Source organism: Levilactobacillus fujinensis (genome assembly GCF_003946335.1).
Taxonomy (GTDB): domain Bacteria; phylum Bacillota; class Bacilli; order Lactobacillales; family Lactobacillaceae; genus Levilactobacillus; species Levilactobacillus fujinensis.
In genome coordinates, this window is record NZ_RHNX01000012.1 from 1 (window position 1) to 57,671 (window position 57,671).

Here is a 57,671-nt window from a genome sequence, read left to right on the forward strand (position 1 = left end):
AAGCCCGTCCTTTGGCTGGAAGCGTTCCCCACAGCAAGCGGAATCCCTGGCATCCGGAGTGCGGCCGTTTTCACTAATTTAGCCGAGTTGGAAACGCCCCACAGCAGACGGTACTATTTAACCTTGAAGCGGAGCATGTTCCAGGACAGCGGTTGTAAAGTCACATTAGCCGTATGATCCTTAGCGTTGACTGGCAGTGCCTGTAGCTGCATCTTACCATCGCGATTGTCGGCTTTGACGTCGTAGCCGTAGAATTGGGTAGCTTCGATCAAGTGGTCGACCGTGAAATCGGTCAGGTCGATGTCGAAATCGAGAGTGTCGGTCTGGTGTTTGTTTTCAGCAAAGACTGTCAATGTTTGGCTGGTAGCGTCGTAAGTGGCAACCGTGTCAAGATAAGGAATATCTTTGAACTCACGAGAATTGTAGGTTGCAGACTGGCTGTGGTCGACTAGGACCTCACCTTGACCGTGATTGGCGACCTGCATGAAGGGGTAGAAGATAGACTGTTTCCAAACGCCACCGTCTGTGTCCGTCATAATTGGCGCGATAACATTCACGAGTTGCGCCAGGCAGGCGATTTTTACCCGGTCGGCGTTTCGTAACAGCGTCATCAGTAGACTTCCAACCAACAGAGCGTCTTCGAAATTGTAGACGTCTTCCAACAAATGGGGGCCAACTTGCCAAGGGGTGACCTTGGTGTCGGCATCGTTAGAGTGGTACCAGACGTTCCATTCGTCAAAGGACAGATTGATGGTCTTGGTTGCGCGTTTGCGAGCCTTAACGGCATCACACATGGCAACGACGCCCTTGATGAAGGCGTCCAAGTCGAGGTTTTTACCTAAGAAATTGTCAAGTTCGGTCGGGTCATCGTCGTTGTAGTAGCCATAGTAACGGTGCAGTGACAGGTAATCTACATTGTCGTAGCATTCGTCCAGCACGGTTTCTTCCCATTCACCGAACGTTGGATTGTCCATGGAAGAACTCCCACAAGCCACGAGTTCGAGAGAATCATCGACCCGCCGCATGGCCTTAGCCGTTTCGTTAGCGAGATGGGCATATTCCGTAGCGGTCTTCGCCCCAATTTCCCAAGGGCCATCCATTTCGTTACCCAGACACCAGGTCTTGATGGCAAATGGCTCTTCGGCACCGTTCTTACGGCGGAGGTCGCTGAGGTAGGTGCCCTTAGGAAAGTTGCAGTATTCCACGAGGTCAGCGGCTTCCTGAATGCCTCTAGTCCCAAGGTTAACGGCCATGTTCGGCACGGCATTGACCTTATCTGCCCAGTGCATAAATTCGTGGAGGCCAAATTGATTGGTTTCGAGTTCCCGCCAAGCCAAGTCTAGACGAACTGGTCGTTGATCCTTGGGACCGATACCATCTTCCCATCTGTACTGGGACAGAAAGTTTCCGCCGGGATAGCGAATCAGTGGGACGTTGAGTTCCTTGACTGCTTCGATCACGTCAGTCCGAAAGCCTTCTTCGTCAGCGGCGGGATGACCGGGTTGGTAGACACCAGTGTAAACGGCGCGGCCAAGTTGTTCGATAAATGATCCGTAAAGTCGTCGGTCGATGGGTGCAATGACATCTTGGGGCTGAAGCTTCGTTGAACCTTTCATATTATGACCTCCAAATGTATTTTTTAGTAGTTATCGTATTAGTGGCAAGCAAATACTATTATTCTTACAGTAACCGTTGCCCTAATGATGATAGATTAGGGCCAGCATCAAAGCAATGTTAGCGCTTACAAAACTATAACCACGTAACACACTTATAATATAACCGAGGGAGAAGGCCGTGAGAATTGAAGATTTCAACGGCTATTTATAATTTTTACCACGATTGTGCAAAACTTTACAAAGAATAAAGTATCATAGCATAAGTAGTTTGTTTTTAAAATAATTTCGTTGTTGATATTGATTATTAGCACTAGTAGTACGAAAATAGAAAAGGGGGAATTTTTGTCAGAAAGGTAGGGATTGATTCAATATGGAAACAAAACGGACACATTTTAAGATGTACAAGGATGGTCGTAAGTGGGTGTTCGCCTGCGCTATTGTGTTGGCATTAGGTGGTGCCACCGTCACGGCACGTGCCGATACCAACAACAGTAGCAGCAGTAGTAGTAGCACACCAGCAACGAGCTTGAGTGCCTCGTCATCTGGCAACAGTAGCGAATCAAACAGCAGCTCAGAACAGTCGGCTAGTGTGAATGTCAGCCAGACGAGTAGTCGCGTAACGTCGGCCAGTGACTCCAGCAACGATGGAAACGGTGAGGTTACAAAAGGGTCAAATGCCAATACCACAACGAGTTCCGCCGATACGACAACCGGGTCAGATGCGGCTAAGACCGATACGGATGCTACTAATCAGACGAGCACGACTGATAAGACTGCTAATAGCAGCGATACTAAGGCGTCAGCAAAGACGGTTGGGGACCACGCACGGCGGGTCTACTCACCAGCAAATTTGCTCCGCGTACAATCACCAGTGGCCACAATGCCAAATAACACGGCCACAATCACCACGCCAACGACTGATGACAGTACGGCTGTGACGACTGATACTAACGCTGCTGACGACCAAGACTTCAACGATATCTTTAAGAACCTCGAAGATACCACGACCGTCACAACGGCGCTAGAGCCATACGCTGAGAGCGGTGTTCAGTCTGGTGGGGACGTTTACGATGATTTTCCTGACTTAAATAACGTCCTTGGCGTCTCCTCCGTCTTTCATATCTTTGCGCGAGATGCCGAACTGAATGCCCATACCAACGGGAATTTAGCCGTTCAGAACCTGACCGGGAACGTTAATTTCGGCACTGGCATTGTTGAAGAACTGCTTGATAAAGATATTTCTTACATACAGAACATCGTCAATATTGCCAATAGCTCATTCGTTTCCGCAGGGGATACCCGGGAAAATAAGGTTATCTTTGGTGAAGGTATCGAAATCGACTTAAGCAATCCGAACCGGCCCAAGGTTAACGGCGCCAACATTGACCATTTGGTAGCTTCCGAAGTTTACCAAGACCAAAACGGGCAAACGTATATTGACTTCGATGCAGAATTTGCAAAACTTAAGGCCCTTAACGAACAGCTGACGACGGCTAACAGTAATGCCACTTATAGTAGCGCCGATTTCGATGACCGCAATAATCGGGTCATCGATGTGAGTGACATGACACCGGATGCCAACGGCCACATTGTGATCAACTTGAGCCCAGACGTTCTGACCGGGGACACGCCGTTGACAATTTCTGGTTTATCACCAGATGCCGATGGGAATACCGTTATTATTAACGTGGATACGGGTGGTCAAGCGGACTACTACATTAACTCTCAAATCAAGCTGGTCTACAGTGATGGGAGTGACCGAAATAATCAGGAAACCGAACACTTCGGGGACAACCATTTGCTGTGGAACTTCTACGATAGCACGGCTAGCGACAAACAGTACGGTGGCACGATCTATGTTGACCGGCCATTCCAAGGGAGTCTATTAGCGCCATCCGCTGAAATTGTTGCAAATCAGAACATTGATGGCAACATCGTTGCGGACAAGGTCGTTGTCAACGCCGAAACTCACCGTTGGGATTTGCAAGATAACAACGACGAAGAAGACGACTTCGATTTGCCAAACATTGAACTGCCAAACGTTGAGTTACCAAACATTGAGGAACCGGAAGCGCCTGACAAGCCAAACATTGACAAACCAGACGTCGAGTTGCCGAATATCGAAGAACCTGACAAGCCCAATATCGACAAGCCAGATGTTGAGTTACCAAATACTGAGAAGCCTGGTACTGAAGAGCCCAATACCGAACTGCCAAACACCGAGGAACCAGATGTTGACGAGAACGGCAATTACGAGCACGAAGGTCCGGATGAAGAGGAGCTCTTAAGCGAACTGGAAGACGAAGTAGTCGACTTTGAAGCTGAAGAAAAGGCCGAAAATCCCGATGCAACTACGGATGGTGAAGCTCTCTTGAATAGAATTGACGCAGCGATTGCGAAGGCACAGGCTGAACATGATGCGGTGTTGGTTGCGAAGCTGCAGGCTATTCGAGCACAGCTTCTGAAGGACATGGGCTTATCGACTGGCTTACCACAGACCGGTGAAGCGCACCAAGGATGGCTACAGGCACTGGGTCTGTTGTTGGCCGGCGGGTTAGGGAGCACGTTCGTCTACCGCAAGAAGCGTCAAGATTAATTTATATTTTAAATTCAAGCGACTGTAGGCATGAATCAAACAAGCGTTACGCTAACCCACTAGGGAGTTAGCGCAACGCTTGTTTTTTACTAGAATCTAAAGGCTGAAAGCTTTAAAGCACCACTTATGACTACTGTCACAACGATACTGAGATTAAAATTGGGCAACTTAGGCCAGGCATCGCCTTACCAGCCGGCAGATAGGGACTGGAACGGAGCGAACGTAACTTGAAGCCTCGAAAATGCCAAATCTCCAAGCTTGGTTTTCTACTAAGTCAGTGGGAAATCACCTACCGACTTAGTAGAACGACGCGCCTGAGCCCATATCTGTGGACCTCTCGGCTTAGAAGTTGATCTAAGGCAACATGGAACATGCCGCTAGAAACGCTGTTGGGTTATGTTTAGACCTTAGCAGCCACTTGGGATTCGGTGATTGAAACTGGCGTGCACAGTCAGAGCCGGAAGCGGCCAGGGATGCAGCTAGCCGAGCCGAAAGTCCGTCCCTTGGTTGAAGGCGTCTCCCACAGCAAGCGGAATTCCTGGTTGCACGTTCGCAAGAGTAACGTGAACATTTTAACTTTCAGACTTTTTCTAGAGAATCATTTTCAAACCCATAACCACCAGCAGAACGCCCATAAATGGTTTCACATAAGTGTTCAGCTTTTCCGGATCAATGTGGGCAAGCAGCCGGGGTGCACAGAAAGCACCTACCATGGCGCCAATCATCAGGCTGAGACCAATCGACCAGTCGATACTATGCGCGGAAAGGTGGAAGAGTAGGCCGACGAAGGTGTTGCCGACTAAGACGTAGGCGGAGGTCGCCGCGGCTGGAATCATGTCTAAGCCTAAAACGAGGAGCCCAGCAATGATGGGACCACCACCGCTGAGACCGGCAATACCAACCATGAGACCACTTAGGATTCCGTAGAGAACGGCCTGAATAGACTGGTGCTGTGCGGGCTTATTCTGAGTGACGAAGAAGCGCTTATAGAGGATCTGAATACCCAGTGCGGTCAGGATGATGGCGACAATCCAGGTGTAGATGGTAGTGGGAATATATGGTGCGAGCAGGGCACCCACAATGGTTGCCGGGACCGCCGCAATCAACATCTGGTTGCCAACTTTAAAATGAATCTGACCGGTACGGTAATGACCGTATGCCCCGACGACAAGCGACGGAAAGGCCGTCGCCAGTGAGGTTGCGGCCGCAACAGCGGGAGTAAGGTTGAATACGGATGTCAACAGGCCCAGATAGATTGCGGCACCGCCACCACCCGTTGAAATAACCAGGATACCAACTAAGAAACCAGTAATTATTAAGACTAACCATTCCATTAATGTCATCGTCTCCTTAACGCGTAATCATGTTGACTAGTGTACTGTTTATGGCAAGAAGCGTCAATTTCAAGTGGGTGATGGGATGCTTCGTCTTGACGAGATCCTGTTGTATGATGGGGCTTAAAGAGTCTTAGGAGGGATAACTTATGGAATTAGAAGATAAGCGAATCTTGATTGTTGGCGGTACATCCGGATTTGGTCAAACTGTGGCTGGCCAGGCAGTAGCGATGGGGGCCCATGTCCATGTCATTGGTCACAGTCAAGCCCATGTTGATCAGGCTGTGGCTGGCCTAAAAGCAGATGGTGCAGTGGTAGCGGGGACGGCGTTGGATGCCCAGAACGTACAGCAGTTAAAATCATTTTTTGCTGCGAATTCGGATTTTGACCACATCCTGTCATTTCTCGGTGGCGCGATGGGTGGCGGTTTTTTGGACAATTCAGTGGCGACCATTCGGCAGGCCATTGAAGACAAGTTCTTTGCGAATCTCCAATTGGCCCAACTTTCGGCGAAGCATTTAAATGAGCACGGATCGTTGATTTTTACGTCTGGTGCCGGCGGGCATCCCCACGATGCGTCCGGCGCCATTATCGGCAACCAGGCCATCAATACGATGGTGGCCGGACTGGCCGTAGAAATGGCACCCGACTGGCGGGTTAATGCTGTCGCACCAACTTGGACACCAACCGGATTGTGGCGTGAGTTGACTGCTGACCAAGTTGCCCAGCAAGCGGCCGACTTTGCCCAAGGCGTGCCGCTGAAACGTATCGCCACTAAGGAAGAGGTGGCTGCAGCTTACTTGTACCTGATGCAAAATGAGTTTGTGACCGGGCAAGTTCTCCATGTGGATGGTGGGGTTGATTTAGGCGTGAAATAGGGTTTAGTCGAAGCGTAAACTTGAAAAGAAAATGTCACCAAAAAAGGCGTTTGGGGCACTCCCCCAGACGTCTTTAGTATCTCCAAACCTGTATTGTTGAAGCAAACGCCAAAAGACGGTCGATTCTGCTTAATGCTCGCCAGTCAACCGCTTTTGGGTCCTTGCTGGAATTAATCTATCAGTGATTGCTTGATCTGAAAGTTACTGGGAACGATCAACGACTGTATTGGCAGGCTGGCATTTGCAAATATCTTTAGCAGTATCTCCGCAGCGGTTTGGCCGAGATCTTGGGGGTTCTGCTGGATGGTTGTAATTTGTGGTTGAACCAGTGTGGACCAATCCCAATCGTCAAACGCGGCCAAGCCGACTTGATCTGGATAAGCAATGTGATATTGAGATAGGGTGCGAACGACCTGCATTAAGAGGGTTCCTTTAAGAACATAGAAGGCCGTTTTAACGTCTAAGTCTTCACTAACGCGCATGATTTCAGCGTAAATTTCGGCGTTGGTGGTCTGCTTGTTAATTTCAATCAGTTGTAGATCTAGGTCTTTTTTTCGACAAACATCTTTAGTTGCTTGAAAACGGTCAAACCGAGCGGAATTATCTTGAATATTTTCGCTAATGACGGCAAGCCGCTGGTAGCCTAAACGCGAAATATATTCACTGATCATTTTAGAATAGGCGTAGTTATCAGTCGTGACTTCTGTCCAAATCTGAGGTTCAAGCTTCCGGTCAACAATAACGGTGGGCGTATTGCTCTCCTTGAGGAATTGGTAGTCGGTCGATGCTTGACTCATCGGTTGGAGAATAATACCGTCGACCTGCAAACTAAGCAGGCGCTCAATCTCGGTTCGCTCCCGTTCGAGTGAGTTATCGGAATTCATGAGCAGGATCTGATAGTTCTCGTTCTCAAGGATTGTGTCGGCCCCCTTGAAGAGGATAGATGAAAAAATGTTTTCAATGTCGGCAACGACCATACCAATAAGATAAGTGCGCTTTTGAATTAGAGATTTTGCCTGCGTATTGACGTGGTAGTTATTCTCGCGAATGACCCGTTCAATAGTTTGGCGGGTGGTTGCGGACATTTTACCGTAGTGCCCATTAAGAAAACGGGAGACGGTTGCGATGGAGACGCCGGCAATTTTTGCGACGTCTTTAATAGTGGTTGGTTTATTTTTCATTCAGTCACATTCTCCCATGATTAAGTCTTCAATACTGATTATACCTTACATTAGCTGAATGGGACGAATTGAAAAACGCCGAGTCCAGTATGGCGGTATCGGCCATAGGAGTTCAGCGTTGTTACGGTGTTAATCTGGAATAAGTTTGACGCAAACCGGTTCGGGTACCTGCACTGAATTAAGCGATGGCGTCAACTTGCCAGTTACCGCATCAACTGAAAAAATTGATAATAGATTTGTTTTTTGATTCCCGACGATGAGAAAATCATCGTTAGGACTTAGACAGAAGTCGCGGGGAAAGTCGCCCTGACTTGAAACGTTTTGGATGGCTGTTAAGTGACGGTGCGTGGAATCGCCGGCGATGCGATAGACCATAATTGAATTGTGCCCGCGATTTGAAACGTAGAGATAATGACCGTTATGTGCGAGATAAATAGCACCACCACCGGTTTGACCATTCCAATCAATTGGGATAGTAGAGATGAGTTGCGTTTGGTGAAAAGTGCCAGTAACCGCGTCATAGTTCAGAACGGCAACGGTGCTCGCTAGTTCACCTAACACGTAGACACAGTGTTGCGCGGGATCAAAGCGGAGGTGCCGGGGGCCGAATCCTGCTCGAAAGTGGAATGTCGCAACGAGGTCTTGAAGTTGGCCACGGTCATTGATAGTGAAAGTAAAGAGGCTATCTGTTCCTAAGTCCAAGACCAGCAAGCGGCCATCGGGGGTTAAGCAAGTAAAGTGCACGTGAGACGTATTTTGCTGCGGTCGGGGTCCTTGACCAACATTTAGAAAGGAATCCAGCCGTTGCAGCTGCCCCGTCGTTGTAAAGTTATAGATATCAGTATAGCCGCCATTATAATTACTGGCGAAAAGCAAATGATGGGTATCATCCACGTTAAGGTGGACCGGTGCCGGTGCAAAAGAAAGGTAGTCATCGCAGGGGATGAGCTGATCCTCGGTGAGCTTAAAAACTGAGATACCACCGACCTTGCCAGCTTGATTTGCCGAAAATAAGAAACCACTGCGAGAATAATTCAGGTAAGTGGGTTGTGGGGTATCGGCTAATAAGGTGGGCGGGGTCAGTCCGGTAGCTGTCAAATGGGTCTGATAGATTCCTTGGGTGTACGTGCCAACAATAATTTTCATGGTGAGCGCTTCTTTCAAAGTGAGTATTAGTTAAACATTACGGCAGCTAAGAGGAGGTTAATGATACTAGCCAGCCAACCGTAGGGCACGCCGGTCATTAGAAATTTCTTAACATCGAGTTTGACGTGTTCGACGACCCAAAGGTTCCAGGACTGGGTGATGCAGGTTGAAATGGCGATGGAGACACCAGGAACCAGAATAGCTGCGAAGGCGAAGTACTGATTGAAGAAGCCAGTCGCTGCAAGTACGGCAGCCGTTGCGGAACCAGCGCCCCAGACCATGAGTGGGCCTCGGAAAAGAGCTAGTGGTGCTAATATCCCAAAAGCAATGGCAAGGACCATGGGACTGTGGGGGACGATGGCCTGCAAAATGTTGCTGAACCGAGCCGTGTTTTTAACGGCTGCGGCACTGAACATAGTCAAGAATAGTAACATGACAATCAGCCCAGAGATATCAGAAACAGCTTTTTGAATGGTATCATTGATAATTTTCAAGGCGCCACTGTAGCTCTTGAGGTGTCCCGTGATGAGTAAGACTAAGAAGATAGAGATCATCAGGGCTGGAATCGGTTGCCATTTGAAGGCCAGATTCATAAAGACTGGAAAGATAGGCAGAACGTAGGCAATCTTGGGAATTCGGGGCCGGTCTACTTCGGCTGCGGCTTCTTGTGTAGGGGCTTCTTCGTTCTTATGAATAGACTTCGCGTGAAGCAGAACTAAGAGAACAACGACTAGCATTTGAACGGCCATGGCTGTGAAACCGTAAACGAGATACTTTGGCCCGTAGACGACCTTGGGGAAGAACAATTGAAGTTGCTTAATAATCACAATATTGACGTACATAGGAGCCCCAATAGACATAACGAACGCCACAACAGCAACGTTTTTTGAGAGGCCTAGAGATTGAAGAATTGGCAACAAAATGACGGCGATAGCGATCACAGCACCAACACCATAGGAACTGGTGAAAATGAATGACGTCACAAAGCAGATCAAAATAGTTGCGAGAATGGGGCGTTTGTAACTGATCTTAACGGTCTGTTCGCTGATTTCTCCAGCAATACCAGTATCGACTAGTACGCGGCCAAACCAGGAACCAAAAACAATAACCATAATGGTGGATCCATAATCCAGTGCCGGTTGAGAGAAAATATCGTTAATCGCAACCTTATAGGGAATGCCACCAATGACGGTCCAAAGAATCGCCATTACTAGGAAGCCGAGCATGATGTTCCCGCCCCGCATCACAAAAACAATGAAGCCAATAAAGGTGAAGATGAGTAGAATTCCAATAATTGTGTTGGCCATGAGCTAACGCCTCGTTTCGAGTTTTCTAAGTGTAAGTTTTGGGAAAACGTTTACCTTTTGAAAACGCTTATATTAAACCATGAATCTTGCTCAATGTCAAACATAAATAAAAATCGCCTTTTCTATTGACATTATCCAGATTTGTAATAGTATATGCCTTGGGAAAACGTTTACCCATTCTTGACGTAAAAAAGTCGTTTTGAAGGAGTGGTCCGCATGTTTGATCGTAATCGGTTAGTTTTAAATACATTGGTTTCACAGGCACAACAGCAACAAGGAAAATCACAGTTAAAAATTGTAACGGATCTATTGGCAACTGGCGTTCGCAACATTGAGTTACGCCGGGAGTACACCGCACAGGGCTTGGGAGAATTACAGCGGTTGAACCAGTTACGGTTAGCCAATCGTTTAGTTTACTTTTACTCTGTACCAGATAATCTCTTTGTTGATCATCAGCTAAATATCAACTTACTGCAATATGTCAGCGAGGCACAACAGTTAGGTGCTAGCTATATTAAGATGACGCTGGGAGATTTTGATAGCAAGCAGTCCACCGATCAAATTCCGGAACTCTTACGTTTATTACCGGATAACGTGGAGTTGAATATTGAAAATGATCAGACCAAGGAGAACAGTAATGTTCAAAAGTTGACCGCGTTCTTTGATCTGTTCGATCAGTACGAACGACGGGTGGGTTTTGTGAATGATTTAGGCAATTGGATCTTTACGGGTCAGGATGCCTTGGTTACCACAACGGCCTTAGTCAAGGATACCCGGTTCGTTCATTTGAAGAGCTACGTTTTACAGTCTAAAAAACCAGTCACGGTCTCATTTACCAAGGGGGACTTAGACTGGCAGACATTACTTGAAAAATTCAGTTCAACGATCCCTGTGGCCTTAGAGTATCCGGCTAACGCGAGTGAGCTGCAGGGGGACATGACAACATTATTCACGAATAAGTAACGAAGGAGTAGTTATTATGGAAAAACTAGATTTTGATACCACTAAATTTCGATTAGACGGAAAGGTTGCCATTATTACGGGTGGGGCTTCCGGCTTAGGTTCCTACTATACCAAGGCCATGTTGCGGTCTGGTGCATCAGTGTTTATTGTCAGTTACGATGACCGTGGCTGGGACGAAACAAAAGCGTTTGCCGCCGAAAATAACGGCCAAGTCGCCTTCTTGAAAATGGATGTTACCGCAGCGGATGCGCCCCAAAAGATTGTGACTGCGGCACTAGCGGCTTTCAACCGCATTGACATTCTGGTCAATAATGCCGGTATTCAATTACGAGAAAAGTGGCAGGACTTTAAGGACGAAAACTGGCGTAAGGTTATCGAAATTAATTTAAACGCGGTCTACTTTATTTCCCATGCGGTGGCATTACAGATGGCTAAGCAGGGTGGTGGAAAAATTATCAACATTGGTTCAATGCAATCATTTCGGGCCGGAAAGTTTATTTTCCCCTATACTGCCAGCAAGCATGGTGTCGTAGGGTTGACCAAGGCTTACGCGGATGCACTGGCAACGGATAATATTCAAGTCAACGCCATTGCACCGGGATATATCGATACACCAATGACCAAGGCGTTACAAAATGACGCGGGCCGGAACACGGAAATATTGGCGCACATTCCAGCTGGCCACTGGGCTAATCCAGCGGAACTCATGGGGACAGTGGTCTTCTTGGCTAGCGCAGCGTCCAACTACATCACCGGGATCACGATTCCGGTCGATGGGGGTTACTTACTACGTTAAAGAAATAGAAATGAATGGAGGAATTCATTATGAGTCAAACAGTTGTTATTCCTAAGGGTCTCTCGCAGGCGGGCAAGGATTATTTGAAAGATCATGGGCTGGAAACTATCGAGTTAGCTGACCTACACGAAGAAAATATTTTAGCTCAAGCGCCGAATGCCGACGGAATCGTTTTAATGATGGATCCGTTTCGCGTAGAGACAGCCCAAAAAATGCCGAACTTAAAGGTAATTGCGCGTCATGGGGTTGGTTACGATAACGTTGATCCGGCTGCCATGGAAAAAGCCGGTGTGTGGGTGACGATTACGCCAAACGCCAACGCATCAACCGTTGCGGAAACGACCCTGGCAGAAATGCTGGATCTTTCGAAGAATTTGACGGCTATTTCTAGTCATATGCGTCGTGGCGAATTCGGCTACAAGAGTCAACACATGGGATTTGATCTGGGTGGTAAGAAGCTTGGTATTATGGGCTTTGGCCGCATTGGTCGCATGTTAGCCCAAAAGGTCAGCGGACTGGGAATGGACATTTTGATCTACGACCCCTTTGTGAAACAGACTGATGTTGGGACGTTGGTTGATCGGGAAACGTTATTTAAGGAAGCCGACGTGATTACATTGCACATGGCAGTGACCCCTGAGAACACGAATGGTATTGGGAAGCAAGAATTCGCTGCTATGAAATCGACCGCCGTTTTGATCAACTTGGGCCGTGGGGCGTTAGTCGACCAACCAGCCTTATTGGCAGCACTGAAGACTGGTGAAATTGGTGGCGCCGCCTTAGACGTTTTTGATGAGGAACCCCTCCCACTGACCAGTGAATTTTACAGTCTCAACAATGTTTTACTCACCCCCCACATTGCTTCAAACACCACGGAATGTATGTCACGGATGGCGGTCGATGCTGCCAGTGAAGTAGTCCGGGTCCTGGATGGGAAGCAACCGCAGTGGCCCGTTAATCATGTCGCAAAGGACTGATCGTCATGGCCGAAGAACAGAAAACGCAAATTGATCCGGATACTTTTGCCTATCAGGCATTAAGCACCATTCACTTTCGCGAGTCGGTTGACTATGAAGCCCAGCTCAAGGAACGCTTGACGGTGTTCTTGATGGCAAAGTACTTAGTGGATGATTTTAACCATTTGGAAGATCAGTCGTTTGCAGCCAGTGACGCGGCGGGTGTGACGTTATCTAAACTGGGATTTAACGACCTCCTAGCTAAAATCAGCGAACTTAATCACTATTAAAGTAAAGGGTGTAGACTGAGAAATTAGCTTTATCGGGTGACGACGTTCCAGTCAGCATCCTAAATGGTTAGGGGTAATGAGTCTCAGTTGCACAGCATTTATAGATGAAGCGCGCATTGTTAACAAGCTAGTCAGGGTATCTTAGCTAACAATTTCGTTCAATCTTGAGAAATAAATTTTTCTGACAAAATAAAGGCGTAGACATTATCGGCGTGTGATAGTGTTCTACGCCTTTATTCTGTCAAACTGAAGGTTGAAAGCCAAAATGTTTGCGTTACGCTTGCAGGCGTGAGAATTGGCATTACGGAATGGGTTGAACCGGGCACACTCCGGCTGCCAGGATTTCGCTTGTTGGAGGGGAACGTCGCCAATTAAAGAGCGGGTTTCCGGCTCACCTGGAAGCCGTCAAGTTCAGGCGTCACCCGGGTCGTCCTACGATATAAATTGGAAAAGAACCCCGTCTAAAATTGGCGACGCGGCTAGCTACATCCCTGACCGGTTCCGGCTCTGATTGCACAGTGCAGCTGCCCTATTTACGATTCTAGATTTCGTTTTCGTGTTAGTTGTTGCCTGTTAGGGCCTGCGGTAGGCTAAAGGTAACAATAATGGAGGCGGTTACATGAACGGAGTAGTTGGAATCCCACAGAGTTTAGCACAGGCGGGAAAGGATTATTTGGTGGATCACGGATTAGAAACAGTCGAACTGACCAGCCTAAAGGCGGCTGATATTATCGAACAGGCACCGCAAGTGGATGCTTTGATTCTGCTGGCAAATCCATTTAATACTGTAGCAGCGTTACAATTGCCGAACTTAAAAATTATTGCGCGTCATGGTGTTGGATACGATAATATTGATCCACTGTGGCTTGAGCAACACGGTATCTGGGCAACAATTACGCCCAATGCAAATGCATCAACCGTTGCTGAGACAACGTTGGCTGTAATCCTCGATGTGTCCAAGAATGTGACCCGGTCCTCTATTCAGATGCGAAACGGTAACTTTGCTTATCGAAGTAATCACATGGGATTTGATCTGAGCGGGAAAAAGTTAGGCATCATGGGAAACGGTCGAATTGGTCAAATGGTTGCTAAAAAGGCGGCCGCATTGGACATGGATGTGTTGATCTACGACCCGTTTGCTAAAGCAACGACGGTTGGGACGTTGGTCGATAGGGAGACCTTACTGAGGGAAGCCGACATTGTAACACTACATATGGCGGTCACGCCGGAGAATAAACGGGGGATTGGAGCCCGCGAATTTGCCTTAATGAAAAAAAGTGGCGTCCTGATCAATCTTGGCCGTGGCGCTCTAGTCGATCATTCGGCGCTGATCAAGGCGTTGCGGTCTGGTGAAATTAGTCAGGCGGCTCTAGACGTTTACGATGAGGAGCCGTTACCGATGACGAGTGAGCTCTATCAGCTGGACAACCTGTTGCTCACACCGCATATCGCCTCGAACACATTTGAATCGCGGTCACGAATGGCACGGGACGCGGCCAGCGAGGTCGTTCGCGTCCTTGGCGGCAGCCAACCGCAATGGCCCATCAATCATCTTGGGTAAGAGAAACTAAAAAGGTCGTGGTAACTGGGTGTGCACTCCCTTGTATGGAGAGCACAGATAGTTACCACGACCTTTTAGAATTAAAAGGCTGAAGCTGATTTTTGGTTGAAATGCCAACGATCTAGTAACTGGTCCAACCGCCGTCAACGGGAACAATGGTGCCATTCACGTAGCTGGAGGCGTCGGAACATAGGAAGAGGGCAGTTTGCGCAATTTCATCACCGGTCCCGGGTTTTGGTGATAGCGGCATACCGACGCTCTGCCGTTCCATACCTTGCTTGTCAACACCAGTCATAGACTCGGTGATGTTGGTCTTGATACCGCCGGGAGCAATGGCATTGGTTCGAATGCCAGCGTTCTCATACATGTAAGCCGTGTTCTTTGTGAGACCGACCACCGCATGTTTCGAAGCGGTGTAGGCAGCACCGGCACGGCCACCACCCAAGCCACCAACGGAAGCAATGTTTAAAATGACACCTGATTTTTGCTTAGTGAATAGCTTCAGCGCTTCTCGCGTGGCCAACATCACGCTGGTCGTGTTGACCGTCATGACCTTGTCCCAAAGTTCATTGGTCAAGGTTCCCACGGGTGCCATGTTGTCCATGATACCGGCGTTATTAACTAAGATGTCGAGGTGACCAAAATTAGTGACCGCCGCTTGAACCATAGCCACGACATCGGCTTCCTTAGTGACGTTGGTGATGCTGGCAACCGCTTCACCACCAGCATCCTTAATGGCAGCAACGACTTCATTTAATCTGTCTTCATTAATGTCTGCCGCGACGATCTTGGCACCCTCCTTGGCAAATAATTCAGCCATAGATCGGCCCATACCGGACCCGGCACCTGTGATAATCGCTACTTTACCTGGTAATTGTTGAGCCACGTTACTCACTCCTTATCAAAATAAATTTTAGGGTAATGTGTTAGGACCAATGAATCGGTCTACAGTAAATTGGAAAACATTTACCATACCACATCATGTTTCTAACCCTTATTATAATCTTTCTTATAACGGAAAGCGCTAAATATGCTGGCAGTGAACCACAATCTTTGACATTTGAGAGACTAGATGTAATATATAAAGTAACATCTGATGGAGGGGTTCTAATATGAAAATTGTTGTTACGGGTGCCACGGGCCATTTAGGCCAACAAATCGTTAAGCAGTTAGCCAAGCGCGTCAGCACAACCTCGCTTACACTGGGGGTTCACACGCCTGCAAAGGCAACAGCATTCCGTCGGCAAGGCATGCGTGTACTGCCCTTAGACTACCGCGACCAAACCAGCATTGCGACCGTTTTGAAGGCTGCTGACGTTGCTATTTATGTGCCCAGTAAGAGCCATGACAGCTTTAGCCGGGTAACGGAGTTTGAGCATGTGGTTGGTGCGGCTGAAGTGGCAGGGGTCAAACATGTGATCGTAATGGGTTTTATTGCCGATCAAGCAACGAATCCATTCGATCTCTCTGCCTTCTACGGCTATGTTCCACGGCGGTTGGCAGCGTCTAATCTGTCCTATACTATTTTGCGAAATGCGTTGTACGCTGACCCGTTGGTGCCCTATTTGCCAGAATTGATCGAACGTCGTAACGTGATCTATCCATTGGGGGATGCATCGTTGAGCTTTATCAGTCTAGAGGAAAGTGCGGCAGCATTTGCTCAAGTAGCGGTTACACCAATGCTGTGGACGCGAAATATGTACACGTTAACCCAAGAACGGTCGTATACGATGCCAGCGCTAGCAAGGGTGCTAAGTGACGTTTCTGGTCGACCGATTGGATACGCACCGGTAACGTTAAACCAGTTTGGTGACATGTATGATCAGGGGCACGAAGGTCACATGTTGGCCTCGATGTATGCCGGTGGGGCACAAGGCTTGCTGGCGACCGTGACGGACGATTTTCGTCAGATTATGGGACAACCTGCACAGTCATTACCGGATTTCTTGGCGGCCGAACTTGCACGGGAGTCCTAATCGGGTATACTGTTCCTAGTAATCAAATGGGCGTGTGATGGAACCAGTTGTTTTCTACGTAGGTGGTTTAGCAAACAGGTTTTGGGCCGTGATAATTGTCATGGCTCCAATTAAAAGGGGAAATTGACGTGCGGTATTCGCATCGGTTGAGTGATGCAGTTCATATTTTGGCCTATATCGATATTTATCATGAGAGTGACCTTTCCAGTGTGGCCATTGCAGCCAGCGTGGAGTCTAACCCTGCATTGGTTCGGCGATTGATGGTGGCTCTTCGACGGGCAGGTTTGTTGACGACACAGCAGGGAACTGCAACGCCCCGCCTGGCCCGTGATCCAGATACGATTTCCCTACTGGATGTGTATCATGCGGTGGAGGAAGATGGTAAGCTGCTGCACGTTGATGACAAGACGAACCCCAAGTGCATCGTGGGTGGCAACATTCAAGCAACATTGCGTGGGGCCTATGACGACGTTCAGCGTGCAGCGGAAGCGAAAATGGTGCAGATCAGTCTGGCCAGTTTAATTAATGATATTTGGACTCGGGAACGGGAAAAGAGGACGACCAAAAAAAGCTAGCTAAGCGGTAGTGATATTACGACGTGGGACTAGATGATAGAGAATTTCTGGCAATTGGAGTGCGACCATTTCAACTAGTTTAGCGGTGACGGTTCTTACTGTCGCAAAGTAACACGAGTAGTTTAACTTTCAACCTCAGTTAGCAGTTTTAAGCGGAGTCAGCTACCTTTTGTCCCACGTTTCAGCAATGTATATTCGGAGATACTAAAGGCGTCTGGAGTTTTGTCCCAGACTCGCTAGCAGGCTAGCACCAATCTAAAAAGTATCATCCAACAGGAAATTTCTGTCGGGTGATACTTTTTTGGATTCTAAAACTGGGCAGTATCAACTTGCCTTGGTATGGTAACGTTTAATGGCTGAAACTAGAAATTTAAAAGCTATATCCACAGGTGCTTGCGTCAATGAAAAGATCACAGCCAAACTAGTGGTAATAATCACCAGCCAGCTACCAGCGATTCGACTTGCCATGGAGGAATACCGCCAACCGAGCTATACGAAAAGGAAATATCTGCCGCGGATTAAACGTCGTCTCGACTCATCAAGCTGATCTCTTCGCCTGCCGCCTGGCGTCGGTCAATGTTGTCCTCGCCCCAGACGCAGAGCTCATGGAGAATACCAGACAGCGACTCGCCATAGTCGGTCAATGAGTAGTCAACACGCGGGGGGACTTGTTTGTAGACGTGACGGGACACAATGTTAGCGGCCTCCAGTTCACGAAGCTGTTGGGTCAGCATCTTTTGTGAAATCTGCGGGATGGCGCGAGCCAATTCACCGGTTCGCATAGTGTGATGCCGGAGATGACATAAAATAATCGATTTCCATTTGCCACCGATGATTTCCATCGTGGCTTCGACGCCAATGTGATAGGTTTTAGTGGGCATAAATCCGTCTCCTGTCTAATTATTACCTTTTGGTGGGTAGCGCACTTTAAAGTGGCTTCTTGTTCTTGAGTTCCTAACCAGTATAATCATTAATTATCGTGTTAGCAAACGAAAAATCGAGGAGGTCATTATGACAAAATCAAAATCTATTTCACCAACTTTTACGTTACTCGCACTGGCCGTTAGTGCCTTTGCCATTGGTTCTACAGAATTCATTAGTGTTGGGTTGATGCCATTGTTGATCCAAAGTTTTCACGTCAGTATGGCCCAAGCTGGCTTGACGGTGTCGGTCTACGCCATGGGAATTATGGTGGGGGCACCGTTGATGACGCTCTTAACTGGCCAGATCAACCGGCACACGTTGATGATTATAATTATGCTCCTCTTCATTGCAGGGAATCTTGTCGCGGCCTTTGCACCAGTTTTCAGTATTTTACTAGCTGGTCGGGTGGTTGCGGCGCTGGCCCATGGTATCTTCATGACGGTAGCTAGTGTGATTGCAGCAGACGTGGTGGCGCCGTCGAAACGCGCGTCAGCCATTGCAGTGATGTTTACCGGACTCACAGTTGCCACAGTAACCGGAGTGCCGTTGGGAACCATGATCGGTCAGCTAGGTGGCTGGCGCTGGTCCTTTATTTTCATTAGTTTGATTGGTGTCATCGGCTTGATTGCCGATTACGTTTTAGTTCCCCGGAATTTGCCACTGCCAAGCAAAGCGACGGCTATGGGAATCATTCGGGTACTGCGAAATCCGCAATTATTGTTGGCACTGTTGGCAACTGCACTGGGCTACGGGGGGACGTTTGTCGTCTACACCTACCTGTCTCCGTTACTGGAACAGAAGATGGGGTGGTCTGCGGGTGCCGTGGTGATTATTCTGGTTGTCTACGGTTTGATGGTCGCGATGGGTAACACTGTCGGTGGCCGGCTGGCAAATGCAAAACCACTGGCGGCCTTACTCAAAATGTTCACCGGGTTATTTGTCACGTTACTAGTATTGACGGTGACGGCAAATAGTCAGTGGCTGGGACTCTTAACAGTTTTGGTAATGGGCTTCTTTGCCTTCATGAATGTTCCGGGACTTCAATTGTACATTGTGCAGTTGGCAGAAAAGGAAACGCCCAATGACATTACGATGGCATCTGCACTGAATATTTCGGCGTTCAACGTGGGCGTTGCCATGGGTTCCGGGATTGGCGGTCAGGTTACCAGTCAATTTGGTTTGGGGATGACGCCTTTCTTTGGCGCAGCGATGGTGGCATTGAGTATCGCACTCACGCTGGGACTGATTCGATTAGCCCGGCCATCGAAACGGTTGATTCGTAAGTTTAATCATAGCTAGGCTTGGCGGTCATTAGCGTAAGAAATGGTTGGCAACGACCACCATTCAACAATAAATTCACTTATAAATAGGGCCAAGAAGCGGTGAGAGGAGCAACTTCTCACCGCTTTTTGTGAAATTTGTGAAAGTGCTTTTATAAGTAATTCATTATTTAAATAATTATATCGAACGACTTTTGCTGGTATTGTTGATATATTCTTGTATACTTTGTAGCTAGATAGATTGTTCGGAATGGTTTGTAGGAGGCTAAAACGGTGAAGAGGTGGTTAATAGGGGCAGCGATAGTAGTGGGACTAGTGGCTATGCCAATTATAAGCCATGCAGCGGATGAATATGATCATCAGGAGACTGATGCCGATTGGCAGCACGCGGTTGATACGGCGCCACAAGGGGTGCCCTTAGATAATTTATTTCATATGGCCGGAGCGGGTTCACTTGCTAAAATCGTAGATTCACCACTAGTTCCCAGATCCATAGCGCAATTGACGCTCGACACCAGTGGTGATTATAAAGAGACGCAGGGTACAGCTATCTGGTCCACAAAATCTGCACAGGCCAACCCGTATATTCGTAGCGATAATCGGTTTGATCTTAAGCGTGATCAAGCAATTTCTTTATGGATGTATTTTGGTAATAAAGGTACCAACGCTGCTGATGGGATGGCCTTTGTCCTACAGAACTCGGAAGATGGGAAATATGCTGAAGCAACTGGTGGTGAAGGTCTCAACGTTTGGGGATCAGATAGAAATTCGATAATAGGTTCTAGCAGTGCAGTTGCGATGACCGCAATTGAAAATAGTTGGGCACTTGAATTCGATACCAATGTGAATAAGACGGTGAACAGTGGTGGAATGGCAGATTCCTTTGATGCCGGTCCACTCCAACTTAATAATACTGGAGATTATTCGCTTGACACTGGTAAAGCATCAGTAGTACGAGATGGCATGCACATTGCGAGTGGATATCCCGCGGACGCCAAGACCTATATGGAACATTACTATAAGAATCATTACGATCCCGATAGTCGTTCCTATCGTAGTGGTTACTTTTTTACAATGAATCACACGAATCCTAAAGCGGCTGGGAATTTGTCAAATGGAGAATGGCATCACTTGAGTCTGAAGTGGAAAGCTGCTGATAAAACCATGACGTATACGTTTAATGATCGTGACCCCAAGACCAACCAAGTGCGCAGCGGCATGGATATTGTTTCAGATACGCTGGACATTAATACTGATAAGTTGGGAATAGGGGGGGGAGCTGATGGTAATGTTTTTTGGGGGATTACTGGCTCCAGCGGATCATTGAGTGAAAATGGACTTGTTGTGATTGATTCGTCTGATAGCTTAGGCCACGTTACGTCTCAGGCTAGCCTTATAGATGTCACACAGAACAAGAAAATTTCCAAGGGAGACAGTGTTGCCCCTGGAGATAAGATTTCCTACAAATATACTTTTAATTACGAGGGTGACAGTCAGCAGGATATCGAACCCTTAACGATGGACGTTCCCCTACCTATGCCGCTGCAATGGCAAACGGGAGGTGTGAGTTATCAGAAAAATCCAGCGAAAAACGAAAATTTTAATTCAAATGAGTTAAATCAAGAGCGAATCAAAAAGGCTTGGGTCCAACCACTCGATGGGTCTAATCCCCAAGCGGTGGTTACCGTGACCGGAGTCGCTCCTGAAGTAAAGACGACCACATCAGTAGCAGCAGTGACATCTCGGTTTTATGGTCCTAATTATCAAACAAAACTGACGCTACCTAGCTACATGATTAAAGCGAAACGAACATTACAATTAGATTCTCCCACCACGACGTTTAATTTAAGACATAGCGAGTCTGCAACGATTACGGGGCAACTGACAAATGCAGGAGTCCCCATTCCAGCGAGTGAAATGCAGGATTATCATGTAGACGCCATGCTGAATGGCCATGCTGTTTCAGCTGGTAGTCTTGACAAAAATGGAAGCTTTGAATTCACGATATCGCCGAAACAGTTAAACGTGGGTAGCCAAAATAAGTTAGTTTTGGTAGGTGCTGATCAAGTTTCGGATGCAGCAGCGAATGATCGGAATCACCAGTCAAATTCGGTGACAATTAGTTTAAACCGACAAATTGGCACATTGTATATTAGTAAATTGCCCCAAAATGCGAGTTTTATACCGACCGAGTTGAAAGGACACTCACAATGGGTTTCCCGGCAGAGCGGGTGGAATCTTGACGTGGTTGATGAACGGGGGGCACAGAATCGGTGGACATTAGCCGTATCTTTGGAAACACCGTTTCATACGGTTGGGGGAACTACGCCAATGAATGGTAACGTGGCGTTACTTCGCAATGGTTATTCGGAACTGTTAACGACTAGTCCAGCAACGGTCATGAGTAAGACGACCCATGAAGATGATGAAACCACTCACGTTCTGCAGGAACATTGGGACGCCAACAATGGGTTTGAACTTCAAGTCAACGGTGGAGCGATAGCGGGAAACTATGAGGGAACGTTTAACTGGCAACTGATCGATGCACCACAAACGACTTAATGTGACTAGGGCGATGTACTGACCGGGCATCACGAATTGTAGTAATCCGCTAGCGTGGACGAGAGGTCAACCTGGCGTGATGGCCTAGACCAAATCAGTTTTTAACGGCCAGGCTTTAAATTTTAAAATCAAATAAAAAGTGTGCTTATCCCTTATTTTGCGGAGATAAGCACACTTTTTATAATTATATTTATCCTCTTCGTGACTTCAATTTTACGTTTTTACTGTTAAAGACCAATTCTCTCGGTATAATTCATTCTCAGTTAGGAAAAGTGAGTGTAGGGGGGAGTCGCCATGAAATGGATCGTAATGATGTTGGTATGTTGGGGAGTCGTTACTTGCGGTGAACGGCGCGTGCGGGCGGCTGAGGACGCCGGGTTGAACGCCGCATTGAAATCGGCACCGAATGGAATTCCATTAACTGATCTTTATAAGTTAGACCAAGTCGCGAACGCAACGACTGGTCAGTTAAATGGACCGCGTGTTGATCAGTCTGTTGCGCAATTGACCAGTAGCGCGGGGACCGGGACACAAATCAGTGCCCTCTGGTCGAAAGCTAATGAAAATGGCGGGGCGATCACAAACCAAGTGAATTTGACACGGAACGCTCTGTGGGGCTTTTGGCTTTACTTCGGTGATAAGGGAGCGGCAACAAGTGAAGGAATGGCCTTTGTGCTACAAAATGCAGAGCGCAGAATGGTCCCGATTCCTAAAACCGATGCAGGTCAAACAATTGGTGTTTGGGGAGGCGCACCGTCGGATGGGCGAAATGTGAACCCGGCGTCGGTTGCACGTCAGGGAATCAGTAGTAGTTGGGCGCTAGAATTTGATACACATGTGAACAATGATGAGGGCCATGAGTTGAATAACTTTTTGGATTATAAGGCCAGCAAGGGGCCCCACATTGCGAGCGGCTATCCGGGGGATTCTAGCAGTTACAAAATTGTAAATAAGAGCGGGCAGGGCCACCCGACACTCCACCACAACCAACTGCAATATTTAAAGTCGAATCCGGCTGACGGCCGGTGGCGACACGTTACACTAAATTGGGAAGCTAAAACGCGACAGATGACCTACGCCTTCAATGACCGAGATCCAGAAACTAATTTGGCGATTAGGCCGGAAGCAACGGATAATATGACCGTGGAGACAAGCTTCTTGGTACCGCCCAAAAAGACCGGCGCGGTTCAAGAAGCGGCGCAGCGCGCGACTAGTGCCACTTGGGGAATTACGAGTGCCAGTACAACTAGTGATAATCAAATGGTTGTGGTTGATCAAGATCCCAGATGGCCCAAGATGCGGACGACATCATTAGTTGAGCTGTTGGGCCAGAACGAGCAGAAGGTCAATGACGGCGATGTGCTGAAGGGGTTATCTGCGCAAGATAGGATTCGCTTTACATCAAAGATTGATTTTGCCAACGAGGGGATTTTAGTTGGTGGTGTGGGAAATAATGGCCCTTTCACCGCTAATATTGGACTACCACGGCCAGCAATCGTGAAGGGAATTACGGTTCAGAACGGTGAAAATACGATTCTTGAAACGACTGATGATACAGCTGAGGGAATTTTAGGCGATCGATTTATCCGGGTGTTGGAGCGGAAGGTGAGTAGGAGAATTCTAACGGCCATGACGGAAGCGACTTTCCCAGCAACGAACCAGTCGGTGGAAGTGAAAACGCCGCCAAGTTTGTTTTACGGCAGCACCTACTTTATTAGTGTGCCAACGACTAGCTTTCGGATCGAGAAGTTACTGGACCTTAAACTGACCAGTTTAGATGACTTGCCTCTGACGACGAGTAAAGATGTTACCCTCAAGGGATTATTGCGAAATGGGTCGCAACCGATTGATTTGATTGATCGTGACAATAGCCGGGTTGCCCTCACGCTCAATGGTCAGAATCAAGGAAAGAACGTATTAGGGTTCAAGTGGCTGACTAAAGGAGAAGTTGGAAATTTCCAGATGACGGTTCCCAAGCGCTTGTTGCAGGTGGGGAAGAATGAAGTGACCGTTAAAGTGACAGATCAGCAAGGCCATGTGTCCAATGACCTAAAAATTCCGATTAACTTGCGTACTGGTGAGTTAAGCTTTACGGATGTTCCGAGTGATGGTGCATTTATGCCCCAGAGACTGACTGGTAAAACACAGACCATTTCGCGGCAACCGGGGCCGGGATGGAAACTGGGGGTGCGGGATACCCGTGGTGTCGGTCGAAGGTGGCAATTGCAGATTAATATGGCAGAACAGTTTCATGACAGTTCTGGGCGACGGTTACAAGGAAAATTGATCTATGTCATAAAAAACGTGTCTTATGTAATTGGGGATCATCCGACGACAGTGTTGCGACGGGAGACAACTAAGGAAAATGAGGTCACCGAGATTTCAAAGGACGAATGGACGGAGAAGTCCGGTTTGTTGCTAGTGGTCGATAAAGATGCTGTTGCGAGTGATTACCAAGGTAAAATTCATTGGCAATTGACCGATGTACCTTAAAATTTTTACAGAAAAAAGGCGGGTTGGCCAAATGCCAGACTCGCCATGACTAGGGCTGTAAAACTTTTTCTAGTTCGGTAACTAAATAGCCCGCTTCGACTTCGTCATTCCAGTCGCGGTTAGGGAACAGGACGTACCGGTCGATGACGTAACCGACGATGACGGCGATGATGTAACGGAAAATTTCCGTAAACGGCCAGTCAATCATCAGGTGACGCCTTTGAAGATCGACAATGGTGTCCTTAAAAGCAGCGATTAATTCGTTCCGGGAAGTTTCAATGAACTCCTGGCGTAGGCTTTCGTTGTAAAGTAATTCGCTAAAGAAGACCTTGATGGCATCTTGGTTTTCGTCGGCAAAGGCCATCCGATTACGGACAAAGTAGTCTAGAAAATCGTGTAAACTCTCCGTGGGATGGTTCAACGTATCCTGTTTAAACTCGGCCTCAACGTCGGGGATGATTTGTTTAATCAAGGGTTCTAAGGCTGTTCGGAGAATATTAGCTTTAGACTTAAAATGTTTAAACATGGTCCCCTCGGATTGATGCGCGGCCACGGCAATTTGATGCGTGCTGGTGTTAGCATACCCCTGTTCAGCAAACAGGCGGATGCTAGCAATCAGCACGTCTTTTTGTTTCTGCGTTAATTCTTTATTCGCCTGAACGATTGCGGGAAATTCGTCCAGAATATTCTTCTTAGCCATGATCAGGACCACCTTCTTTAAAAATCATATCAGTACTTCTGTGGGGAGCAGGATTGCTAAAGCATGTCGTATTACGGCGTGCTAGAGAGTCTGCCCGCTGTAGAGACATTTTGGCCTAGAAGGGCACTAGTCTTCCCGCTCGACTTGAAGGCATACTAAAAATGCATGTTGCCCATGCTGCAGACCGGTTGGTGGATTGCCAGTGGACTCCTGTGTAAGCCAAGAAACCGGCAGATATAGTCGGTACGTCGCACAGTTCTGGCGCTTATCTGTTGGCCACAGAGCATCCAATTTCAGCTAACAATTGCTTGACGCATACTCCCATTCTACCAGTGATGAGGGTGATTACCAGACCAAAAAGCAGTGATGTCTGTGTCCGGGACATCACTGCTTTTTGATAGAGGTGGGATTATCGTTAGGCATGATGCGCAGCACCTGCTTGACGGTATGCGAGGTAAAACTGGACGATAGCCAATACCACATTGACCCAGTTAACGACGGTAAACCATACGCTCAGGGCAGCGACAGCAGCTGCACCGTAGAATACCCAAAACCCAACGATGATTGCAACCACGTTAATCCAACCAAACCATTTCATCAACTCTCGATTGTCAGTAGCTGTACAAGTCCAAACACCGTTAACAACTAACCAAATCGCTAGAATCCAAAACATAGTGGTAAACATGATTAAAATCCCCTTTCCATTTCTTCGAGCGAGTAATCACTCGCCCTTAAGAACACCTTTAGTTTACCACCAAATTGAAAAAGGGCAACCCTTTTTTTAAAATTTTTTTGGCATAAAAAAATCGCGACATTGCCCGGTCGTTGAGAGGACATTATCGCGAATTTTATGACGCGTTTTTAAATTGAAAATTAAAAATTAAACGTTCGAAAATACCTATTATGACTGTCGGAACAGCAGTACGGCGACTAAAATTATAGTCAGCGCTTTACCGGTGGGCAGATATGAGCCAACCTGGGGAACGCGTAGTCTAAGCGAGTCGAAAGACCGTTCTTTGACTGGAGATGTTTCCATAGCGAGCAGAATCCCTGGCAGCCGGCGAGCAACCATACCACCAAACTAACGGTAACAATCTTCACTGTCGCAAGTGTCACGTGAATAAGTTGGGTTTGAACCTTTGCTTATGGTAAATAGTTGCCGGCAGCGAAGTAGATGTTGTACCACTCCTGCTTCGTTAAGGTCACGTCAGCACCGGCCGCACTGTCCTTGATGTGGGCAGGAGTCATTGTTCCTAACAGAACTTGAACGTTAGCGGGATGTCGTAGAATCCAGGCAGTTGCGATGCCATTCTTGGAGACGCCGTACTTATCGGCTAGTTTTTGAAGGGCCGCGTTGAGTTCAGGGTACTTTGGATCATTGATGAACATGCCTTCGAACAAGCCGTATTGGAAGGGTGACCAGGCTTGAATCGTGATGTGCTTACGGCGGGCAAACTCTAACATCCCACCATCAGTGACGGCGGGAGCATCATCCATGTTGACGCGTAGACCTTCTGTCACCATTTGGGCGTGTGCGGCACCAAACTGAAGTTGGTTGAACATTAACTTTTGATCAACGGCTTCTTGAACCATTTGGTACTGTTGAACGTTGAAGTTAGAAACCCCGAAATGCCGAACTTTTCCGGAGCGTTGCAGGGTGTTAAAGGCGTCTGCGATTTCTTCCGGTTCCATCAGGGGGTCTGGTCTGTGAAGGAGAAAGGCGTCTAAGTAGTCTAACCCCATCCGGTCCAAGATACCATCGACAGAATCTAGCAGGTGTTGCTTAGAGAAGTCGTAGCGTTGACCAAAGACCAAACCGTCGTGACTTCGCGCAGGGTCCAACACAATCCCACCCTTAGATTGAATGTAGAAGTCAGCACGGTTGAGGCCGGATTCCTTTAAGGCGTCCTTGAAGACTCTTTCGGATTGACCATCACCGTAAATATCGGCAGAATCAATATAGGTAATGCCAGCTTCGTGAGCAGCTTGGAGAGCCTTGGCTGCATCTGCAACGGAAAGTGTGGCCATCCGCATGATACCTAAAGCGACGGCGGAGGCTTGCCAGTCAGTACCACCTAAGCGTAATTGCTTCATCAGAAAAACTCCTTCTTGATCGAATTTGACCGCTTAGCAGGGATAAGCCTGCCAGAGGTTAATGGCTTTACAAAAATAATTGTACACCGAACGCCTGTGAATTTCGCGTTTCGACTCTCCAGTTCGAAAAAAGCAGTTGACAATTTACAATGAACCGTTATAGTTAATTACACAAGTAGCTAACCAATACACCAGCGGGGGGATTTTAAAATGACAACAGCAACGACGGTCGTGGATGTCCACGGCTTAGAAAAAACTTACGGTAAAGCAAACGAACGCCAGTACAAAGCGCTTAAAGACATTAATTTTTCGGTGGCCGAAGGTGAATTTGTCGGCATCATGGGGGCTTCCGGTTCCGGAAAGACAACCTTGCTAAACATGTTATCCACGTTAGACACGCCGACTAAGGGCGACGTTATTGTGAACGGTCATGACGTCACCCAGATGCGCGGCAATCAACTCGCCGATTTTCGGGCACAAGAAGTCGGTTTCATTTTTCAAGACTTCAATCTGTTAGAAAGTTTAACGGCCGAAGAAAATATCGGCTTACCGTTGGCATTGAAGGGGACGGCGTCAAAAATTATGGATCAAGCGATTCATGAAGTGGCAGAGACCTTGTCAATTGCGGACTTACTGCAAAAATATCCCGCCGAACTTTCCGGTGGTCAGAAGCAACGGGTCGCTGCGGCGCGAGCCATCGTCCATCACCCGTCGATCCTGATGGGGGACGAACCGACTGGAGCATTGGATTCAACGAGTGCCCGCGAACTGCTCGATCTGTTGACGACCATCAACCAGAAACAGGCAATGTCCGTGCTACTGGTCACGCATGATCCATTTTCAGCCAGCTTCTGTCAGCGCATCCTGTTCATTAAGGATGGTCAAATTGGTTCCGAACTCAAACGGGGAAATCAGGACCGGGCCGCCTTTTATCAACAGATTCTGACGGAACTGGGCACGTTTAACGAGTAGGGGGACGGACGATGTTAGGAAAATTAGCACTAGCCGGGATTAAAAACCGGCGTCGAGACTACTTGGTCTTATTGGCGGGTCTGACCATGTCGGCCGCCATCTTTTATATGTTTGCCAATTTAGCCACTAACCGAGCCTTCATCAAGGCCAATGCAGTCGTTTCCCAGGCCAGCTTCATCTTTGGTTTTGGGGCGGTTCTCTTGATCCTGATCACGGTGGTCTACATTATGTACGCGAACAGTTTTCTGCTCAGCATGCGCCAGCACGACTACGGGCTCTTCATGATGCTGGGGGCCACACGGAAGCGCGTCGGCGAATTGGTCTTTCTGGAAACGTTGATTTTGGGAACGATTGCGACGGCCATCGGTATTGTGTTGGGCCTGTTGATGAGTAAATTTCTGGTCGGCTTTCTGCTGAATATGTTGGGTCTTCATTTGGCGCATCTGTCCGCGTTCTATGTGCCAGCAATTATTGCCACGGCCGTGTTATACGTGGGCCTGTTCATCCTGGCCTCCCTGTTTAATCTAGTTCGACTGACCCGGACAACTGTTTTGAAATTGCTGCACAGCGACGAGCTGGCCAATCAGCCAAAGGTCAAGCCTTTCCGCCAACTGGTCCAGGGCACGCTAGGAATCATCTTTTTGGCAATCGGTTATTGGGCATTGGCAGCCATCAAGGTGCTGCAGATGACGGCGATTCCGCTGGCCTTGGTCACGATAACGCTAGGAACTTATCTATTGTTTCGGGCAACGATTCTGGTGGTCATTCGGGGATTGCGGCGGACGGCTTGGGCCAAGAAGCATTTAAATGGCTTTCTGTTAGGTCAACTCAACTTCCGAGTCCACAACTACACGCGGATGCTGACGATTGTGTCACTGCTCTTTGCGATGGCCTTGGGTGCAATTACGGTCGGGTCTGGCTATCACAGGCAGTTGCCGATGATGGCCAAAATGATCGGAACCTACAGCATCGCCGTACATGATAAGACACCAGCCGAACAAAAACTGATGGCGCAACTTCATGTGAGTTACAGTGCAACCTACACGCAGAAGCGTCAAGGCAAGACGGTCTATTACAACGCTGACGAGATTGCCAAGCAACCCGTTGAACAACAACGGTATAAAAAATCTGGCCAACCAGAAGCACACCTGTACACGCAGTCACTGAAGGCATTTAAAAAGTCTGGTACGCAGGATATGGACTTCATGGCGCTGGCTTTGGGTAAAACTGGTGCTTACACGCCGAAAATTTTATCAGCTGAGCAGTTCGCCAAACAAACTGGGCAAACGGTGACGGTGACCACGATTCGGGTGAAGGACCTGCAACAAGATCTGCAGCCACTGAAGCAGTTGAGTAAGCTAGAAAACAAGCGATTCGCACCGCCTGCTGGCATGACGGTCGGGAGCTACCAAGGCTATGAAGTCATGAATGGGTTCTTCGGGGGGCTTGAGTTTATGGGCTACTTCTTAGGGATCGCCTTCCTTGCAATGCTTGCATCGTGCCTGATGTTTAAGATCCTTTCGGGTGCGCCCGGTGACCAACGACGTTACCGGATGCTCTACAAGGTAGGGGTGCGGCAAAACCTCATGCGTTGGGGGATTGCAAAAGAAATTGGGATTTTATTCTTAATTCCTGGTATTATGGGGGTAATCGACGTCTTGTTCGGTCTACAGATGTTTAAGCCCTTGATGTCAGCGCCAATGAGTCCCTACTTAGGGATTGGGAGCACTTTTCTGATTTTCATCGGCCTGTACGTCATTTACTATCTGATTACGCTGGCACTGTACTGGCGGATCGTTCTGCCTAAAACCACGACGGCGTAACCGACAAGACGAGTTCACAAAGAATGTGGGAAATGAAAAATGAAATTTAATTTCGATAGTCCGGAACCCATCTACCTGCAGGTGGCGGAACAGGTGGAAGAAGCCATCTTTACCGGTATTTATCAGGCCGGCGAGCAGGTACCGTCCACGACAGAAATGTCTAAGGAATTTCATATCAACCCCGCGACCGTTCTAAAGGGAATCAACCGGCTCGTTGCGGCGGGCGTGATTGAGAAACGCCGCGGTGTGGGGATGTTCGTCACCGCCACGGCCGAGGCGACCATCAGGGAAAAGCGTCGGTCCCAGTTCTCGGAACGCTTTGTTGACGGGTTCACGACCGAGGCCAAGAAACTCAACTTATCCGAGGACGAGCTGATTGATTTGGTTAAACACAGTTACGAATCGTGATCGCGGGTTGTATTAAATAGGCTAGGAGTCGTTCTGCGTTTAGGCGGAGGATGACTGCTAGTCTTTTTTGATGGAGTGGCTGAAACGTGAAGACTTTTACGCTTGCGACCGTAGGAGGTGTCACCGCTAAATTAGGGGTAATGGCCGGGCACCGACTGTTAAGGATAGGGGACGTCTTCAGGCTAAGAACGGGCTGCCGGCTCGCCTGAAAGCCGCCAAGCTCAGGCATTTCCCAGGTCAGCCCACCATGTAAGCCGGAAAGAACGTCGATCCACACCAATATAACTATCGTTTAGTAAGCAATATAGTTTACTTTGCCTGATAATTGCGGTATAAATGATTGTGTACAATTGGTTAGTAGGAAAGAGGGAAATTTTGATGAAAATTACAATTAAAGATGTAGCGCGGGCTTACCTAACGAAAAATTTGCAGCCAGACGCCACGGTTCTACTGACGTTGGACGATGGTTCTAACCGGTACTCAACGTTGGGCGGGAGCTGTGCCATTGGCGATAAGTTCCAATTTGTTTCCCTAACGGCGGCAGATCCGGACTACACGATTCCCGTGGATAATGATGCCGGATTGCATTTAATGACCAATGCGGACACCGAGTTGTACTTGGGCAACGGTCTGATTTTGGACCGAGTCTATAACCAGTTGTCCTTGCGCGATGATACCGGTATTTTGGATAGCGCGGTGGGGATGATTACCTATACCGCCAAAGAAAAATCAGACTTAGACTTAAAGAAAGAAATGCAAACGTTGGGCACGCGAATCTGCTAAGTGCTGCCTTATGGCGCATGTTTTGGCACCATAGTGGCGTAAATAGAAGTTGCTCCTTTCAGAGTTTTTAGATTCTGAAAGGAGCAATTTTTGAGTTATTGTCCCATTTTCTTAATATTCATTTTTTTAAAATATAAACGCAAAAATATAAATATAAATTGAAATTCAATCGTAATTATAAGCAAAGTGGATCTGAAAAATCTGCCAAATTCGATTGCCAAGTCAAACAACTAACAGGTATAATTTGGAAGTAGAAAAGGTTACAGGAGGGGATTTTTTTGAAGAAGAACAGTCAAGTACGGCAACTACTGATTGGGATAGTAAGTTTAGTTATGTTGCTGGTCGTTAGTGTGCTTCCAGTGAAAGCGGCCACTAACCATAATGGGGCCGACTTTACCACGTCAGCCAAGGTCACGAACGGGCCGGATTTCAAGCACGCCGACACGATTGATATTCAGTATAAGTTGGACTTTGGCAGTACGCCCATTCATAACGGGGACACGATTACGTTGGACCTGCCAGCCAATCTGAAGGCCAAGACGCCGGGAGACACATTTGATGTGCTCGACACGGACGGAACTGTCATTGGTAAGGCTGTGGTCAGTGACGGCAAAGTCGTGATGACGATGAACGCCGCCCTCGAAGGCAAGACCAATGATAAACTGACGGTCAACCTGGCGACCAAGTACCGTGGGGAAGACTCCGGTGAAAAGGACGTCATCTTTAACCTCAAAGGTAACCAGACCAGTACGTCGGTCATCAATCTGGTGATCAACGACGCGAACCTGTCGAAGAAGGGGACCCTGCAGGACGACGGGACCATCAAATGGACGATTCTGGTCAACCGCCAAGAGATTACCATGAAAAATCTGGAAATTACCGACACGATTGGCGACTACCAGGAAATGATTCACGGTGTTACCGTCAGCAATGCCTACTGGGTGGATACCACGAACTACAAGCGGGAAAAGCCAGCCATGACGGCAGCCGATTATAAAATTACATATACCGATCAAGGATTCACGTTGAAATTTAACGATACGGTCAGCAATCTAGTGACCATTGATTACGACACTAAGGTGACCGACACATCTCTGATCGACTCGGGTTATAAATTTAGGAATAAAGCCATCATGACTTGGGGTGGCGGTACTTCCGGCAGTAAGCATTCCGAAGAAGCCAACGGGAAGGTTTCCTCATCAAACGGCAATGGTGCCGTTGGTGGTGGTGACAACAACGAAGGTAATGGAAATGAGAACAACAATGGCGGCGACACGGATGGCGTCGAAACTTCCGAAGAGGAAGAGGACGACACGACCGGGACTATCGACGTTGACGGCGGGACCGAAGCCGCTGCCGAAGAAGCAGCCCGTGAAGACAAAGCGGGCGAAAGTGTTGCCAACCAAGCTGAAAAGAAACCAGTGAAGAAGGCTAAGGCTAAAAAGGCTCAGGTCAAGGCAGCTAAGGTTGCTGGTGTGACGGCAACGGAGCACCCCAGCAAGACGGTAGCTAAGGCCAACAAGAAATTGCCGCAAACAGATGACCATATTAATGGCATCGCCGTGTTGAGTGGTAGCGTTGTTCTGGTGGTTTTAGGGTCAGCAGTTATCATTCGGCGTCATTTCTAAAGTTGAATTGAACTGATGAAGCATTCGGTTGCCGTGTTGTGGGTGATCGAATGCTTTTTTTATTTGGAAAAGGGCCGTATGTGTTTGCTGGGGAAATATTCCAAACTAGCCCCTGTTTGTATTTTGAACGCAAGCTTAAAATGACTAAACAAGAGCAGTTAGTTTAAGCCACGCTGACCAAAATGTGAAAAGAATCATAAGCTTTGGTATACTCAACTTAAGATGAACGAGTGACGATGGTCGCCCGCGACTAAATATGAGTTTCCGGGGAGGAGATTTCATGCAGCAATTACGAGAGTATAAACGATTTTGGTTCGTTATCGTTTTGGGGGCCATTGCATTATGGCTTCAGTTCGTCAATCATCAGGCGGGGTGGGCACAGATATTAGTTACTGTGCTGGGGGTTTTCTTAGCTCTGTTGATGTTTATCGATATGGTTAAAACGTTGCGGTCCGGTAAATTTGGTGTTGATCTATTGGCGATTACTGCGGTGATTGCCACCTTGGCCGTGAGTGAATATTGGGCAGCACTGATTGTTTTACTCATGTTGACCGGGGGAGATGCCCTGGAAGACTTTGCGGCTCGGCGCGCCAACAGTGAATTACAGGAGCTCTTGAACAATTCACCACAAACGGCCCACCGCGCTGTGGGTGATGATATCGCGGACGTTGCCATTAATGAAGTCGTCGTAGGGGACCGGTTGTTAGTCCGCCCCGGCGAGGTCATGCCCGTCGATGGGACCTTGTTGACGGGGCCGACTACGGTCAACGAAGCATCGTTGACGGGTGAGGCACGGCCGATCGACAAACAGGTCGGTGAGACGGTCATGTCCGGAAGTGTTAACGGGGAAGCCTCCATTTACCTGCGGGCTGACCAGACGGCCGATAACAGTCAGTACCAAAACATTGTGCGACTGGTTAAGCAAGCGGAGTCACAACCGGCAAAGTTTGTGCGGATGGCCGATCGCTACGCGGTACCATTTACGTTATTGGCGTACGTCATTGCTGGGATTGCTTGGGGTTTCTCTGGTGACCCGGTCCGGTTTGCGGAAGTCCTCGTGGTGGCTTCGCCATGTCCCTTGATTTTGGCGGCACCCATCGCGCTGATTTCGGGAATGAGCCGGGCCAGTCGAAATGGGATTATTGTGAAGACGGGGACGACGTTGGAAAAGTTGGCGCAGGTCAAGACGTTTGCATTTGATAAGACCGGGACGATCACGCAGGGAAAATTAGTAGTCGACCAGATTGTGCCAGTGACGGCAATTTCTCAAGCAGACCTCTTACAGTTGGCTGCGAGTGCAGAACAGCATTCCGGCCACGTGCTGGCGCAGTCCTTAGTGGCTGCCAGCACTGAAAAATTACTGCCGGCAGCGGATGTTAATGAGACCACGGCGCAAGGGGTCCAGGCCAACATTGATGGTCAGACTATTCGGGCCGGCAAGGCGGAATTTGTCACGGACAAACCGGTGGATAAGGCAGATAAGACGGCGGTCTACGTGTCGGCGGCGGGAATCTATCAAGGCTATGTTAGTTTTAGTGATAAATTGCGGCCGGAAGCCAAGGATACCATGGCGGATCTCCATCGCTTGGGTGTTCACAACTTGGTTATGATTTCCGGCGACCGTCAGCCGATTGCGAAACAGATTGCCGCCGAAGTGGGAATCGACCAAGTTCACGCGGAGTGTTTGCCAGCGGATAAAATCAACGTCCTAGCCGAATTGCCAGCCGACCAACGACCAGTCGCCATGGTTGGGGATGGTATCAACGATGCACCATCACTGGCAACGGCGGATGTGGGAATCGCCATGGGAGCACACGGGGCAACGGCGGCCAGTGAGTCGGCCGATGCCGTGGTTCTCAAAGATGACCTGACGCGGGTCAGTGCCGCACGGGACATCGCACAGTGGACCATGCGAATCGCCCGACAGGCGGTGTTGATTGGAATCGTTATCTGTACGGTATTGATGGTGATTGCCAGTTTCGGGGTCATCCCAGCAATCATCGGGGCCGTATTCCAGGAAGTGGTGGATACGGTGACCATCCTCTACGCCCTTCGTGCCCGTACCGACCGGTAGCTTTAGACCACCTACGAATTTTCAGGCGCCACACTGTGGGGGAACTGCCAGAGCCTGAGAAGCGGTCTCTGGCTGGAAGCGTTCCCCACAGCAAGCGGAATCCCTGGCATCCGGAGTGCGGCCGTTTTCACTAATTTAGCCGTGATAATTCCTACTGTCGCAAGCGTAACGCAAACATTTTGGCTTTCAACCTTTAGGTATTACTTGTTCCAAGCTTGTTTTATCTCATTTTTTCCACCTACGTTCAAAATTCTGATGAGTCATTTCCTCCGCTCGACTGAATGCGGTATCATAATCATGTAAGTGACACGGCCGATTAATGACCAAATAAATTGTGGAGGAGTCTAAAGGATGACAAAATCAATTTACACGGATTACTTCTTTGATGAAGCGGCGTTCAACACGCACGATGGGGGTTATGTTCCGCTGGAGGAACCAGATATTCCGCAACAACCTTTACGGGTGCCACCACTGTTGAAACCGGACAAGGAAACGGCGACGGATACATATTACACGGTCGAGGCACAAGCTGGGGAGACCCAACTTTTACCCGGAAAGAAGACCAAGACTTGGGGCTACAATGGCACGCTGTTGAGCCAAACCATGGTCTTTGCCAAGGGGAAGACCATGCATATTGATTTGAAAAATAGTTTGCCAGAACTAACCACGTTTCACTGGCATGGCCTGAACGTTCCAGGGCCTTATACCGATGGTGGGTGTCACGCACCCGTTTATCCTGGGCAAACGCGCCACATCGACTTTAAGGTTGACCAGCCGGCGGCCTTGCTGTGGTTACACGCGCATCCATGTCCATCAACGGCCGAACAGGTTTGGCGTGGTTTGGCTGGTACGGTTATTGTGACCGACAAGCAAGAGGCGAAATTGCCATTCCCTAGAAATTACGGGGTCGATGACATTCCATTGGTCTTACAAGACCGGCGTTTCCACGAGGATAACCAGTGGGATTACAATGCCGACTACGATCCAGATGGTGTTCAAGGGCCAACGGCGATGATCAATGGGACCATCAATCCTTACTTTGACGTGACGACCCAACGCCTGCGTCTGCGGATCTTAGACGGGGCGAACCGGCGCGAATGGCGGTTACATTTCAGTAACGACTTGCCATTTACGCAAATCGCTTCTGACGGGGGTGTTATGCCAGAACCCGTCGAATTCACGCACCTCATGTTGACCTGTGCCGAACGAGCGGAAATTATCGTGGACTTTGGTAAGATCAAGCCGGGGCAGACCGTCACATTATTTAGCGACGATGTACCGTTGGTTCGTTTCAGAATCCATGACTATCAGCGCGAAGATGTGACATTGCCGGAACACCTCGTGGATATTCCAGACCCAGAAGTGACGCCTGGAATGCCCGTGAGAAAAGTGGTCATGTCCGGTATGGACGAACAAGTCATGATCGATGGTAAAAAGTTTGAAATGCAACGGATCGACGCCCGGCAAAAGGTCGGCAACGTTGAGTTGTGGGATGTTTCGAATACGAACGACATGGATGCCGGCATGGTCCACCCGTTTCACATGCACGGCACGCAATTCCTAATCGTTTCACGGAACGGCAAAGCACCGTACCCGAACGAACACGGTTTCAAGGACACGGTCGGTGTCAACCCCGGTGAAACGGTCCGCATCAAGGTCTGGTTCGAACACACCGGTGTTTACATGTACCACTGCCACATCATCGAACACGAAGATGGCGGCATGATGGCCCAAATCGAAGCGTACGACCCAGACCATCCTAAGACCTATAAGCTAATGGACATGGATACCTTGATGAACGCTGTTGCCAAAGAACGCGGCATCGACGTCAAGGACCTCCATCTGGCCGGAATGAGTTCGTATGAGAAGATGGGAATGAAGATGTAAGAGTGCGGAGCGAGCCGTTTAGGTCCTGAGCATTAACGTCACTTCACCGATGACCCCGAACCTGGGTCATTGGTGAAGTGGGGTTAAGCGCAGGGACCTGGCTCGCGGAGCACGTTTCAGAAGCCGCCAGACTCGGGATAGAGTGGCGAAAAGCAATTCCCTATAGTAAGTTAAAACAGACTGTAGTGGGAAAAGACCTCCTAGTCGGCGAAGCCGGCCAGGAGGTCTTTGCGTACTAAGCGCAGGAACCTGGCTCGGCTCCGCACGTTTCAGAAGCTGCCAGACTTGGGATAGAATGGCGAGAGCAAGTCCAATGCCTTCAGATAGAGTTGCCATTAGCAGCGGGTCATTGGTGAAGTGGGGTTAAGTGCAGGGACCTGGCTCGCTCCGCTAAATTTACATCGAACAAAAAAAGACGGTCCCGGAATAAATTCCGAGCCGTCGTTTAATGACCATGTGTTTTGCCACGTAATACGTGGTCCACGTGGGCCAGTGTTTCGTTGACGATATCCAAGATGTGCGGGTCGTCCAGTTGATAGATGCTCTGCTTCCCAACGCGATTGGCTGTGACCAGTTGTTCCTTTTTCAAGAGGGCCAGTTGATGTGACACGACTGATTGTTCCACCTGCAAAAGGTCGCTGAGTTCACTGACGTTGAGTTCGCGCTGTTCCAGTAGGTACAGAATCTGCAGACGAGTGGTGTTGCTGAGCAACTTGAAGATGTCTTGGGAGGCGTCTAACGCCGGTTTTTGAATGAGTTTGACTAAATTTGGTGAATCCGCCATTTGGGGGTTGCTCCTTTCATATGAACATGTTAACATATGTTGTGAATAACATATATAGGGAGATGGGCGCATGTTAAAGACAATCTTAACGGGAGTCACGGCCTACATTTCAACCGGGCTGGACTACTTAGTTATTTTAATGGTAATTTTCGGCCGCGTAAAGCACCAAGACCGCTGGGTGGTCCTAATCGGGGACTTTTTGGGGACCATCGTCTTGGTCGGAAGTTCGCTAGCAATCGCGTTCTTCTTGGGTTTCGTGCCTGCACCGTGGCTATTAGGACTGCTGGGATTGATTCCGATTTATTTGGGAATTAAATTGTGGGTTAAAGGTGACGATGATGATCAGGATGCGATTGCTGGCAAGGTGAGCGATCCCAAGAGTCTGATTATCAGTGTGGCGTTGATTACGATGGCGACCTGTGGAGCAGATAACATTGGTATCTACGTCCCACTATTTACCACGGTTACGCCGAGCAGCATTCCGCTGATTTTACTGACGTTTGCCGTGATGGTCGTAATTTTCTGGGAACTAGGCTATCGGCTAGCTTGTTTACCAAAGGTGGCAGATGTTTTGGAAAAGCAAGGCCGTTACATTACCATCGCCGTTTACATTTTGATTGGGTTATACATCATTTGGGATAACGGGACGATACAACATTTACTGCAATTAGGGTAAGCGAAAGAATGTGGGACATAACTCAAAAAGTTGCTCCTTTCAGAATCTAATAATTCTGAAGGAGCAACTTTTATTTACGCCATTCTCTGTAAGTGCACGTTTTAAAAGAATAACTTGCTAGCAATTGTTACCCCGGTCATCAAGACCACGGAGGATAGGGTTGCGGCAAGAAAGGCGTTGCCTCCCCGCTGGAAGATGACGCGGAAGTTAACGCTCATTCCCAGAGCGGCCATGGCCATTCCGAGGAAAATGTAGGCCAATTTGACCAAACCAGCCAACGCAGCAGTGCCCAATGGCAGCCAAGTGCCGATGACGCTGGTCAGCAGGAAACCGGCCATGAACCAAGGAATTGGGAGTTTGGCGCGACCTTCAGCGGTGTTAGCCGTCGTCGTTTGCCGTTGGTACCACCAGCCGATGATCAGCGCTGCAGGGGCCAACAAGAGAACCCGTGAGAGTTTGGTGATGATGGCCGTGTCCAAACTGACCGGTCCCCCTGCGCTACCAGCCGCAACGGCATGCGCGATTTCGTGGAGCGAGCCCCCAGTCATCACACCGAATTGGACCGCCGTTAAATGTAAGAGTGGCTTCAGACCAATTTCAATCAAGGTGAAGACCGTCCCTAAGATGGCGACGATGGCCACGGCCAGAACCTCGTTTTCCCGTTGACGTTCGGCCTTGTCGGGACTGACCTTGATCTGCGGGGAGATTCCCATTACGGCAGCGGCGCCACAGATACTGGTTCCAGTGGCCGTCAAAATGGCCAAGTCACGCTCGACGCCCATTTTGCGACTCAGGTTGTAGGTGAGGAGGACCATGCCGGTGACCACGACAGCGGCCAACGTGATCGTTTTGACACCGGCCTGGGCCAGTTGAATCAAGTTTAATTTGAATCCTAAAAGAATAATACCTAAACGGAGAAATTTATTACTGATAAAGCCGATACCTGCGCGATTCGCGTTGACCGCTCTGGGAGCCAACTGACAAGCCATTCCCAATAATAGGGCGATGACCAAGGCGCCGACCAGGTTCAAATAGGGGAGCTGGGCAAGTTCACTCCCGGCGACTGCACAAATTAAAGTCAGGACAGCTGCACCCCAAAAACTTCGCGTAACCACCGTTGTCCGAATATCCAAATCAATCTCCTCCTCAAAATAAGTGGTGGCGTCAGCCATTAACCGGTGTGACGCCAAAAAAATCAATAGCCTTAGTTTACCTGAAATGAATTATAAGTTAAAATTGGTATATTTAATAACGCTATAAATTTTTCTTATCAAGGGAGTGGTCAAGAACATGTTGGATGCGCGCTATCATACGTTTTACGTTCTTTCGCAGACCAAGTCCTATACCCAAACGGCACAACAATTGTTTATTACGCAACCCGCCGTTTCACAACAGATCAAGGGATTAGAAGTCGAGTTAGGCGTGAAATTGGTTCATTACCAACGGCCGCAATTGACGATTACACCAGCTGGCGTCGAGTTGGCGGCGTTTATCCAGCGAATTCAAGTGCAGACTGACAAGCTGGTGGGGGAACTGCGCCATCCGCAAGCACCGCAACGGATCACGTTCAGTACGACCTTGTCGTTGAGCGAGTTTCTGGCGCCACAGTTGATTCAGCAGTTACAGGATAAGTATCGACAAATTACCTGCCAAGTGACCAATACCCAAGCGGCACTGACGGCCATCGATGAAGGCACAAGTGATTTTGCGCTGATTGAAGGTAATTTTGACAAGTCGCGTTACGACTACGAAATTGTGCGGCAGGAACCATTCGTGGCGGTGGTCGCCGCCAATCAGCCGTTAGCTCGGCAGCAGACGGTTGACTGGGCAGACTTAACGACATTACCGCTGATTGTCAGAGAAGAGGGGTCGGGTAGTCGTGAAATCCTGGTCAACCTTGCTCAGGCGGCCAACGTGACATTGGCGGAGTTTCCGCAACTGTTAACGGTGAACAATCCGGCAGCCATTCGTCAACTCCTACTTCGCGGGGTGGGCGTCAGCTTTCTTTACCGGTCGGTGGTCGCCGATGAATTAGCGGCGGGGAAACTGAAGGTTCTTCAACTTCCGGCGGGTCATCTTCGGCATGACCTAGACCTGGTCTACGCCCGCGATAGTTTCTATGCGGCCGATTATCGGCGGTGGGCACGGGGGTTGAAGGAAATGTAAAGTGACTTGTGGGTTAGTAATTGCTCCTAGGAGAGATAGAACGAGATGATCAACGTTCTATCTCGTTTTTTACGGTCAATTTGGTTCTGAAAATTAAATTTACGGCAGTATGAAATCCTATTCAGAAAATAGTAATTGTGGGGGGATATTTGGCATATTAATCGGTTTAATCTATAGCATAGAAGCGGGCAATGGCTGTCAGAGAAGTTCAAAAATCCCGGGTGCTTTTCCTGGTTGAAGCGGCCTTATAGCAAGAAAAGGCACTGACGGACGTAGTGAGAAAATTAAAATCTCCTATAAATTATTGAGCATAGAATTAGACAAACCCCATGAGATACTGTTAAGATGGTAACATTGCTGTTAAAAATCTATGAGAAGGGGTGAGCCATCGTGACGAAAAAAACGAAACGGGCCATTTTTATCTTAATCTTTAGTGAATTCTTAGTGTGTTTGGGAATTAGTTTGATCATTCCTGTCATGCCATTCTTGAAAACCGAGCTACATCTGTCAGCGACCGATATGGGGATTATGAATGCCCTGTTTGCTTTCGCCCAATTCGTGGCGTCACCCCTCATCGGGCGGCTATCCGATAAGATTGGCCGGAAACCTGTCCTGACCGTTGGGTTGATTCTATACATGGTCTCCGAAGTACTCTTCGCACTGACCAATTACCTGTGGGTCTTCGATATTTCCCGGCTGATTGGGGGGCTGTCTGCCGCCATGGTCGTGCCAACCGCCATGGCTTTAGCCTCCGACATTACCACCAAGCGCCAGCGAGCCAGAGTCATTGGGTGGTTATCCGCTGCCTTTAGTGGGGGCCTGATCTTGGGTCCTGGTATCGGGGGAATCTTAGCCAGTATCAGCTACAAGACGCCGTTCTGGGTCGCCGGGGCACTGGGCTTGATTAGTGCCGTTGTCCTTATTGTTCTCTTACCAAACGATGCCGAAGAGAACCGAATCGTAGAAAATGGACCTGATGAAGGCGCCAAGCCAGCCGCACATCCAATGACGCGGGCATTCTGGACGGTCCCCATCATCATCTTATTTACCATGATTTTAGTGTCCTCATTTGGTCTGCAAGGGTTTGAAAGTATCTACAGTATCTACGTCAACGAGGTGTTCCACTTTAGCCTGAGTAATATCGCATTGGTGCTGACCTTGAACGGACTAATTTCGCTGTTCCTCCAGGTCGCTATGTTCGACACGCTGGTCAGCAAGTTTGGGGAACGCCGTGTCATTCGTATCTGTTTCTTCTTGGCGGCCATCTGTACGATTTGGATTACGCAGGCGCACACTAAGCTAGAAGTCATGGTTGCCACATTGGTCATCTTCTCTGCGTTCGACCTTTTACGGCCAGCGATTACAACACTACTGACGAAGGCCAGTGAAGCCAATCAGGGCCTGATCAACGGGCTAAACATGTCGTTGACGAGCATTGGGAATATCGTCGGACCCATCATGTCTGGAATGTTACTGGACTGGAATACGCACTACCCTTACTTAGTTGTGGCGGTCTTCCTCATCGTGTCCTACCTGATGGCGTTCTTGTTGAAACGACCGGATACCGTGCAAAAACAACCAGTAGAATAGAAAATTTAAAATGTGGTGCGTGATCACCGCGTAAAAACGGTCCGTGATAGTTGTCACGGGCCGTTTTCTATGCGGCTTTTTTTGAATGACGATGGTCGTGTAGAAATTAGACGATCGAGAGTTTCAACTGCCAGCTGTCGACTAGAACGATGCGGCCATATTTAAAATCTGGCAAACAAAAAACAGCCAGACAGAAGTCTAGCTGCTCCCCCCAAAGCCCTCGATGGCCATGTGATTCTGTGATAACCGGGCACGGATTCAAGCTGACCTTCTTCCCCCAAAGAAGACAGGAACCCAGGTACGACGGCAATCAGATTAGTTGGAAGTGATCGGTCATTCAGTCGATCCCCCAATCGGCTAAAACCGTTGCGGGTCAAATAAATCAAGATAGGTGACGGGTTACGGCCCCGATAGCCTAAGATTGTTCGCACACCGATAACTTCCCCAAGTTGCGGTATGCCAACGAGGACGGTCAATAGTGGATTGATGAGTGACGAATTAAGGGTTGAACCCTTTTGTACCCATCCGGATGTTACAAGTACATTATATCGGGGATGATGTATTTCAATAATCCCTTAATCTAATGATTGGATTACTAAATTTAACCATGTTGGTGGCAGACGTGGTATGCTATTAACAAATAAGTAAATGAATTGGTCTAGCTGATTTTTTGTAAGTGTTCAGGTGAAAAGTGACCGATCATCTGAAAGCGCTGTCTGCCGGCCGCCGATTATGGATTAAATATGCTTGGTGAGGGGATTCATGGCATCATTTTGGTTGGTTATGATGTTGCCAAATAACTGGGTGAATGATGCCGAAACGGCTGCCATGAGAGTTTTAAATGTATATGTAACTGTTTTTGGTAAGCAAGTTACTTTTTTTAACTACCTTTCGGTTGGCCGATGAGATGCTACTAGCCAGTCATTGCCGGATATTCGTTATACTTGAGCAGTTGTCTGACAGGTTGGAAATGAGGATTAACGTATTAGCGGTTTAAAGGTTGAACGTTAAAAAGGTCGCACGCTGGTTGTCAGGGAGTCTGCTGGCTGTGGGGAACGCCTGCAGCCAGCGGACGGGCTTCCGGCTCGCCTGAAAGCCGACAAGTTCAGGCGTCTTTCAGGTCGTCCCACGATGTAAGCTGGAAAATCCCGCCTAGCATCGTCGGCACGGCTAGTTACATCCCTGGCCGCACTTCGGCTCAGATTGTGTCCGTCAATTTCGAACGTTAAATGCCAACCGAGTGCTGCATTTAGTGTAAATCAATAACGTTTCTATAAGGCATAATCCGTGTTATCTTAGAATGACTATGTAAGCCGAGAGGTCGGCAGGTATGGGTTCAGGTGCGTCGTTCTACTTAGTTAGTGGGTGGTTTCCCCACTGGCTTAGTAGAAAACCAAGCTTGGAGACTCGGTATTTTCGAGGCTTCAAGTTGTGTTCGCACCGATCCAGCCCATATCTGCCGGCCGGTAAGGCGATGATTGGTCAATGTTGCCAAGTGTTGGCCGCAATATTGCTGTTACAACAGTCATACTAGGTGCTTTAGAACTTTCAATTTTTTGGCTATTTATATATAGAAAGAAAATGTATGCGCTAACAACCGTTTAGTGGAAATAAATTTACGAGGGGGAACTGATATGCCACGGCCGTATCATGAACGATTGAATTTTATGACGGAATTACCGCTACGTGTAATCTCACACGGCACGGTGGGGCCCAAAATGGTTCTGCCACATTGGCATCAAGCCGTTGAGTTGGCGTACGCCTTTAAGGGCCGTCCGGGTACCGTCCACATTGGGGGCTCGACCTATGAAATGGAAGAGCAGCATCTGTACGTGGTCAACTCGGAAGTGGTTCACAGTTACGAGACTTTTTTAGATGAAGATAATCAGATTGTGACGTTGCTTTTGCCGGCCGCTTGGGTGCGTAATGTGGTAGCCAGCGAACAGTTGCCGGTGTGGGGACCGTTAGACCTGGACTTACGTACCGATCCCTATCATGAATTAGGACAATTTGTGCACACCTTAGCTACTAACGCCGTCACTGAGCCAACTGAGCGGGCGGACTATCTCGCCAGTTTGGGGGCAGAGTATCAACTGGTTGGTCAACTTTTGAAGCATTTGACCGTCAATGGTCGCGTTAATAGCGATCAATTGCCATTGCCCCATTCCCTGCGGCAAGCCGTCACGATGATCCAGGAAAACTATAGCCAACCGGTTGCTATTGCCGATATGGCGGCCGAATTAAATTATTCTAGCGTGTATTTTTCTCGATACTTCAAGGAATACATGGGGGTCTCGCCCAAGGCCTATCTGGGTCAGATTCGGCTCGAACGGGCGACGCAGCTGTTGATGACATCACAGGATCCCATCCAAAAAATTGCGCTGCAGACGGGTTTTCGTACGGAAAAAAACTTCTTTGTGACGTTCAAACAGCATTTTCAGATGACACCGAAGACATATCGCGAACGTTACGCGGCCCAACAGACCTGGTCGTAGCGTAAACGTTGCTTGTTCTGATTTTTTATGGTACACTACCCTAACATGTCAACTAACGAATATGAGTAGAAGCCAACGCTGCCGTGACCAGACACGTTGGTTTTTTACGCGAAAAACAGGAGGGAATCGTTCATGTTAACCGTCAATAATGTCAGTATGCAGTTCTCCGACCGGAAGCTCTACGACGAAGTTAATCTCAAGTTCACCCCAGGAAACTGCTACGGGGTCATTGGCGCTAACGGCGCTGGGAAGTCGACGTTCCTAAAGATCATCGAAGGCAAATTAAAGCCAACGTCCGGAAATGTCTCCATGGGTCCTAACGAGCGGATGTCCAGTTTGAACCAAGATCACTTTGCTTTTGAAGACAATTTGGTCATGGACACGGTCATCCAGGGACACAAGAAGTTGTACGATATCATGACCGAAAAGAATGCCATTTACATGAAGGCCGACTTTAGCGACGCAGATGGGATTCGGGCCGCTGAACTGGAAGGCGAATTTGGTGAAATGGGCGGTTGGGAAGCCGAAGCCGAAGCAAGCCAAATGTTACAGGCTTTAGGCATCGACGAATCACTCCATCAAGTGCCAATGAGCGAACTGACCGAACCACAAAAGGTGAAAGTGTTGTTGGGACAAGCCTTGTTTGGCCATCCTGACGTACTACTTTTGGACGAACCGACCAACGGGTTGGACGTTCAATCCATTAGCTGGTTAGAAAACTTCTTAGCCGACTACGAAAATACCGTCATCGTTGTTTCCCATGACCGGCACTTCTTGAACCAGGTCTGCACGCATATGTGCGATGTCGACTTTGGTAAGATCACGCTGTTCGTTGGAAACTACGATTTCTGGATGGAATCTAGCGAGCTGGCTGCCCAATTGAAGGCGAACGCCAATGCAAAAAAGGCCGACCAGATCAAACAACTCCAAGAGTTCGTGGCGCGATTCAGTGCCAACGCGTCGAAGTCTAAACAGGCTACGTCGCGGAAGAAGCAATTGGAAAAGATCACACTGGACGATATCAAGCCGTCTTCGCGGAAGTATCCCTTCATCAAATTCAACCCAGAACGCGAATTGGGGAACGATTTGGTGCGCTTAGAGCACGTCTCCAAGGCCATCGATGGCGTGACGATCTTAGACGACGTCAGCATGACGTTGCGACCAGGCGAAAAGGTTGCCTTCATCAGCCGTAACGACGTGACGACCACGACTTTGATGCGGGTCATTTCCGGTGAACTCGAACCAGATAGTGGTCATGTCGTCTGGGGTCAAACGACCAGCACGACCTACCTGCCAAAGAACGTCAACGACTACTTTGCTGAAAACCAGATGACGGTGATCGACTGGTTACGTCAATTTGCATCCAAGGAAGAAAGCGACAACACCTTCCTGCGGGGCTTCTTAGGGAAGATGCTCTTCTCTGGTGACGACGTGAACCGGGAAGTCGACGTGATGTCCGGGGGCGAAAAGGTCCGTGCCATGCTATCCAAGATGATGTTGAGTAAGGCTAACGTGCTGTTGCTGGACGATCCAACTAACCACTTGGACTTGGAATCCATCACAGCGTTAAACGATAGTCTTGTTGGGTTTACTGGCAGTATTCTCTTCACCTCGCATGACCATGAGTTCATTCAGACGATTGCCAACCGGATCATCGAAGTGACGCCTAAGGGCATCGTTGACCGGGCCGACACGACTTACGACGAATTCTTGGGCCATAAAGAGGTACAAGAACAGGTCGCAGCGTTGTACGACGTTGAACAATAAATAAAATGTTAAAAACGATGTTGCTTCTTTGGCGCCAGTTATGGTGAACGGGAAGGCATGTCGTTTTTTTATTTGGAAAATCTCGGTTTGAGCAGGCCAGGGTCTAAAATTTGGCCCTGGTTGCCATTTGTGTGGGAAAATATTTAACATCTTAATTGCCAGAATGCCTAAAACGATAAGGGTTGTCTTGCCCTATGAGGCCATGCTATGGTGGGGTTGCAGGTGAAGGATAGGGTTTGATGAAGGAGACTAATCATGAAAAACATTAATGATTCAGCTAATCAAGCGGAGCACCTAGACATTACCATTGACGCGGATCTCAAGCGGGCTGTGACCGAGGTTTACCAGCAGTACGGAATGAGTCTGACCACGGCGATCCACTTATTTATTCAGCAGTCGGTGACCGATCACGACTTACCGTTTGACCTTGAGCTCAGCAAGGAACAGTTGCAAGCCGAGCTCGCGCGCGAGAAGGCGACTGGTGATACCGAGTCACTGGCGGCGGTCGAGGCGCTGTGGCAGGACTGGAAGGAACTTTAAATTCAAGTGAAATGAAAAGACAATCCGCCAGCCAAGAAATTGGTTTGGGGATTGTCTTTTTTAGTTAGAATAAGCGAATCAAGATGACGCCGCCAATCAAGAGAAACAGTCCCAGAAACTGAACCGGCACAATGGGTTTATGGTGAGCACCTAGCAGACCAAATTGGTCGACTAGGAGACCGCCAGCAATTTGACCCAACAGGGCGAAGACCACAGTCTGGCCGGTTCCTAGAATCGGGGCGAGATAAGCGTTACCTAGCACGAAAATACCACCCATGGCACCACCGATCCAGATCCACCACGGTTTGCCGTGACCAGTAGCCTGACGAATGGCCCGGAAATTGTGATGCACGAGGAGCACAATTAGGAACAGGCAGAGCGTCCCAATCAAAAATGAAATGAAGGCAGCGTGTAGCGCGGAATTTAACGCGAGTCCCAGTCGACCGTTAATGGTAGTTTGGGTCGCACCTAACGCACCGGTTACGATTCCCAGCAATCGCCAGGGCCAGGGGTTACCGTGAGCTGGATTTGGATTGCTGGCGGGTGCCACGTGGGCTTGAATGATTTCGGGCAGGGCGACGGTCACAATGATACCGATCAAGGCGACCAGTAAGCCCAGCAACCGGATGAGGGTCAGCGACTGTTGCGGCGAGTGAAACCAACCGAAATTATCGATGATGACGCCCATGATGACTTGCCCTAAGATAGGCATGATGGCCGTTTGAATCCCGCCAATATGGGGAAATAGCAAGATGTTAGTGGTTAAAAAGATAACCCCCAGCAGGCCCCCAATCCAAATCCACCACGGTTGTGTGGTCAGCAGGTGCTGGGAAATACCTAGTGGTTGCCGGTTAAGTAAAAGAATGACCGCTAAAAAGAGGGTTCCCACGGTGAACGAAACAAATGATGCCTGATAGGGAGAGCCAATGAACCCCCGCAATCTGGAATTTACGGCGGTCTGTAAGGATAAAATGATACCAATGGTGATGGCAAAGGTGATAGCTGCCATGGATGAGACCTCCTTGATTATATGGTATGGGATCACTTAATTAATGGGGCTTAAAGATATTATCTTTGGCACGGTTAAGCTGATAATTCTATCATAACATGATGTTATCTAGAGGCCGAAAGCTAAGATGCTTATGTTTGCGTCAATAAGGGTGATCACGCTAAATTAATGGAAATGGTCGTACGCTGGCTGGTTCGTGGTAAAGTCCGGGCTTTTGACTCGCTTGAATGCCGCGAAGATCGTGCGTCCCTCAGGGTAAAGAAAGAGCCTGGGACCCCCCCAGACTCCTTTGGTATTTTTTTCTGAGTTTACATTGCTGAAGCGGGGGACAAAAGACAGTTGACTTCGCTTAAAGCGGATAACTAAAGGTTGAAAGCCGAAATGTTTGCGTTACTCTTGCGACAACAAGAATTATCACGCCTAAATTAGTGAAAACAGCCGCACTCCGGCCGTCAGGGATTCCGCTTGCTGTGGGGAACGCTTCCAGCCAAAGGACGGGCTTCCAGCTCGCCTGAAAGCCGCCAAGATCAGGCGTCTCCCAGGTCGTCCCACGCTCAGTCAGCTAAGATAGCGAGTTCGTCGATGCGTTTGAAAAAGGCGTCGTGGTCGACCGTGGTGACCAGTGTCACGGGACGACCGTCCGGAATCTCAAAGGTGCGGCCACGACCGGGACCAGTAGTTAAGACGTCGCTGGTGACTTCCTTGGTAGTGACCACGGCCGGCGATTCGCTAGCAACCGTTGCCAGTACGTCCCACAGGAAGTAGGTCGAGTTGGTTTCAAAATGTTGTAATGCAGGGACCAACGCATACCCTTGACCGATGAAGTCGATAGCAGGATGTTGGCGTTGCAGGGCCCAATGTTGACGAATGGCAGGCGTTAAGGGCACTTGACGGGTACTTTCCAGACCGACCATTTGAATGGCGATGGCGCTGTCCCAGACCGTTTTAACGGCTTGCGGGTCCCAGAAGGCGTTCCACTCAGTCGTGCCATCCTGTTCGGGTTCGGCAACGTTGCCACGGCCGTCGAAAGTGCCGCCCATCCAGTAGAGCTTGTCAATTTTAGCCGTGATGGTCGGATCGACTGTCAATGCTCGGGCTAAGTCCGTTAGGGGCCCCGTCATGACCAGCGTGGTCTTGCCCTCGGTTTCTTGAAGCTTGTCGATCAAGTCGAGGTGGGCGGGTTTGGAAGCGATTGGTGTGTTAATAGTGCCAGCTTCATTTAAAATGGGAAGAGCATCGAGACTAAAGGCGTCTAACCGCCATTCTTTAGGGAACGGATGCACACCGCGTGAGTTGGAAGCCGCAACGTTCAGTTGAACGCCATGACCGAACCGATCGATGATTTTCCGGCTAGCAGCCAGTGCCGGTTCTAAGTAGGAATCAGCACCGACTACGCCGACCCCAGTTAGGGTGACATCTGGCATTTGTAGTAATAACAGTAAAGAAACTAAATCGTCGACGCTGCCGTCGTGGTTAAAATAGACATTTCGCATGGCTGTAATCTCTCCTCTTATTACGAACATTATAAAATAAATACGTTCGATAGTTCTTATATTATCGAATTTACAACGTGAATGCAAGGGAGCAGGTGAACGACTTTAGCTGCGGTTAAGAAAACTTTCATATACTGGTTAACAGGTTAATGAGCCATTCATTAATGGAAAGGATGACTAAACGATGAAATCAGTTAAACAAGGTTCTAAGAGGTGGCTAGGTGTCCTAGCTGCAGGGATTATTCTCTTCGCCGGTGGTGGTGGGACGGGCTATATGCTTGGACAACAACAGGCCAAGTCGGCACAGACTACCCAGATGAAGAAGGCACCAGCGGGCATGAGTGGTCGCCCATCTGGGAAACCAAGTGGGGCACCCGGTCAAAGTAGTAGCAGTAGCAATTAACGAACATTAAATGGTTTTACCTAGACCGACTTGTGACGTGCACCATCGGCTTGACCCCTATGGCAGTTAGCCGTAAACTAAATGACAATTTGAAAAGGGAAGTCGACGCATGCAGTTTAAAACAAATGATGGTGTGACCATCAGCTATGACGACGAGGGGACGGGTGTGCCCATTGTCATTCTGACCGGAATTGGCGGCAGTCGCGTCATCTGGGCGGCCCAGGTACCGCACCTAGTTGCGGCAGGCTATCGGGTTATCAACATTGACGCCCGGAATCAGGGGGCCTCGGCGCATACAATCTATGGTCGTAGAATTACGCGCCATGCCATGGATGTTGCGGAGCTAATGACGCATCTTGACTTGGACCAGGTTATTTTATTGGGAAATTCGTTGGGCGCGGCAACCTTCTTTGCCTATCTCTCATTATTTGGTGAGCAACGAGTTAGAGCCGTTATCGACGTTGATCAAAGCCCTAAAATGGTGGCAGAAGATGGCTGGTCATACGGGTTTAAGGACCTCACGTGGGCGACCTTTCCGGGCTTGTTGATGGCACCGGTGGGAAAATCGACGGCGGGGCCTATCGATGATGCTGTTTACGCTCAAGTCAAGGCAGCCAAGGTGGCGCACCCGTATGATGCGGCGCTGAATGCCCCCTTATTGATTGATCACGCCGCACAGGATTGGCGAGATGTGTTGCTCCATTTGCGTGCGCCACTCCTAATCGTGGCTGGGCAGGAGTCACCGTACTTTAACAGTGACTTTGCGGCGGTCAGCGCAGGCATGGCACACAATGGGATGGCAAAAGTGGTGCCCCATGCCGGTCACGTGGTCATGGCGGAACAGCCGGCGGCATTCAATCAGATCTTGTTGGACTTTTTACGAACAATTTAAGTGATTATGTGGGTGTAAAGAACTCGAGCATTTCATTTTAACTCGGATTATCTCCTTTACAAGGGACATCAAAACAAGGGACATCAAAACAAGGGACATCAAAACAAGGGACATCAAAACCTAAAAAGGCATCAGATGAGCCTCCCAACGTGGGCGGTCATCTGATGCCTTTTCCTGTGCGCTTAAACTTCCTTAGCTGCGGTTAAAATACGTTGGGCAATGCCTTCGTCGATTACGAGATCTGTCAACAATTTCCCCCGTAATGCCCCTAGTGCGGCATAGGTCTTAAACTTGCTCTTGATTACGGCAAAGCGTCGGGGAGTCGCTAACACTTCATCGAGTGAGATGCCAACGACGGTATCCTTTTCCGGGATCAGAAAGTTTCCCTGAATGTCGTAGGGACGACCGAACAGCATGCCGGCAATCTGACTGGTATCGACGCCAGGGAAAATCTGGGCCTTGGCCTTTTTCCAGACGGCGATTGAGTCGATTGAAGCAATCGTCCCGATGCCGCAAAACAGCATGTCCATCCGTGAGGCAATTGCCATCGTTCGTTGCAGAGCAGGTTCTTGCGGTAGGAGGTCGTGGACCGTTTGGTTGGTCACATACAGTGGGGCGGGTAACGTGACGTAGTCAGCCTCGAAGCGTGAGGCCGCGTGTTCGACCATCCTAGTGGACCCGGCGCGTGAGTTGTATTTCATATTCTCACCGACGAACTGTGTAAAGGTCAGGTCTTCTTGTAGCTCGGATTTAAAATGATCGATGATGCTATGGACCGTGCTCCCCCAGGCGAGACCGACCACATGACTCTCAATGATCAGTTGTTCGATACGTTCAGCGGCGTAAGCAACAATGTTACCCGCATTTGTATCGGAGTTCCCATCGCCGCGAAGAATGGCAACGTGCGGGATATCGAATGCCTTTTTAAATTCCGTTTCCAATTGAAAGTTTCGTGCAACGGGCGCATTGATCTGAATGGAAACAATGCCGGCCTTGAGTGCTTCATCAAGGGCCTTGGTGATGAGGTAGCGGCTCAGATTATATTTACGGGCAATATCCGAGATGGGCAAGTTACCATAATAGTAGTCCTGCGCGATCAAAACGAGCAGCTCCTCGTGGGTCAAGTTCTTTTCCATACTGCAATCCTCCGCTATGGGTTTAATTTTTTTATTAAAGGTTTAGTTGTAACGCATAAAAATAGTCGTGTTCCAGCGGTCAGGGGGAACACCGCCAACTCCGAGCAAGAAACGGGCTGCCGACTCGCCAGAAAGCCGCAAAAATCATGTATTTCTCAGATCGGCGAACGATGTAAGCCGAGAGGTCGCCAGATAGGAGCTCAGGGGTGTTTGGACGGTTCCGGACCTTTATCTGCCGGCCGGTAAGGCGATGACTGGACAACACTGCTAATCTGAAATTAAGTATACCATTTTAGCAATTAACCTGGCGTGTGTGTTCTATGTGGGCCTTGTGATCCATCATCCGGTTCGGGAGGTAAAGGAACTAAGGCGAGTGTTTCGGGTGCCGTGACGCAAGCGAACAAGCATAATTTAGCTGGACAGCCTGGGCGCTGGCCGGCTGATTGACGTCAAAACCGGTGAAAAGGTGGCTAAATGATAGAAATAAGTGGTAAATAGTTGATTTTATTTAAAACTCTCCCAAACTATTTTAACATTTAAAACTATTCTTTTTAAATATATCAAAAAATAAAATAAAAATTTGCAATATTTAAAATCTGCGCGTAAGATGGGACTTGTTAAAAGTTACACGAGTTATTTATAACGTAGAAATTAGATGTTGGAAACAGAAAGGAATGAACTTAATGGACAAGGATGAAATTGTTGAGCTCCATGAGGAAAATACGGGGGTTCTTGAGATTGGCGCCGAAATGGATGTCAAGAACAAGTCCGATCTTGGAAAGGCTTATACGCCGGGCGTGGCTCAGATTTCTAAGGCCATCGAACATGACCCCAACTTGAAGGACAAGTTGACGATGAGCGGCAAGCTAGTCGCCGTCGTCACCGATGGTTCAGCCGTTCTGGGTTTGGGTAACATTGGTCCTGCTGGTGGACTACCAGTGGTTGAAGGCAAAGCACTTTTATACAAGGATCTTGCTGGTGTTAACGCCTTACCGTTGGCCGTAAACCAGGTGCCGGTTGACGATTTCGTCAAATCCATTAAGAATTTATCCCTCTCATTTGCTGGAATCCACTTGGAAGATATCGCCGCACCCCGTTGTTTTGAAATTGAAGAACAATTGGCCGCACAACTAGACATTCCCGTTTACCATGATGACCAAGAGGGGACGGCCATTGTCGTTCTTGCCGGGCTGATCAATGCCGCCAAGGTCGTCAACAAACCACTGCAGGATTTAAAGATCGTGATGAACGGTGTCGGGGCTTCCGGTGTTGCCACCGCTAAGTTGCTTAACGGTATTGGTATGAAGAATATTACCCTAGTTGATATCGACGGGGTCGTTAAGCCCGATTCAGCTGGCTATAACGCATACCAAACTGGTTTGGCTAAACAAATTGGCTTGGATGTGACCGGAGATACGCTTGACGATGTTATTGATGGTCAGGACGTCTTCATTGGCTTATCTGATGCGGATGTACTCTCTGCTGACCAAGTTAAACGCATGGCCGCTGATCCCATCATCTTCGCTTTGGCCAACCCGAAGCCAGAAATCAATCCGCAAGTTGCCGCTGATGCCGGTGCCAAAGTGATTGCTACGGGTTCGAGTCAATATGCCAACCAAGTTAACAATATCCTAGTCTTCCCCGGATTGTTTAAGGGACTGCTTAGAAGTGGATTGAAGCGCGTGGATCTCGATATCGAAGCCACTGCCGCCAAAGCGCTTGCCAGTCTCGTTGACCAACCGACGGCCGACCGCATCGTGCCGGGTGTCTTCGACGAGGGTGTTGTTGCCACCGTTACCAAAGCTATCATGGCTGCCGCAAAATAATTTGTTGATAAAGGAAGTTTTAGTCTTATGAGTATTTTCTTGACGTCAATTCAGAGTGTCCTGGCAATCGTTTTGATGATTGCTGTGGGGTATTACGGCCAACAAAAAGGTTGGTTTGATGAAAAGTTCTCCGGTTCACTGTCAAAATTAATTATGAAGATTTCATTACCAGCTTCAATTTTCATGGCAATGATGAAGTTCTTCAACCCGACGAAATTAGCGACCTTGTCAACTGGGGTCATCTACACGATCATTTCCATTCTGGTTGGTTATCTGGTTGCTTGGGCCTTCGTTCGGGTCGTTAAGGTTCCTCGTGGACGTCGTGGGTTAATGATGACAGCGATTAACGGGGCCAACACCGTGTTCATTGGGATGCCCTTGAACGTGGCGCTGTTTGGACAAGTCTCTGTCCCTTACCTGCTAACGTATTACATCGTCAACACGGTTATTATTTGGACGCTGGGCGTTTGGGTAATTGCTGGGGATGACCCAACGGTTGAACGCGACGGCGGCAACAAGGCCAGCTTTGACTGGCATCACTTGATTCCAACGCCACTCTGGGGGTTCATTATCTCCCTGCCATTCATCTACATTCCGGGCTGGGAAAACGGCCTGATGAAATTGACCTTTGCCACCACGGCCTTAACGGACATTGGTGCGCTGGTAACACCGCTATCATTGATTTACATTGGGATTATGCTGAAACGCTTTGGGATTCTCAACATGCGCTTTGACGGTAACGTTATTTGCACCTTGCTTGGACGTTTCGTCGTTTCGCCAATCATTATGGCCATCATCATCTTCTGTGGTCTGCACGTCGGTGTTCACATGGGTAATGTATTCCAACAAACGCTGATCATTCAAGCGGCAACGCCATCGCTGGCTGTGCTGCCAATCTTAGCGAATACGTATCATGGTGATGTGAAGTTTGCGACAAACATCGTGGTGTCCACGTCCGTTCTCTTCATCATTGTCGTTCCAATTATCATGGTGCTCCAGAACCTCTAATTTTCGTCTTCGCTTGGCGGGGACTACTGTGGTTGTTGGTATAGACATGACGAGTTGTTCTTCTCGTTGTGCTCGGTGGGAATCATCGTGTAACCACGAAGGGTAGAGCGACTATGGCATAAAAGATAGTCATCACCGCGCTTCAATCACCGTCGCCACCCAGCACAAGCTTTAGCCAGAGGCCCGTTTCACAGGCTGAAGGCGGTCTCCATAGTGCGACAAAATCTACTCAATATCACGACAATTATAAGTAAAAAAAGAAAGTGGGGTGATCGCCCATCGAACAGGCAGTCCAAACGTTGAACTTAAATGACCCAGCCGTCTTTAAGGAGTGGCAAGAATTTCTTGAGTCGCTAGGCGTTACCAATTTTCAAGCCAACGAACGCCAACAGATCGACACGACCTTGGGCATGTACAATGAACGCGGAAACTTAGTTGCAACCGGTTCTGTGGCCGGCAATGTCTTGAAGTACATTGGCGTGTGCAACAAGTTTTCCACGCAGGGTAGTCACTTCAATTCAATCGTGTCGGCGCTGATGAACCTGTTGGCACAACGGGGCGTCTTTCACCTCTTCGTGTTCACCAAGGTCAAGTACACGACTAGTTTTCAGCACGTCGGTTTTCACGAACTGGCCCGTACCGACCTGGGCGTCATCCTTGAAACGGGAGACACTGGTGTTACCGATTACGTTCACCGCGTGGCGCAAGCTGCGGCCAAACAGAATTTGGCCACGGCCAGCAAGGTGGGGGCTATCGTGATGAACGCTAATCCGTTCACTCGTGGTCACCGTTACTTGGTTGAACGCGCCGCCCGTGAAAATGACCTGGTCTACGTCTTCGTGGTCAACGATGATGTGTCGTTGTTTACCACGACGGAGCGCTTGGCGTTAGTCAAAGCCGGCACGGCGGACCTCACCAATGTGGTCGTGGTCAGTGGTGACCAATACATGGTCAGCTACGTGACGTTTCCCGCATACTTCTTGCCAACGCAAGATGATGCGATACGTTACCAGACTACATTGGATGCCCGATTGTTCCGCGACCAGATTGCGTCTGCCCTACACATCACCACGCGCTACTTGGGCAGCGAGCCATTCTCGCGGACCACGGGTATCTACAACCAAGTTTTACAAACGGAGCTCCCACCGACAGTGACCGTCAAAGTCATTGATCGGCAGACCAGCGGCGATAACGTGATTACCGCCACTCAGGTTCGACGTGCGCTAGCAGACAATGCGCTAGCAACTGTTCGCAACTGGGTCCCCACCACCACTTATCAATTTATGCAGCAAAACTTAACGACGTTACAGGCTAGAATTCAGGAAGGAATGAACATTAATGGAAATTAAAAAGACTGCGATTGCCGGAACATTGGAATCGTCCGACATTCAGTTAATGATTTCGCAGGCCGACAGTGGTATTGCAATCGACTTACAATCAGACGTTAAAAAGGTTTTTGGCGATCAAATCGAGGCCGTTATTACGACCACGTTAAATGAGATGGGTGTCACTTCCGCTAAGGTCAAGGCGGTTGACAAGGGTGCTTTGGACTGTGTCATTAAGGCACGAACCATCGCTGCTGTGCAACGCGCAGCTGAAACGACCGCTACACCAGCATGGGAGGTGCTCTAATGGCTGAGAATGAAGAACGTTTACGCCGGACAATGATGTTCGTTCCTGGGAACAACCCGGCAATGGTCAAAGACGCCGGCATTTATGGCGCCGACTCCATCATGTTTGACTTGGAAGATTCAGTTTCCTTACCCGAAAAGGACGCCGCACGTTTATTGGTCTATGAAGCCTTACAGACGCAAGACTACGGCACCGCTGAAATGGTCGTGCGGGTCAACGGTCAGGACACGCCATTTTACGATAATGACGTGAAGGCCATGGTTAAGGCTGGTATCGATGTTATTCGTTTGCCTAAGGCAGAATCACCAGAAATGGTTCAAAAACTGGATGCCGACATTGCCGCCGCTGAAAAAGAGTTTGGCCGTGAAGCCGGTTCAACCCACCTGATGGCCGCCATCGAAAGCGCTAAGGGTGTCTTACGAGCCGCCGACATTGCCGCTGCTTCCGACCGGATGATTGGGATCGCCTTATCCGCTGAAGACTACACGACGGACATGAAGACCCACCGTTACCCAGATGGCCGCGAACTTGAATTTGCTCGGAACATGGTGCTCCACGCCGCCCGGGCCGCTGGTGTGGCCGCTTTTGACACGGTCTTCACCAACATGGATGACACGGAAGGCTTCTACCGCGAAACGGAATACATTCACCAACTTGGTTTCGATGGCAAGTCCTTAGTCAATCCACGGCAGATCCCAATGGTCAACAAGGTCTACGAACCAACAGAGGCTGAAATCAAGAACGCACGAAACGTGATCAACGCCATTCAGGAAGCTAAGTTAAAGGGTTCCGGTGTGATCTCCATGAACGGCCAAATGGTCGACCGACCAGTCGTACTCCGCGCACAACGGGTCATGAAGTTAGCTAAAGCGTCCAACTTAGTTGATGAGGAGGGTAATTATCTTGAAAAGTAAAGTAAATCGCGAATTACCAGATGATTTAATGCAAAAGCTTGATTACAAGCCATTTGAAACGACCGAAATTGGTCATCCTGAAATCCAACGGGTAGCACCTAAGGTTCACGTTTCGACCGGAGATGATAAGATTGTCGACTCCATCAAGCAAGTCGTTGCTGACACCGTTAAAGACGGTATGACTATTTCCTTTCACCATCACTTCCGGAACGGGGACTTCGTCTTCAATCAAGTGATGCGGGTCATCATCGATGCTGGCATCAAGAACTTAACGTTAGCCCCATCTTCATTGACCGGTGTGATGAACGATATGGTCATCGAAGCTATCAAGGCCGGGACCATTACCAACATTACCAGTTCTGGGATGCGGGGTTCCCTCGGGGACTTTGTTTCTCACGGTGGCTTAAAGAATCCGGTTATCTTCCGTTCACACGGAAACCGGGCACGGGCCATCGAACACGGTGACATTAAGATCGACGTGGCCTTCTTAGGGGTACCAAGTGCTGATCGGTTAGGGAACGCCAACGGGATGGAAGG

General features: G+C 48.7%; 49 protein-coding genes (1 of these 49 running past the window's edge). 33 read left to right on the top strand and 16 right to left on the bottom strand.

Going from position 1 to position 57,671, the window contains the following annotated elements:
* Positions 1-113: 113 nt before the first annotated feature.
* Positions 114-1,616 (bottom strand): arabinosylfuranosidase ArfA, encoded by a 1,503-nt coding sequence (gene arfA, locus EKM89_RS05990; protein WP_125686655.1) that lies wholly within the window; start codon positions 1,614-1,616, stop codon positions 114-116.
* A gap of 370 nt (positions 1,617-1,986) precedes the next feature.
* On the opposite strand from arfA, the gene EKM89_RS05995 reads away from it, so the two are divergent.
* Complete coding sequence (locus EKM89_RS05995; RefSeq protein WP_125686657.1) at positions 1,987-4,212, top strand: collagen-binding domain-containing protein; 2,226 nt, start codon at positions 1,987-1,989, stop codon at positions 4,210-4,212.
* Between the two features lie 590 nt (positions 4,213-4,802).
* On the opposite strand, the gene EKM89_RS06000 is transcribed toward EKM89_RS05995, so the two are convergent.
* Positions 4,803-5,546, bottom strand: a complete 744-nt coding sequence (locus EKM89_RS06000; protein ID WP_125686659.1) for a sulfite exporter TauE/SafE family protein — start codon at positions 5,544-5,546, stop codon at positions 4,803-4,805.
* 149 nt (positions 5,547-5,695) lie between these two features.
* Between EKM89_RS06000 and EKM89_RS06005 the strand changes: the two genes are divergently transcribed.
* Positions 5,696-6,424 carry an SDR family oxidoreductase gene (locus tag EKM89_RS06005; protein ID WP_125686661.1) on the top strand — a complete coding sequence of 243 codons (729 nt, stop codon included), beginning with the start codon at positions 5,696-5,698 and terminating at the stop codon, positions 6,422-6,424.
* Between the two features lie 170 nt (positions 6,425-6,594).
* Here EKM89_RS06005 and EKM89_RS06010 read toward each other — a convergent pair whose 3' ends face one another.
* The 3 genes from EKM89_RS06010 to EKM89_RS06020 all read right to left on the bottom strand — a co-directional run bounded on the left by EKM89_RS06010 (position 6,595) and on the right by EKM89_RS06020 (position 10,058).
* A complete protein-coding gene (locus tag EKM89_RS06010) occupies positions 6,595-7,605 on the bottom strand; it encodes a LacI family DNA-binding transcriptional regulator (protein ID WP_125686663.1) in 1,011 nt (336 codons plus the stop codon).
* Between the two features lie 129 nt (positions 7,606-7,734).
* Positions 7,735-8,751, bottom strand: coding sequence for a lactonase family protein (locus EKM89_RS06015; protein ID WP_125686665.1), 1,017 nt, complete (start codon positions 8,749-8,751; stop codon positions 7,735-7,737).
* A gap of 26 nt (positions 8,752-8,777) precedes the next feature.
* Positions 8,778-10,058 carry a gluconate:proton symporter gene (locus tag EKM89_RS06020; protein WP_125686669.1) on the bottom strand — a complete coding sequence of 427 codons (1,281 nt, stop codon included), beginning with the start codon at positions 10,056-10,058 and terminating at the stop codon, positions 8,778-8,780.
* Positions 10,059-10,274: 216 nt separating this feature from the next.
* On the opposite strand from EKM89_RS06020, the gene EKM89_RS06025 reads away from it, so the two are divergent.
* The 5 genes from EKM89_RS06025 to EKM89_RS06045 all read left to right on the top strand — a co-directional run bounded on the left by EKM89_RS06025 (position 10,275) and on the right by EKM89_RS06045 (position 14,624).
* The gene (locus tag EKM89_RS06025; RefSeq protein WP_125686671.1) at positions 10,275-11,021 is read left to right on the top strand and encodes a TIM barrel protein; all 747 of its coding nucleotides are present in this window, start codon (positions 10,275-10,277) and stop codon (positions 11,019-11,021) included.
* A gap of 16 nt (positions 11,022-11,037) precedes the next feature.
* Positions 11,038-11,817, top strand: a complete 780-nt coding sequence (locus EKM89_RS06030; RefSeq protein WP_125686673.1) for an SDR family oxidoreductase — start codon at positions 11,038-11,040, stop codon at positions 11,815-11,817.
* 29 nt (positions 11,818-11,846) lie between these two features.
* Complete coding sequence (locus tag EKM89_RS06035) at positions 11,847-12,794, top strand: phosphoglycerate dehydrogenase (protein ID WP_125686675.1); 948 nt, start codon at positions 11,847-11,849, stop codon at positions 12,792-12,794.
* A gap of 5 nt (positions 12,795-12,799) precedes the next feature.
* Positions 12,800-13,063 carry a hypothetical protein gene (locus tag EKM89_RS06040; protein WP_125686677.1) on the top strand — a complete coding sequence of 88 codons (264 nt, stop codon included), beginning with the start codon at positions 12,800-12,802 and terminating at the stop codon, positions 13,061-13,063.
* Positions 13,064-13,682: 619 nt separating this feature from the next.
* Complete coding sequence (locus EKM89_RS06045; protein WP_125686679.1) at positions 13,683-14,624, top strand: phosphoglycerate dehydrogenase; 942 nt, start codon at positions 13,683-13,685, stop codon at positions 14,622-14,624.
* Between the two features lie 121 nt (positions 14,625-14,745).
* On the opposite strand, the gene EKM89_RS06050 is transcribed toward EKM89_RS06045, so the two are convergent.
* Complete coding sequence (locus tag EKM89_RS06050; RefSeq protein WP_125686681.1) at positions 14,746-15,510, bottom strand: glucose 1-dehydrogenase; 765 nt, start codon at positions 15,508-15,510, stop codon at positions 14,746-14,748.
* Positions 15,511-15,736: 226 nt separating this feature from the next.
* On the opposite strand from EKM89_RS06050, the gene EKM89_RS06055 reads away from it, so the two are divergent.
* Together EKM89_RS06055 and EKM89_RS06060 are read left to right on the top strand one after the other, a co-directional pair.
* Positions 15,737-16,600, top strand: coding sequence for an SDR family oxidoreductase (locus EKM89_RS06055; protein ID WP_125686684.1), 864 nt, complete (start codon positions 15,737-15,739; stop codon positions 16,598-16,600).
* A gap of 128 nt (positions 16,601-16,728) precedes the next feature.
* On the top strand, positions 16,729-17,175 hold the full coding sequence (locus EKM89_RS06060; RefSeq protein WP_125686686.1) for an Rrf2 family transcriptional regulator: 447 nt from the start codon (positions 16,729-16,731) through the stop codon (positions 17,173-17,175).
* Between the two features lie 324 nt (positions 17,176-17,499).
* Here EKM89_RS06060 and EKM89_RS14055 read toward each other — a convergent pair whose 3' ends face one another.
* Complete coding sequence (locus EKM89_RS14055) at positions 17,500-17,643, bottom strand: hypothetical protein (RefSeq protein WP_164510521.1); 144 nt, start codon at positions 17,641-17,643, stop codon at positions 17,500-17,502.
* 50 nt (positions 17,644-17,693) lie between these two features.
* A complete protein-coding gene (locus EKM89_RS06065; RefSeq protein WP_125686688.1) occupies positions 17,694-18,056 on the bottom strand; it encodes a winged helix-turn-helix transcriptional regulator in 363 nt (120 codons plus the stop codon).
* A gap of 130 nt (positions 18,057-18,186) precedes the next feature.
* On the opposite strand from EKM89_RS06065, the gene EKM89_RS06070 reads away from it, so the two are divergent.
* The 3 genes from EKM89_RS06070 to EKM89_RS06080 all read left to right on the top strand — a co-directional run bounded on the left by EKM89_RS06070 (position 18,187) and on the right by EKM89_RS06080 (position 24,434).
* Positions 18,187-19,398 (top strand): MFS transporter, encoded by a 1,212-nt coding sequence (locus tag EKM89_RS06070; RefSeq protein ID WP_125686690.1) that lies wholly within the window; start codon positions 18,187-18,189, stop codon positions 19,396-19,398.
* 254 nt (positions 19,399-19,652) lie between these two features.
* Positions 19,653-21,941, top strand: coding sequence for a lectin-like domain-containing protein (locus EKM89_RS06075; RefSeq protein ID WP_125686692.1), 2,289 nt, complete (start codon positions 19,653-19,655; stop codon positions 21,939-21,941).
* A gap of 294 nt (positions 21,942-22,235) precedes the next feature.
* Positions 22,236-24,434: a lectin-like domain-containing protein gene (locus EKM89_RS06080; protein WP_125686693.1), complete on the top strand. Its 2,199-nt coding sequence runs from the start codon at positions 22,236-22,238 to the stop codon at positions 24,432-24,434.
* A gap of 49 nt (positions 24,435-24,483) precedes the next feature.
* Here the strand turns inward: EKM89_RS06080 and EKM89_RS06085 are convergent, their stop codons facing one another.
* From EKM89_RS06085 to EKM89_RS06095, 3 genes are all read right to left on the bottom strand, one after another.
* Complete coding sequence (locus tag EKM89_RS06085) at positions 24,484-25,134, bottom strand: TetR/AcrR family transcriptional regulator (protein WP_125686695.1); 651 nt, start codon at positions 25,132-25,134, stop codon at positions 24,484-24,486.
* 415 nt (positions 25,135-25,549) lie between these two features.
* Complete coding sequence (locus EKM89_RS06090) at positions 25,550-25,819, bottom strand: hypothetical protein (RefSeq protein WP_125686697.1); 270 nt, start codon at positions 25,817-25,819, stop codon at positions 25,550-25,552.
* Between the two features lie 458 nt (positions 25,820-26,277).
* Positions 26,278-27,228 (bottom strand): aldo/keto reductase, encoded by a 951-nt coding sequence (locus EKM89_RS06095; protein ID WP_125686699.1) that lies wholly within the window; start codon positions 27,226-27,228, stop codon positions 26,278-26,280.
* 210 nt (positions 27,229-27,438) lie between these two features.
* Here EKM89_RS06095 and EKM89_RS06100 point away from each other — a divergent pair, with 210 nt between their 5' ends.
* The 7 genes from EKM89_RS06100 to EKM89_RS06130 all read left to right on the top strand — a co-directional run bounded on the left by EKM89_RS06100 (position 27,439) and on the right by EKM89_RS06130 (position 36,803).
* Positions 27,439-28,200: an ABC transporter ATP-binding protein gene (locus EKM89_RS06100; RefSeq protein ID WP_125686701.1), complete on the top strand. Its 762-nt coding sequence runs from the start codon at positions 27,439-27,441 to the stop codon at positions 28,198-28,200.
* Between the two features lie 11 nt (positions 28,201-28,211).
* Positions 28,212-30,023, top strand: coding sequence for an FtsX-like permease family protein (locus tag EKM89_RS06105; RefSeq protein ID WP_125686703.1), 1,812 nt, complete (start codon positions 28,212-28,214; stop codon positions 30,021-30,023).
* Between the two features lie 39 nt (positions 30,024-30,062).
* Positions 30,063-30,431 carry a GntR family transcriptional regulator gene (locus EKM89_RS06110; protein WP_125686705.1) on the top strand — a complete coding sequence of 123 codons (369 nt, stop codon included), beginning with the start codon at positions 30,063-30,065 and terminating at the stop codon, positions 30,429-30,431.
* A gap of 378 nt (positions 30,432-30,809) precedes the next feature.
* Positions 30,810-31,214 carry an iron-sulfur cluster biosynthesis family protein gene (locus EKM89_RS06115; protein ID WP_125686707.1) on the top strand — a complete coding sequence of 135 codons (405 nt, stop codon included), beginning with the start codon at positions 30,810-30,812 and terminating at the stop codon, positions 31,212-31,214.
* 278 nt (positions 31,215-31,492) lie between these two features.
* Positions 31,493-32,842 carry a collagen binding domain-containing protein gene (locus EKM89_RS06120; protein WP_125686709.1) on the top strand — a complete coding sequence of 450 codons (1,350 nt, stop codon included), beginning with the start codon at positions 31,493-31,495 and terminating at the stop codon, positions 32,840-32,842.
* A gap of 280 nt (positions 32,843-33,122) precedes the next feature.
* Positions 33,123-34,916, top strand: a complete 1,794-nt coding sequence (locus tag EKM89_RS06125) for a heavy metal translocating P-type ATPase (RefSeq protein WP_125686710.1) — start codon at positions 33,123-33,125, stop codon at positions 34,914-34,916.
* A 351-nt stretch (positions 34,917-35,267) separates the two neighbouring features.
* The gene (locus tag EKM89_RS06130) at positions 35,268-36,803 is read left to right on the top strand and encodes a multicopper oxidase family protein (RefSeq protein ID WP_125686712.1); all 1,536 of its coding nucleotides are present in this window, start codon (positions 35,268-35,270) and stop codon (positions 36,801-36,803) included.
* Positions 36,804-37,248: 445 nt separating this feature from the next.
* On the opposite strand, the gene EKM89_RS06135 is transcribed toward EKM89_RS06130, so the two are convergent.
* On the bottom strand, positions 37,249-37,587 hold the full coding sequence (locus EKM89_RS06135) for an ArsR/SmtB family transcription factor (protein ID WP_125686714.1): 339 nt from the start codon (positions 37,585-37,587) through the stop codon (positions 37,249-37,251).
* 70 nt (positions 37,588-37,657) lie between these two features.
* Between EKM89_RS06135 and EKM89_RS06140 the strand changes: the two genes are divergently transcribed.
* Positions 37,658-38,263, top strand: a complete 606-nt coding sequence (locus EKM89_RS06140; RefSeq protein ID WP_125686716.1) for a CadD family cadmium resistance transporter — start codon at positions 37,658-37,660, stop codon at positions 38,261-38,263.
* Positions 38,264-38,364: 101 nt separating this feature from the next.
* Here the strand turns inward: EKM89_RS06140 and EKM89_RS06145 are convergent, their stop codons facing one another.
* The gene (locus tag EKM89_RS06145; RefSeq protein ID WP_125686718.1) at positions 38,365-39,396 is read right to left on the bottom strand and encodes a YeiH family protein; all 1,032 of its coding nucleotides are present in this window, start codon (positions 39,394-39,396) and stop codon (positions 38,365-38,367) included.
* Positions 39,397-39,553: 157 nt separating this feature from the next.
* Here EKM89_RS06145 and EKM89_RS06150 point away from each other — a divergent pair, with 157 nt between their 5' ends.
* The 5 genes from EKM89_RS06150 to EKM89_RS06170 all read left to right on the top strand — a co-directional run bounded on the left by EKM89_RS06150 (position 39,554) and on the right by EKM89_RS06170 (position 46,821).
* Positions 39,554-40,429 carry a LysR family transcriptional regulator gene (locus EKM89_RS06150; protein ID WP_125686720.1) on the top strand — a complete coding sequence of 292 codons (876 nt, stop codon included), beginning with the start codon at positions 39,554-39,556 and terminating at the stop codon, positions 40,427-40,429.
* A 390-nt stretch (positions 40,430-40,819) separates the two neighbouring features.
* Entirely contained in the window at positions 40,820-42,019 is a 1,200-nt protein-coding gene (locus EKM89_RS06155; protein WP_125686722.1) for an MFS transporter, read from the top strand.
* A gap of 1,634 nt (positions 42,020-43,653) precedes the next feature.
* Positions 43,654-44,514, top strand: coding sequence for an AraC family transcriptional regulator (locus tag EKM89_RS06160; protein ID WP_125686723.1), 861 nt, complete (start codon positions 43,654-43,656; stop codon positions 44,512-44,514).
* A 132-nt stretch (positions 44,515-44,646) separates the two neighbouring features.
* Positions 44,647-46,281: an ABC-F family ATP-binding cassette domain-containing protein gene (locus tag EKM89_RS06165; protein WP_125686725.1), complete on the top strand. Its 1,635-nt coding sequence runs from the start codon at positions 44,647-44,649 to the stop codon at positions 46,279-46,281.
* Between the two features lie 255 nt (positions 46,282-46,536).
* Positions 46,537-46,821 carry a type II toxin-antitoxin system RelB/DinJ family antitoxin gene (locus EKM89_RS06170; protein ID WP_125686727.1) on the top strand — a complete coding sequence of 95 codons (285 nt, stop codon included), beginning with the start codon at positions 46,537-46,539 and terminating at the stop codon, positions 46,819-46,821.
* A gap of 64 nt (positions 46,822-46,885) precedes the next feature.
* Here the strand turns inward: EKM89_RS06170 and EKM89_RS06175 are convergent, their stop codons facing one another.
* A complete protein-coding gene (locus EKM89_RS06175; protein WP_125686729.1) occupies positions 46,886-47,830 on the bottom strand; it encodes a DMT family transporter in 945 nt (314 codons plus the stop codon).
* A 554-nt stretch (positions 47,831-48,384) separates the two neighbouring features.
* Positions 48,385-49,323, bottom strand: coding sequence for a nucleoside hydrolase (locus EKM89_RS06180; RefSeq protein WP_125686731.1), 939 nt, complete (start codon positions 49,321-49,323; stop codon positions 48,385-48,387).
* A gap of 184 nt (positions 49,324-49,507) precedes the next feature.
* On the opposite strand from EKM89_RS06180, the gene EKM89_RS06185 reads away from it, so the two are divergent.
* On the top strand, positions 49,508-49,726 hold the full coding sequence (locus EKM89_RS06185) for a hypothetical protein (protein WP_125686733.1): 219 nt from the start codon (positions 49,508-49,510) through the stop codon (positions 49,724-49,726).
* 109 nt (positions 49,727-49,835) lie between these two features.
* Positions 49,836-50,618 (top strand): alpha/beta fold hydrolase, encoded by a 783-nt coding sequence (locus tag EKM89_RS06190; protein ID WP_125686735.1) that lies wholly within the window; start codon positions 49,836-49,838, stop codon positions 50,616-50,618.
* A 182-nt stretch (positions 50,619-50,800) separates the two neighbouring features.
* Here the strand turns inward: EKM89_RS06190 and EKM89_RS06195 are convergent, their stop codons facing one another.
* A complete protein-coding gene (locus EKM89_RS06195) occupies positions 50,801-51,754 on the bottom strand; it encodes a sugar-binding transcriptional regulator (protein ID WP_125686737.1) in 954 nt (317 codons plus the stop codon).
* Between the two features lie 683 nt (positions 51,755-52,437).
* Here EKM89_RS06195 and EKM89_RS06200 point away from each other — a divergent pair.
* From EKM89_RS06200 to citF, 6 genes are all read left to right on the top strand, one after another.
* Positions 52,438-53,580: an NAD(P)-dependent malic enzyme gene (locus tag EKM89_RS06200; RefSeq protein WP_125686785.1), complete on the top strand. Its 1,143-nt coding sequence runs from the start codon at positions 52,438-52,440 to the stop codon at positions 53,578-53,580.
* Positions 53,581-53,607: 27 nt separating this feature from the next.
* The gene (locus EKM89_RS06205) at positions 53,608-54,588 is read left to right on the top strand and encodes an AEC family transporter (protein WP_125686739.1); all 981 of its coding nucleotides are present in this window, start codon (positions 53,608-53,610) and stop codon (positions 54,586-54,588) included.
* 278 nt (positions 54,589-54,866) lie between these two features.
* Positions 54,867-55,937, top strand: coding sequence for a [citrate (pro-3S)-lyase] ligase (gene citC, locus EKM89_RS06210; protein WP_125686741.1), 1,071 nt, complete (start codon positions 54,867-54,869; stop codon positions 55,935-55,937).
* Positions 55,927-56,220 carry a citrate lyase acyl carrier protein gene (citD, locus tag EKM89_RS06215; protein ID WP_125686743.1) on the top strand — a complete coding sequence of 98 codons (294 nt, stop codon included), beginning with the start codon at positions 55,927-55,929 and terminating at the stop codon, positions 56,218-56,220. Before citC ends, citD begins: the two co-directional genes overlap by 11 nt.
* Positions 56,220-57,134, top strand: a complete 915-nt coding sequence (gene citE, locus EKM89_RS06220) for a citrate (pro-3S)-lyase subunit beta (protein ID WP_125686745.1) — start codon at positions 56,220-56,222, stop codon at positions 57,132-57,134. Before citD ends, citE begins: the two co-directional genes overlap by 1 nt.
* Positions 57,124-57,671 carry the 5' end (the start) of a citrate lyase subunit alpha gene (citF, locus tag EKM89_RS06225; RefSeq protein WP_125686747.1) on the top strand. 991 nt of this gene lie beyond the right edge of the window, so the window shows 548 of its 1,539 coding nt (coding positions 1-548); the start codon lies at positions 57,124-57,126; the stop codon falls past the right edge of the window. Before citE ends, citF begins: the two co-directional genes overlap by 11 nt.

Excerpts from the sequence above, each read along its gene's own strand:
- arfA (WP_125686655.1), bottom strand. The coding sequence starts at position 1,616 with ATGAAAGGTTCAACGAAGCTTCAGCCCCAAGATGTCATTGCACCCATC.
- EKM89_RS05995 (WP_125686657.1), top strand. The coding sequence starts at position 1,987 with ATGGAAACAAAACGGACACATTTTAAGATGTACAAGGATGGTCGTAAG.
- EKM89_RS06000 (WP_125686659.1), bottom strand. The coding sequence starts at position 5,546 with ATGGAATGGTTAGTCTTAATAATTACTGGTTTCTTAGTTGGTATCCTG.
- EKM89_RS06005 (WP_125686661.1), top strand. The coding sequence starts at position 5,696 with ATGGAATTAGAAGATAAGCGAATCTTGATTGTTGGCGGTACATCCGGA.
- EKM89_RS06010 (WP_125686663.1), bottom strand. The coding sequence starts at position 7,605 with ATGAAAAATAAACCAACCACTATTAAAGACGTCGCAAAAATTGCCGGC.
- EKM89_RS06015 (WP_125686665.1), bottom strand. The coding sequence starts at position 8,751 with ATGAAAATTATTGTTGGCACGTACACCCAAGGAATCTATCAGACCCAT.
- EKM89_RS06020 (WP_125686669.1), bottom strand. The coding sequence starts at position 10,058 with ATGGCCAACACAATTATTGGAATTCTACTCATCTTCACCTTTATTGGC.
- EKM89_RS06025 (WP_125686671.1), top strand. The coding sequence starts at position 10,275 with ATGTTTGATCGTAATCGGTTAGTTTTAAATACATTGGTTTCACAGGCA.
- EKM89_RS06030 (WP_125686673.1), top strand. The coding sequence starts at position 11,038 with ATGGAAAAACTAGATTTTGATACCACTAAATTTCGATTAGACGGAAAG.
- EKM89_RS06035 (WP_125686675.1), top strand. The coding sequence starts at position 11,847 with ATGAGTCAAACAGTTGTTATTCCTAAGGGTCTCTCGCAGGCGGGCAAG.
- EKM89_RS06040 (WP_125686677.1), top strand. The coding sequence starts at position 12,800 with ATGGCCGAAGAACAGAAAACGCAAATTGATCCGGATACTTTTGCCTAT.
- EKM89_RS06045 (WP_125686679.1), top strand. The coding sequence starts at position 13,683 with ATGAACGGAGTAGTTGGAATCCCACAGAGTTTAGCACAGGCGGGAAAG.
- EKM89_RS06055 (WP_125686684.1), top strand. The coding sequence starts at position 15,737 with ATGAAAATTGTTGTTACGGGTGCCACGGGCCATTTAGGCCAACAAATC.
- EKM89_RS14055 (WP_164510521.1), bottom strand. The coding sequence starts at position 17,643 with ATGGCAAGTCGAATCGCTGGTAGCTGGCTGGTGATTATTACCACTAGT.
- EKM89_RS06065 (WP_125686688.1), bottom strand. The coding sequence starts at position 18,056 with ATGCCCACTAAAACCTATCACATTGGCGTCGAAGCCACGATGGAAATC.
- EKM89_RS06070 (WP_125686690.1), top strand. The coding sequence starts at position 18,187 with ATGACAAAATCAAAATCTATTTCACCAACTTTTACGTTACTCGCACTG.
- EKM89_RS06080 (WP_125686693.1), top strand. The coding sequence starts at position 22,236 with ATGAAATGGATCGTAATGATGTTGGTATGTTGGGGAGTCGTTACTTGC.
- EKM89_RS06085 (WP_125686695.1), bottom strand. The coding sequence starts at position 25,134 with ATGGCTAAGAAGAATATTCTGGACGAATTTCCCGCAATCGTTCAGGCG.
- EKM89_RS06090 (WP_125686697.1), bottom strand. The coding sequence starts at position 25,819 with ATGTTTACCACTATGTTTTGGATTCTAGCGATTTGGTTAGTTGTTAAC.
- EKM89_RS06095 (WP_125686699.1), bottom strand. The coding sequence starts at position 27,228 with ATGAAGCAATTACGCTTAGGTGGTACTGACTGGCAAGCCTCCGCCGTC.
- EKM89_RS06100 (WP_125686701.1), top strand. The coding sequence starts at position 27,439 with ATGACAACAGCAACGACGGTCGTGGATGTCCACGGCTTAGAAAAAACT.
- EKM89_RS06105 (WP_125686703.1), top strand. The coding sequence starts at position 28,212 with ATGTTAGGAAAATTAGCACTAGCCGGGATTAAAAACCGGCGTCGAGAC.
- EKM89_RS06110 (WP_125686705.1), top strand. The coding sequence starts at position 30,063 with ATGAAATTTAATTTCGATAGTCCGGAACCCATCTACCTGCAGGTGGCG.
- EKM89_RS06115 (WP_125686707.1), top strand. The coding sequence starts at position 30,810 with ATGAAAATTACAATTAAAGATGTAGCGCGGGCTTACCTAACGAAAAAT.
- EKM89_RS06125 (WP_125686710.1), top strand. The coding sequence starts at position 33,123 with ATGCAGCAATTACGAGAGTATAAACGATTTTGGTTCGTTATCGTTTTG.
- EKM89_RS06130 (WP_125686712.1), top strand. The coding sequence starts at position 35,268 with ATGACAAAATCAATTTACACGGATTACTTCTTTGATGAAGCGGCGTTC.
- EKM89_RS06135 (WP_125686714.1), bottom strand. The coding sequence starts at position 37,587 with ATGGCGGATTCACCAAATTTAGTCAAACTCATTCAAAAACCGGCGTTA.
- EKM89_RS06140 (WP_125686716.1), top strand. The coding sequence starts at position 37,658 with ATGTTAAAGACAATCTTAACGGGAGTCACGGCCTACATTTCAACCGGG.
- EKM89_RS06150 (WP_125686720.1), top strand. The coding sequence starts at position 39,554 with ATGTTGGATGCGCGCTATCATACGTTTTACGTTCTTTCGCAGACCAAG.
- EKM89_RS06160 (WP_125686723.1), top strand. The coding sequence starts at position 43,654 with ATGCCACGGCCGTATCATGAACGATTGAATTTTATGACGGAATTACCG.
- EKM89_RS06165 (WP_125686725.1), top strand. The coding sequence starts at position 44,647 with ATGTTAACCGTCAATAATGTCAGTATGCAGTTCTCCGACCGGAAGCTC.
- EKM89_RS06170 (WP_125686727.1), top strand. The coding sequence starts at position 46,537 with ATGAAAAACATTAATGATTCAGCTAATCAAGCGGAGCACCTAGACATT.
- EKM89_RS06175 (WP_125686729.1), bottom strand. The coding sequence starts at position 47,830 with ATGGCAGCTATCACCTTTGCCATCACCATTGGTATCATTTTATCCTTA.
- EKM89_RS06180 (WP_125686731.1), bottom strand. The coding sequence starts at position 49,323 with ATGCGAAATGTCTATTTTAACCACGACGGCAGCGTCGACGATTTAGTT.
- EKM89_RS06185 (WP_125686733.1), top strand. The coding sequence starts at position 49,508 with ATGAAATCAGTTAAACAAGGTTCTAAGAGGTGGCTAGGTGTCCTAGCT.
- EKM89_RS06190 (WP_125686735.1), top strand. The coding sequence starts at position 49,836 with ATGCAGTTTAAAACAAATGATGGTGTGACCATCAGCTATGACGACGAG.
- EKM89_RS06195 (WP_125686737.1), bottom strand. The coding sequence starts at position 51,754 with ATGGAAAAGAACTTGACCCACGAGGAGCTGCTCGTTTTGATCGCGCAG.
- EKM89_RS06200 (WP_125686785.1), top strand. The coding sequence starts at position 52,438 with ATGGACAAGGATGAAATTGTTGAGCTCCATGAGGAAAATACGGGGGTT.
- EKM89_RS06205 (WP_125686739.1), top strand. The coding sequence starts at position 53,608 with ATGAGTATTTTCTTGACGTCAATTCAGAGTGTCCTGGCAATCGTTTTG.
- citD (WP_125686743.1), top strand. The coding sequence starts at position 55,927 with ATGGAAATTAAAAAGACTGCGATTGCCGGAACATTGGAATCGTCCGAC.
- citE (WP_125686745.1), top strand. The coding sequence starts at position 56,220 with ATGGCTGAGAATGAAGAACGTTTACGCCGGACAATGATGTTCGTTCCT.